General features: G+C 37.5%; 56 protein-coding genes, 1 riboswitch and 2 other annotated features. Of the genes, 33 read left to right on the plus strand and 23 right to left on the minus strand.

Features of this window, described 5'->3' with window-relative positions; all coding sequences use genetic code 11:
• Positions 1-139: 139 nt before the first annotated feature.
• Entirely contained in the window at positions 140-1369 is a 1230-nt protein-coding gene (locus tag LMB56_RS08640; protein WP_229282092.1) for an IS110 family RNA-guided transposase, read from the minus strand.
• Between the two features lie 465 nt (positions 1370-1834).
• Between LMB56_RS08640 and LMB56_RS08645 the strand changes: the two genes are divergently transcribed.
• The 5 genes from LMB56_RS08645 to LMB56_RS08665 all read left to right on the plus strand — a co-directional run bounded on the left by LMB56_RS08645 (position 1835) and on the right by LMB56_RS08665 (position 5617).
• The gene (locus LMB56_RS08645; protein WP_229284046.1) at positions 1835-2695 is read left to right on the plus strand and encodes an alpha/beta hydrolase; all 861 of its coding nucleotides are present in this window, start codon (positions 1835-1837) and stop codon (positions 2693-2695) included.
• 106 nt (positions 2696-2801) lie between these two features.
• The gene (locus tag LMB56_RS08650; RefSeq protein ID WP_229277345.1) at positions 2802-3341 is read left to right on the plus strand and encodes a phenolic acid decarboxylase; all 540 of its coding nucleotides are present in this window, start codon (positions 2802-2804) and stop codon (positions 3339-3341) included.
• A gap of 42 nt (positions 3342-3383) precedes the next feature.
• Complete coding sequence (locus tag LMB56_RS08655) at positions 3384-3914, plus strand: PadR family transcriptional regulator (protein ID WP_229284047.1); 531 nt, start codon at positions 3384-3386, stop codon at positions 3912-3914.
• Positions 3915-3916: 2 nt separating this feature from the next.
• A complete protein-coding gene (locus LMB56_RS08660) occupies positions 3917-4516 on the plus strand; it encodes an NAD(P)H-binding protein (RefSeq protein ID WP_229279016.1) in 600 nt (199 codons plus the stop codon).
• 99 nt (positions 4517-4615) lie between these two features.
• Complete coding sequence (locus tag LMB56_RS08665; protein WP_229284048.1) at positions 4616-5617, plus strand: DUF1002 domain-containing protein; 1002 nt, start codon at positions 4616-4618, stop codon at positions 5615-5617.
• 178 nt (positions 5618-5795) lie between these two features.
• On the opposite strand, the gene LMB56_RS08670 is transcribed toward LMB56_RS08665, so the two are convergent.
• Positions 5796-6785, minus strand: coding sequence for an asparaginase (locus LMB56_RS08670; protein WP_003675421.1), 990 nt, complete (start codon positions 6783-6785; stop codon positions 5796-5798).
• A gap of 76 nt (positions 6786-6861) precedes the next feature.
• Positions 6862-7734, minus strand: a complete 873-nt coding sequence (locus LMB56_RS08675) for a LysR family transcriptional regulator (RefSeq protein WP_020843445.1) — start codon at positions 7732-7734, stop codon at positions 6862-6864.
• A 122-nt stretch (positions 7735-7856) separates the two neighbouring features.
• Between LMB56_RS08675 and LMB56_RS08680 the strand changes: the two genes are divergently transcribed.
• Positions 7857-8735, plus strand: a complete 879-nt coding sequence (locus LMB56_RS08680) for an aldo/keto reductase (RefSeq protein WP_229284049.1) — start codon at positions 7857-7859, stop codon at positions 8733-8735.
• A 100-nt stretch (positions 8736-8835) separates the two neighbouring features.
• Here LMB56_RS08680 and LMB56_RS08685 read toward each other — a convergent pair whose 3' ends face one another.
• Entirely contained in the window at positions 8836-9414 is a 579-nt protein-coding gene (locus LMB56_RS08685) for a TetR/AcrR family transcriptional regulator (RefSeq protein WP_003669414.1), read from the minus strand.
• A 91-nt stretch (positions 9415-9505) separates the two neighbouring features.
• Here LMB56_RS08685 and LMB56_RS08690 point away from each other — a divergent pair, with 91 nt between their 5' ends.
• From LMB56_RS08690 to LMB56_RS08705, 4 genes are all read left to right on the plus strand, one after another.
• Entirely contained in the window at positions 9506-10648 is a 1143-nt protein-coding gene (locus LMB56_RS08690; RefSeq protein ID WP_163622680.1) for a DUF3533 domain-containing protein, read from the plus strand.
• Entirely contained in the window at positions 10648-11292 is a 645-nt protein-coding gene (locus tag LMB56_RS08695) for an NAD(P)-dependent oxidoreductase (protein WP_016496408.1), read from the plus strand. The genes LMB56_RS08690 and LMB56_RS08695 overlap by 1 nt, the downstream gene beginning before the upstream one ends.
• 105 nt (positions 11293-11397) lie before the next feature.
• Complete coding sequence (locus tag LMB56_RS08700; RefSeq protein ID WP_324294722.1) at positions 11398-11769, plus strand: HesB/YadR/YfhF family protein; 372 nt, start codon at positions 11398-11400, stop codon at positions 11767-11769.
• Positions 11770-11870: 101 nt separating this feature from the next.
• Complete coding sequence (locus tag LMB56_RS08705) at positions 11871-12542, plus strand: type 1 glutamine amidotransferase (RefSeq protein ID WP_229284050.1); 672 nt, start codon at positions 11871-11873, stop codon at positions 12540-12542.
• A gap of 175 nt (positions 12543-12717) precedes the next feature.
• Here the strand turns inward: LMB56_RS08705 and LMB56_RS08710 are convergent, their stop codons facing one another.
• Genes LMB56_RS08710 through LMB56_RS08720 form a run of 3 tightly spaced genes read right to left on the minus strand, consistent with a single transcriptional unit; the run spans position 12718 to position 15341 of the window.
• Positions 12718-13536, minus strand: a complete 819-nt coding sequence (locus tag LMB56_RS08710) for an EAL domain-containing protein (RefSeq protein WP_229284051.1) — start codon at positions 13534-13536, stop codon at positions 12718-12720.
• Positions 13523-14854, minus strand: coding sequence for a glycosyltransferase family 2 protein (locus LMB56_RS08715; protein ID WP_229274067.1), 1332 nt, complete (start codon positions 14852-14854; stop codon positions 13523-13525). Before LMB56_RS08715 ends, LMB56_RS08710 begins: the two co-directional genes overlap by 14 nt.
• Positions 14844-15341 (minus strand): ABC transporter permease, encoded by a 498-nt coding sequence (locus tag LMB56_RS08720; RefSeq protein ID WP_229284052.1) that lies wholly within the window; start codon positions 15339-15341, stop codon positions 14844-14846. The genes LMB56_RS08715 and LMB56_RS08720 overlap by 11 nt, the downstream gene beginning before the upstream one ends.
• A 188-nt stretch (positions 15342-15529) precedes the next feature.
• Between LMB56_RS08720 and LMB56_RS08725 the strand changes: the two genes are divergently transcribed.
• Both LMB56_RS08725 and LMB56_RS08730 read left to right on the plus strand, forming a co-directional pair.
• Positions 15530-16693 (plus strand): GGDEF domain-containing protein, encoded by a 1164-nt coding sequence (locus LMB56_RS08725; RefSeq protein WP_229284053.1) that lies wholly within the window; start codon positions 15530-15532, stop codon positions 16691-16693.
• A gap of 15 nt (positions 16694-16708) precedes the next feature.
• A complete protein-coding gene (locus LMB56_RS08730) occupies positions 16709-17401 on the plus strand; it encodes an EAL domain-containing protein (protein ID WP_109975951.1) in 693 nt (230 codons plus the stop codon).
• A gap of 61 nt (positions 17402-17462) precedes the next feature.
• Here LMB56_RS08730 and asnS read toward each other — a convergent pair whose 3' ends face one another.
• The 5 genes from asnS to LMB56_RS08755 all read right to left on the minus strand — a co-directional run bounded on the left by asnS (position 17463) and on the right by LMB56_RS08755 (position 24280).
• Positions 17463-18761: an asparagine--tRNA ligase gene (gene asnS, locus LMB56_RS08735; RefSeq protein ID WP_029507411.1), complete on the minus strand. Its 1299-nt coding sequence runs from the start codon at positions 18759-18761 to the stop codon at positions 17463-17465.
• A gap of 19 nt (positions 18762-18780) precedes the next feature.
• Positions 18781-19791, minus strand: coding sequence for an aspartate--ammonia ligase (gene asnA / locus LMB56_RS08740; RefSeq protein WP_229284054.1), 1011 nt, complete (start codon positions 19789-19791; stop codon positions 18781-18783).
• Positions 19792-19855: 64 nt separating this feature from the next.
• Positions 19856-20108 (minus strand) — a binding site (T-box leader).
• A 59-nt stretch (positions 20109-20167) separates the two neighbouring features.
• On the minus strand, positions 20168-20728 hold the full coding sequence (locus LMB56_RS08745; protein WP_183144978.1) for a folate family ECF transporter S component: 561 nt from the start codon (positions 20726-20728) through the stop codon (positions 20168-20170).
• 54 nt (positions 20729-20782) lie between these two features.
• Positions 20783-20881, minus strand: a riboswitch (THF riboswitch).
• 80 nt (positions 20882-20961) lie between these two features.
• Positions 20962-23493, minus strand: coding sequence for a M1 family metallopeptidase (locus LMB56_RS08750; RefSeq protein ID WP_229284055.1), 2532 nt, complete (start codon positions 23491-23493; stop codon positions 20962-20964).
• 145 nt (positions 23494-23638) lie between these two features.
• Complete coding sequence (locus LMB56_RS08755; RefSeq protein WP_153702730.1) at positions 23639-24280, minus strand: SDR family oxidoreductase; 642 nt, start codon at positions 24278-24280, stop codon at positions 23639-23641.
• 204 nt (positions 24281-24484) lie between these two features.
• Here LMB56_RS08755 and LMB56_RS08760 point away from each other — a divergent pair, with 204 nt between their 5' ends.
• From LMB56_RS08760 to LMB56_RS08770, 3 genes are all read left to right on the plus strand, one after another.
• Positions 24485-25807, plus strand: a complete 1323-nt coding sequence (locus tag LMB56_RS08760; protein ID WP_229284056.1) for a C1 family peptidase — start codon at positions 24485-24487, stop codon at positions 25805-25807.
• 149 nt (positions 25808-25956) lie between these two features.
• A complete protein-coding gene (locus LMB56_RS08765) occupies positions 25957-27132 on the plus strand; it encodes an MFS transporter (RefSeq protein ID WP_229284057.1) in 1176 nt (391 codons plus the stop codon).
• 11 nt (positions 27133-27143) lie between these two features.
• A complete protein-coding gene (locus tag LMB56_RS08770; protein ID WP_229284058.1) occupies positions 27144-28457 on the plus strand; it encodes a hypothetical protein in 1314 nt (437 codons plus the stop codon).
• Here LMB56_RS08770 and LMB56_RS08775 read toward each other — a convergent pair.
• Both LMB56_RS08775 and LMB56_RS08780 read right to left on the minus strand, forming a co-directional pair.
• Entirely contained in the window at positions 28450-28902 is a 453-nt protein-coding gene (locus tag LMB56_RS08775) for a winged helix-turn-helix transcriptional regulator (RefSeq protein ID WP_035156309.1), read from the minus strand. The two genes, LMB56_RS08770 and LMB56_RS08775, sit on opposite strands and share 8 nt — an antisense overlap.
• Positions 28903-28966: 64 nt before the next feature.
• Complete coding sequence (locus LMB56_RS08780) at positions 28967-29569, minus strand: nitroreductase family protein (protein WP_153702733.1); 603 nt, start codon at positions 29567-29569, stop codon at positions 28967-28969.
• A gap of 97 nt (positions 29570-29666) precedes the next feature.
• Between LMB56_RS08780 and LMB56_RS08785 the strand changes: the two genes are divergently transcribed.
• The 6 genes from LMB56_RS08785 (at position 29667) to LMB56_RS08810 (ending at position 32351) form a co-directional block, all read left to right on the plus strand.
• Positions 29667-29978 carry a winged helix-turn-helix transcriptional regulator gene (locus LMB56_RS08785; protein ID WP_153702838.1) on the plus strand — a complete coding sequence of 104 codons (312 nt, stop codon included), beginning with the start codon at positions 29667-29669 and terminating at the stop codon, positions 29976-29978.
• A gap of 127 nt (positions 29979-30105) precedes the next feature.
• The gene (locus tag LMB56_RS08790) at positions 30106-30762 is read left to right on the plus strand and encodes an NAD(P)H-binding protein (RefSeq protein ID WP_229284059.1); all 657 of its coding nucleotides are present in this window, start codon (positions 30106-30108) and stop codon (positions 30760-30762) included.
• 178 nt (positions 30763-30940) lie between these two features.
• Complete coding sequence (locus tag LMB56_RS08795; RefSeq protein WP_003665107.1) at positions 30941-31378, plus strand: GNAT family N-acetyltransferase; 438 nt, start codon at positions 30941-30943, stop codon at positions 31376-31378.
• 128 nt (positions 31379-31506) lie between these two features.
• On the plus strand, positions 31507-31740 hold the full coding sequence (locus tag LMB56_RS08800) for a cytochrome b5 domain-containing protein (protein WP_035156317.1): 234 nt from the start codon (positions 31507-31509) through the stop codon (positions 31738-31740).
• A gap of 134 nt (positions 31741-31874) precedes the next feature.
• A complete protein-coding gene (locus tag LMB56_RS08805) occupies positions 31875-32093 on the plus strand; it encodes a cytochrome b5-like heme/steroid binding domain-containing protein (RefSeq protein ID WP_003665104.1) in 219 nt (72 codons plus the stop codon).
• A 12-nt stretch (positions 32094-32105) separates the two neighbouring features.
• On the plus strand, positions 32106-32351 hold the full coding sequence (locus LMB56_RS08810) for a cytochrome b5 domain-containing protein (RefSeq protein WP_229284060.1): 246 nt from the start codon (positions 32106-32108) through the stop codon (positions 32349-32351).
• A gap of 53 nt (positions 32352-32404) precedes the next feature.
• On the opposite strand, the gene LMB56_RS08815 is transcribed toward LMB56_RS08810, so the two are convergent.
• Positions 32405-33541 (minus strand): 5-methyltetrahydropteroyltriglutamate--homocysteine S-methyltransferase, encoded by a 1137-nt coding sequence (locus LMB56_RS08815; RefSeq protein WP_229284061.1) that lies wholly within the window; start codon positions 33539-33541, stop codon positions 32405-32407.
• A gap of 469 nt (positions 33542-34010) precedes the next feature.
• Positions 34011-34246, plus strand: a binding site (T-box leader).
• A 55-nt stretch (positions 34247-34301) separates the two neighbouring features.
• On the opposite strand from LMB56_RS08815, the gene LMB56_RS08820 reads away from it, so the two are divergent.
• Complete coding sequence (locus LMB56_RS08820; RefSeq protein WP_019254090.1) at positions 34302-35258, plus strand: ketopantoate reductase family protein; 957 nt, start codon at positions 34302-34304, stop codon at positions 35256-35258.
• A gap of 183 nt (positions 35259-35441) precedes the next feature.
• On the opposite strand, the gene LMB56_RS08825 is transcribed toward LMB56_RS08820, so the two are convergent.
• Positions 35442-36836: an APC family permease gene (locus LMB56_RS08825; protein WP_229284062.1), complete on the minus strand. Its 1395-nt coding sequence runs from the start codon at positions 36834-36836 to the stop codon at positions 35442-35444.
• A 229-nt stretch (positions 36837-37065) separates the two neighbouring features.
• Between LMB56_RS08825 and LMB56_RS08830 the strand changes: the two genes are divergently transcribed.
• Together LMB56_RS08830 and LMB56_RS08835 are read left to right on the plus strand one after the other, a co-directional pair.
• Positions 37066-38358: an alkaline phosphatase family protein gene (locus LMB56_RS08830; RefSeq protein ID WP_229284063.1), complete on the plus strand. Its 1293-nt coding sequence runs from the start codon at positions 37066-37068 to the stop codon at positions 38356-38358.
• A gap of 9 nt (positions 38359-38367) precedes the next feature.
• The gene (locus LMB56_RS08835) at positions 38368-39612 is read left to right on the plus strand and encodes an MFS transporter (protein WP_229284064.1); all 1245 of its coding nucleotides are present in this window, start codon (positions 38368-38370) and stop codon (positions 39610-39612) included.
• A 182-nt stretch (positions 39613-39794) separates the two neighbouring features.
• On the opposite strand, the gene LMB56_RS10435 is transcribed toward LMB56_RS08835, so the two are convergent.
• From LMB56_RS10435 to LMB56_RS08850, 4 genes are all read right to left on the minus strand, one after another.
• Positions 39795-39929, minus strand: coding sequence for a hypothetical protein (locus tag LMB56_RS10435; protein WP_003675372.1), 135 nt, complete (start codon positions 39927-39929; stop codon positions 39795-39797).
• A gap of 260 nt (positions 39930-40189) precedes the next feature.
• Positions 40190-41995, minus strand: a complete 1806-nt coding sequence (gene thrS / locus LMB56_RS08840) for a threonine--tRNA ligase (RefSeq protein ID WP_229284065.1) — start codon at positions 41993-41995, stop codon at positions 40190-40192.
• Positions 41996-42323: 328 nt separating this feature from the next.
• Positions 42324-43007 (minus strand): hypothetical protein, encoded by a 684-nt coding sequence (locus LMB56_RS08845; RefSeq protein ID WP_267865190.1) that lies wholly within the window; start codon positions 43005-43007, stop codon positions 42324-42326.
• Positions 43008-43272: 265 nt separating this feature from the next.
• A complete protein-coding gene (locus LMB56_RS08850) occupies positions 43273-44913 on the minus strand; it encodes an Nramp family divalent metal transporter (RefSeq protein ID WP_003669360.1) in 1641 nt (546 codons plus the stop codon).
• Between the two features lie 522 nt (positions 44914-45435).
• Here LMB56_RS08850 and LMB56_RS08855 point away from each other — a divergent pair.
• The 6 genes from LMB56_RS08855 to LMB56_RS08880 all read left to right on the plus strand — a co-directional run bounded on the left by LMB56_RS08855 (position 45436) and on the right by LMB56_RS08880 (position 51365).
• Positions 45436-46446 carry a zinc-dependent alcohol dehydrogenase family protein gene (locus LMB56_RS08855; RefSeq protein ID WP_229284067.1) on the plus strand — a complete coding sequence of 337 codons (1011 nt, stop codon included), beginning with the start codon at positions 45436-45438 and terminating at the stop codon, positions 46444-46446.
• A 206-nt stretch (positions 46447-46652) separates the two neighbouring features.
• Positions 46653-47165, plus strand: coding sequence for a TetR/AcrR family transcriptional regulator (locus tag LMB56_RS08860; RefSeq protein ID WP_229274652.1), 513 nt, complete (start codon positions 46653-46655; stop codon positions 47163-47165).
• Between the two features lie 10 nt (positions 47166-47175).
• A complete protein-coding gene (locus tag LMB56_RS08865; RefSeq protein WP_003669354.1) occupies positions 47176-48234 on the plus strand; it encodes an ABC transporter permease in 1059 nt (352 codons plus the stop codon).
• 17 nt (positions 48235-48251) lie between these two features.
• Positions 48252-48941 (plus strand): ABC transporter ATP-binding protein, encoded by a 690-nt coding sequence (locus tag LMB56_RS08870; protein WP_229284068.1) that lies wholly within the window; start codon positions 48252-48254, stop codon positions 48939-48941.
• Between the two features lie 96 nt (positions 48942-49037).
• Positions 49038-51020 (plus strand): ABC transporter ATP-binding protein/permease, encoded by a 1983-nt coding sequence (locus tag LMB56_RS08875; protein WP_229274651.1) that lies wholly within the window; start codon positions 49038-49040, stop codon positions 51018-51020.
• A 108-nt stretch (positions 51021-51128) separates the two neighbouring features.
• Positions 51129-51365, plus strand: a complete 237-nt coding sequence (locus LMB56_RS08880) for a hypothetical protein (protein ID WP_035157089.1) — start codon at positions 51129-51131, stop codon at positions 51363-51365.
• Positions 51366-51469: 104 nt separating this feature from the next.
• Here the strand turns inward: LMB56_RS08880 and LMB56_RS08885 are convergent, their stop codons facing one another.
• Both LMB56_RS08885 and LMB56_RS08890 read right to left on the minus strand, forming a co-directional pair.
• Entirely contained in the window at positions 51470-51787 is a 318-nt protein-coding gene (locus LMB56_RS08885) for an ArsR/SmtB family transcription factor (RefSeq protein ID WP_003665080.1), read from the minus strand.
• Between the two features lie 163 nt (positions 51788-51950).
• Positions 51951-53666 (minus strand): LysM peptidoglycan-binding domain-containing protein, encoded by a 1716-nt coding sequence (locus LMB56_RS08890; RefSeq protein ID WP_229284069.1) that lies wholly within the window; start codon positions 53664-53666, stop codon positions 51951-51953.
• Between the two features lie 426 nt (positions 53667-54092).
• Here LMB56_RS08890 and LMB56_RS08895 point away from each other — a divergent pair, with 426 nt between their 5' ends.
• Complete coding sequence (locus tag LMB56_RS08895) at positions 54093-55037, plus strand: LacI family DNA-binding transcriptional regulator (protein WP_066035840.1); 945 nt, start codon at positions 54093-54095, stop codon at positions 55035-55037.
• A gap of 131 nt (positions 55038-55168) precedes the next feature.
• Here the strand turns inward: LMB56_RS08895 and LMB56_RS08900 are convergent, their stop codons facing one another.
• Positions 55169-55354 carry an LBP_cg2779 family protein gene (locus tag LMB56_RS08900; RefSeq protein ID WP_003665077.1) on the minus strand — a complete coding sequence of 62 codons (186 nt, stop codon included), beginning with the start codon at positions 55352-55354 and terminating at the stop codon, positions 55169-55171.
• Positions 55355-55578: 224 nt separating this feature from the next.
• On the opposite strand from LMB56_RS08900, the gene LMB56_RS08905 reads away from it, so the two are divergent.
• Positions 55579-56199, plus strand: a complete 621-nt coding sequence (locus LMB56_RS08905) for an LVIS_2131 family protein (RefSeq protein WP_229279960.1) — start codon at positions 55579-55581, stop codon at positions 56197-56199.
• 1 nt (position 56200) lies between these two features.
• The gene (locus LMB56_RS08910; RefSeq protein WP_229284070.1) at positions 56201-57397 is read left to right on the plus strand and encodes an MDR family MFS transporter; all 1197 of its coding nucleotides are present in this window, start codon (positions 56201-56203) and stop codon (positions 57395-57397) included.
• Positions 57398-57671 lie beyond the last annotated feature (274 nt).

Raw genomic sequence — 57671 nt, forward strand, 5'->3', positions numbered from 1 at the left:
AGTCATGTGGTAATAAGTCAAGATAAAATTATCACTGACAAACTTGTTTTGACCAGATTTTTGACGCACTTAAATAAGCCTTGATCCCAAGGTGTTTTAAAAGCTAAGCGTCGAGAATCAGTTTATCTTCCTATACCAATTACCTCTTTTCCTGATAGATTTGATGATTTTTGAGTAGGAAGAAAATCACCCTAATAAGTTTACGTGCGGTAAGGACGAGAGCGCGTTTTGATGGGGTATGCTTTACTTCTTGATATTTACGCCGATAATATTCACCAAAAACTGGATCTTGGATTCTAACTCTGTTGGCAGCTTCAACCAAATAGTATCTAAGATAAGCATTACCAGTTCTCTTGAGCGGAGTATTATCACTAGCGTAAGCTCCGGACTGCTTTTCTCGCCAGGAAAGCCCAGCATATTTAGCCAATTTAGCTTCATTATCAAATCGTTCGATTTGACCAATTTCAGCTAAAATACCAGCAGCGTATACTGGTCCAATTCCGGGAATGGAGCGCAAAATCTGTTCTTCATCAGTTACTTGAACTACTTTCTCAATTGCTTTGTCGAGGTCTTTAATCATCTTCTGAAAAGCTTTAATTTCCTCGGCATAAACGGAGAGAACTGTATCAACTGAATTAGCAATTACTTTGTCTAAACGATAAGAAGCACGAACTGCCTTTTGAATTATTTTCGCCAAGGCTTCAGGGTTCGCGAAGCGACCCCGGCCGTGTTCATTCAGATAATCGGCTAAATCAGTAATCGAAAGATTAAGTAAGTCATCAGTAGTCATATCTTCAGTTAGCAGACTCATCATCGTTGAACCAAAGATAGAAGTATTCAGTTCATCAGAAATTACTAATTTATTGAGCTTGTAGTATAGGTTCTCAATAAAGTGTTGCTTAGCCCGAGCTAAGCTTTGAACAAGCTCATATCGGGAACGCGTTAAGCGTTGCAGGGCAATGTAGTTCTCTTGACGAACAATCCCTACTGAATAGCGTCCAACACGTAGGAAGTCAGCAATGTAAAAAGCGTCGATTTGATCATTTTTATCTTCAGCGAAGACATCATGATAGCGCTTAGTTTTCTTAGGATCGATAACCACGGATTGTGTATTGAACTTTTTAAGGTCCGAGTCTTCTTGGAAAAACATTGCTGGGTGAAAGCTGTAAATGGAAGTGGCTTCCATGCCAATCACAACTTGGTCGAGATGATTTGAATTCGCCGTATCGATAATCATGTTTTTTAATTCTGTTGCGCCTTTCAAATCATTAACAAAGTTACCATGGAAAACAACTTCAGTTGTTTCTTCAGAAATCATTGAAGTTACTAAATCTTTTGAGCTAACGTCAATACCGACAAAAAGTTTCATTGGAATGGCCTCCTTTCATTAAAATTTACTGGTCTTAATCTGATCACTGCATGATAGCCCCTAATTACAATCACTAAAAACATCCTCGCAAGTATCAGTATTCATTGGTTAGAGAGTTAAAGCTGCACCTAATCCTACTCTGAATTAGTAAACTATCTAATCGATACAGCATGTGAGTTCGAAAATCAGTAGATTGGCTGGGCGGCAGACTTCATAAGTAGTTAAAAACTACAGGAGGTATTAACCTATACCAGTTGACCAAAGCCAATGATAATTAGAGGTTATCATGCGGTGACCAGAAAACAAGTTGTAATGTAGCAAAATCCGTAAGGATATATTTATAGAATACGAGAGATGTATGTTGTAGATGATTGTGAACATATTGACCTTTATGATCGAGTTGATAAAATACCATTTAATAAGATTAAACAATTCTTTGATGAAGCTTTTGTAAAGGAAGATTAGATGAAAAAGTATTCTCAATTATTATTAGGCTTTGCTGTTATTTTAGTTGGCCTATTAGGAATAAGTTCACGAGCACATGCTGTAACCCATTATGTTCAATCATCAACACCGACGATTTTTGTTCATGGGTGGGGTAGTAGTTCTCATGCTGAAGAAAAGATGGCCAATGCTGCCCGTGATGCCGGTGTTACGAAGACAATTGTGCGGGCAAACGTTGACAGAAAAGGGAAAGTAACATTTAACCATCAAATTCCAGCAAATGCCGTTAATCCGATTGTGGAAGTTAACCTTGAAGATAATAAATTAAGTGCATATCAAGATAATTACACGCAAGGTTATCATCATGGTGGTGAATATGTAAAAAATGTGATATTAGCTTTAGAAAAACACCACCATTATAAGCAAATTAACCTTGTGGGCCATTCAATGGGAAACTTAGAAATTATCAATTATATTAATGACAATGTAAATGATAAAAGCCTTCCGCAAGTAGCCCACTTAGTAGCGATTGCTGGTCACTATAATGGACTGGTAGGCCAAAGTAATGTTCAAAATGCGAAAGTAAACTCCAAGACAGGCGAACCAGATAAAATGGATTCTTCATACCGTGAATTACTTGGCTTACGGCAGAGCTTTCCCAGAAATACAGCCGTGTTAAATATTTACGGGGATGTTGGGGATGGCAGTCACTCGGACGAAGATGTACCGGTAAATTCTGCTAAATCATTAAAGTATTTAGTCAGTGATCGTGCAAAATCATACCGCGAAGTTGAAATTCATGGAAAGAATGCCCAACACAGTAAGCTCCACAATAATAATCAAGTAAACCGTGAATTGATTAAATTCTTGTGGGAAAAATAGAGTAAAAAGGAATGGAAAAATTTTCATTTCTTTTTTTATTTGACATTGTGTCGATAACGACATAAAATAAAAATGCATAGAGAAGAGAATTGAAAGGATGATCAAAATGACCGAAAAAACGTTTAAGACCCTTGATGATTTTCTTGGGACCCACTTTATTTATACTTACGATAATGGTTGGGAATATGAATGGTATGCTAAGAATGACCATACTGTTGATTACCGGATTCACGGTGGGATGGTAGCAGGCCGTTGGGTAAAAGACCAAGAAGCAAATATCGTAATGTTGACAGAAGGTATTTATAAAGTTGCTTGGACTGAACCGACGGGGACTGATGTAGCACTTGACTTTGTTCCAAATGAAAAGAAACTTAATGGAACAATCTTTTTCCCAGCATGGGTAAAGCAACATCCCGAAATTACGGTAACTTTCCAAAACGAACATATTGATCGAATGCATGAAGCACGGGAAAAATATGATACATATCCTAAGTTAGTCGTTCCAGAGTTTGCCCACATTACCTATATGGGAGATGCTGGTCAAAACAATGAGGATGTAATTTCTGAAGCACCATATGATGGAATTACGGATGATATTCGTGAAGGACGTTACTTCGATGAAAATTACCACCGAATCAATAAATAATTAGTATAATAAAGGAAGAATTAACAGTTGGAGGGCTTCACAATGCCAAAAAAACGAATTCTTCCTTTTATTATTTTAGGAATTATTAATAACCGTCCCCATATTACCGGACGCGAGATTACTGCTGAATTTGAAACTGAAATTGGCAATTTTTGGCGCGCATCGCATAGTCAAATTTATCCAGAATTAAAAAGAATGGTGAATGATGGTTGGATCGCTGCTTCAACTAGTCAAGAAAATGCAAAGGAACGATATTATCAAATAACGTCAGAAGGGCAAGAAGTTTTGAATAATTGGCTTGACCAATTGGTGACAGACCTTCCCATCCACGAAGATCTATTCTCGTTAAAATTATTTTTTATTAAGGATAAGAATGATAAACGAATTCCTCAAATGATTAATCGGCAACTTTTGTTATTAGAAAAAGAGTTAAAATATCTTCAACAACGATTAAAGCAAGTTTTTCCTAATAAGACTGCTATTAAAACCAATTATGGACACTATTTAATTCTGACACGAGCTATTTCGCGAACAAAAGGACAGATAGCATGGCTGAAAGAGATCGGGGAGTAGGAATGAAAAACGTATTAATTATTGGTGCAACAGGAACTTTAGGCAGTGCAGTTCGGCAGAAATTACTAAAAGAGTCTAATCACCATCTTACATTATTTGCCCGTTCTGCTGACCAGCTTGACCCAAATCCACACGAGCAAATTATTGCGGGGAACGTCATGAACGATGCTGATCTAGATAGCGCGGTTAAGAACCAGGATGCAATTTTTGTTGCATTGAGCGGGCCTTTAGGAGTATATGCAGAAAAGATTATCGCAGCGATGAAACGCCAAAAAGTAGCCCGTTTAATTTTCATTACTTCAATGGGAATCTATAATGAAATTCCTAATTTCATTGGTGTTGGTGGTAATTTAGAATATAATCCGGTATTGCGGCCGTATCGTGATGCGGCAGATGAAATCGAAGCAACTGACCTGGATTATACGATTATTCGTCCTGGTAAATTTATGCGTGGTCCGGTTGACTATGAGATTACACACAAGGGGGAACCTTTTGGCGGAAAGTATGTAACAATTAGTTCGATCGCTGATTTAGTTTTAAAATTGATAGCTAATGAACACCTTTATTGTCAGGAGAGTGTCGGTATTAATACGCCTGCCTAATCATTAAACTGTTTTAAAGATATTAGAAATGGCTAGTAATTTCCCTTCATTTTTCTTATCATTAACATAAATTTAATTTGCCTTAAAAGGAGTAAAAAAGTGCGCTCAAATAAGTTAACAAAAATCATTATTACTTCTACTCTCGCACTATCTTTATTAGCAGTGCCAGTTAGCCGGGCCACAGTTTTGGCGGCTGAGACAACTAGTGAAAGTACGAGCAGCAGTTCAACTACCCAGACCCATACGTTAAATAAATCATATGTTGTATATGGAGCAGGGGCTGCCGAGAAGAATGAATTAAATAATGTACTAGCAGTCGATGATAACTTTACAACGTTAACCGCTACTGCCAGTGATTATCAGAAGTATATTAATCCAAATGGTTCGACAACTAATGCTGCCATGGTTAGTTCGGTAGCAATTGTCCCCACCGATCCAGGTTCGGGGATTAAAGTTAATGTGAAAAAGTTTAATGGTGAGGATAATATTACGAAGGTCACTGCCCAACAGTATGCTATGGTTGCGCAAATGGCGGGGGTTACGGATGTTACTATTACCGTTAGCGCTAACCGGGCTGTTTCTGGGGAGTCAGCTTTAACCGGAGTCTATAAAGCAATTGCGGCAGATGGAGTTAGTTTAAATGAGCAAAATACTCAATCTGCTAACCAAATGTTGACCGCAACAAATGGGGCAATTGAAGCTAATAAGGATGATAGTAAATATCCTGGTAAGTTGATGGCTGCGGTTGGTGATACCACTAAAGAAATTAACCAACAAAAGAAACAAGGAACTACCCCAACGCAAAATCAAATTCAAGTAATCTTTAATCAGAAACTTGAAGAGCGAAACATTTACAATGAAACAAAGAATCATGAACAACCAATTATCAATGCGCTTGTTCAGTTTAATAATGCTCCAATTAGTTCAAGTAAAGACTATAGCTCGCACGTAACTGATACGATTAATAATGTAAAGAACTCATCAGGAGATATGATGAATAAGGCGAAAAAATTCTTAAATTCTCAAGATGGTCAGGCAGTTAAGCAACAAGCTCAGTCTTGGTGGACCCGGTTTATTAACTGGATTCGTAGCTGGTTTTAATTGACGTAAAAAATAAGAGGGAGCGAGACAGAAGTCACTTGTGACTTCGTTTTCGAGCCCCCGCAAGCAACAATAGGCCTCTAACGTTCGGTTTTGCCGGACGTTAGAGGCCATTGTTGTACTGCGTATTTGCTTTTTATGAAAGTAACTTAACTTATGTCACAGTCCTCTTATTTGTTTAGTCTAACGTTACTTCACCAGCAACATCGGTATTGAAGAAGTCTGCAATTTCTTTAACATCCATCCCTTGACCAAGACCCCACATTAATTTAGTGATGGCACTTTCGGAAGTCATGTCGCGGGCGCTGATTGCTCCTTCTAGTAGTGCAAGTCGTCCGACCTCGTATTTTGTTAGGTCGCTTCGTTCATAAAGACACTGACTAGAAGTAATAATTGGAATGCCGTTTCGGATTAATTCACCAACTGCAGCGACCATATTTCGCCGAATCGAGGTCATTCCTCCGAGACCATACGCTTCAATCACAATTCCATGACAGCCATTCTTAGCCATTGCATGGAGCAAAGCAGGATCAAATCCGGGAAAAAGCTTTACCAGTGAAACATGAGTGTCGATCTTAGTATTTAATTGACTTTTACCAGGCTGGGGATGCCGGTGATCCCTAATGGAAAAGCCGTCTGAAGTAACTTCTCCTACTGGTGGGACATTCACACTTTCGAAAGCATCGAAGGCGGTTGTCCGCACTTTAACACTCCGACAACCACGCATTACTTTACGATTAAAAGCAATATAGACTCCTGGCTCGCAGTTAGCAGCGGCTGCAAAGGCAAGTCGTAAGTTATCAGGGGCATCACTAAGAATCACATTCATAGGAACTTGGCTTCCAGTTAGCACAACAGGAATATTAATATGTTGAAGCATGAAAGTCAGCATCGAAGCAGTATAAGCCATCGTATCTGTCCCATGTGAAACGACTATCCCATCATATTCATTACGATGGTCATAGATCGCTTCGGCAATAATTTTCCATTCTTCTGGCTGGATGTTAGATGAATCTAATTCGAGAATATCACGAACAGTAATGTCATATTCCAGCCGGCCAAGCATTTTGATTAATTCTTCACCAGATTCGCCTGGAGCTAGTCCTTCATCAGAGACAACCGAGGCAATAGTTCCACCTGTTGAAAGGAGTAATAATTTTTTCGTCATTTTTAGTCACCATGATTCATTTTTTATTAATATTTTAAATAGGGATTTTCAGCGAAACAAGTTAAACGCCTATAATTTAACTTAAATTAGGCCAATTTTGATTAATTTCATTAAGTAGGGGCGTTAAGGATTTTCTTTGTTTCTTAAGATAATTAGCATAAAACGTCATTGTTGCAGCTTCATCGGTAATCAGGAGTCTGACTCGATCGTCGTTTGAAGTACGTTGTTGTGGATTAGCTGTTGTTATATTAGTGCTAAAGTATGGGAAACTAGAATATTTTGTGATTTCAGTAAGTGCGGCCCATTCTTCTTGATATAAAAATTTAGCATTTGGAATATATTTTTGAATAATTTCTTTCCACGGTCCGATATCGTTCAAAACGACAAAGCTTAAGCCGGCTAGGTCCTTGAAAGAAACCTGTTGGGAATTAGCAAGGTACATAAATTTATCAAGATTAACATAGAGATTTTCGGTCCCTAAATAACGCGATTCAATTTGATCAGTTTGAATCTCTTGGTCGCTGATAATTATTGAATTTTCATTATTTAAAAGTGAAGTGGTGATTTGGTCAGGCGTAATAAACTTCTCGTCAATCAAAATTTGTGTAGAGAAAGCTGCACTTTTTACGCGAAGCAGAATTAATGGGCCTGGAGCAATTGATGCAATTTTAATTACTGATTGTCGAGCAGCATAATTTTGAAGCTGTTGAACAAAGTTGCGGTTGACGGCGAGAACTTCAGTAGCTTTTTCAGCAGCTAATTTTCCGGTATCAGTAAGGACGATGCGGTTGGGTTGGCGGTCAAATAATTGAATTCCAAGCTCGTCTTCTAATTTTTGCATCCCCCGGGTAACGGTCGGTTGGGTAACGTTAAGTTTTTCAGCGGTTTTAGCAAGTGTTTTTTCACTGGCAAAGGTCACTAATTCTTCAAGCAAGTAATTGTCGATCATTAGACCACTCCTTAATAGTATGCACTGATTGTATACTACCATGTAAAGGTAGTAATTTTCAATTTGTAAATTAGCAATTAATATATAGATAACAATTAATTACAGGAAGGAAGAATGATTTTATGACAAATGTACCAACAGTAAAATTAAATAACGGAGTAGAAATGCCAACCCTTGGATTTGGAGTATTCCAAGTTCCAGACTTAAGCCAAGCTGAACAAGCAGTTACCGATGCTCTTGAAGTCGGCTATCGTTTAATTGATACTGCTGCTGCTTACCAAAACGAAGAAGCAGTTGGAAAGGCAATTAAAAATAGTAGTGTAAACCGTGAAGATGTCTTTGTAACTTCTAAGTTATGGGTGTCTGATTTTAACTATAAGCGGGCTAAAGCAGGGATTGACGCTTCACTGCAAAAACTTGGCCTTGATTACATGGATCTTTACCTTCTCCACCAACCATATGGCGATACAATGGGTGCTTGGCGAGCATTACAAGAAGCACAGAAAGAAGGTAAGATTCGCGCAATCGGTGTATCGAACTTCTACGCTGATCAACTAAAGGATCTTGAATTAACAATGCCTGTTAAGCCAGCGGTCAACCAAATTGAAGTTAACCCTTGGTACCAGCAAGATCAAGAGGTTAAGTTTGCGCAAAGTGAAGATATTCGTGTTGAAGCATGGGCACCATTTGCGGAAGGTAAGCATGATATCTTTACCAACGAAACAATTGCGGAAATTGCTGCCAAGTATGGCAAGAGCAATGGTCAAGTAATTCTTCGCTGGCTTTTACAACGGGGTATTACTGTCATTCCAAAGTCAGTCCACAAGAACCGGATGGAAGAAAATATCGATGTCTTTGATTTTGAACTTTCCGATGATGATATGAAGAAGATGGCTAGTCTTAACAAGAACGAAAGCCAATTCTTTGACCACCGTGATCCGGTTACGATTGAACAAATCTTTGGCTCCAGCTTAAAGATGGTTCAAGATGACGAAAAATAAAAGTTTTGGGAAGTTTTATTAGAGGATGCTATAAGAAAAAAACTTGGTGATTTTAACAGTCCCGAGTTTTTTCTTTTTATCAGAACACTTGGCCTTATCTTCATTTGTTTTGGAATTCTTTAATAGCACCGATACGAATTTTAAAGAAAAATTCTGCCATTTGTGATGGTGAGTAATTTTGATTTTTTCGCCAAAACTGAATTATTCCGATCAAAGAGGAAATACTATAGTAAGAAAACATATCTGGATTCAATTTCTGGATACTAACCGGGATGTAAGGATGTGATTTTTCTTCTAAGTTGATTAAATAAGTCATTAATTTATTAGTAAAGCCTAAGTTGGCATTTGGGCCCATAAGAACTTGCAAAAGAGGAAAATTATCTTGAAAGACCTTAAAGAAGCTTGTTAGTGCCCTTAAATTAGGATGAGGATGTAAAGACTGAGTAGTTAGCTGAAGATTAGTGATCATTTTTGCATGCGGAGTGTCTAACTTATGAAGAAATTCTTGTTCTATATTCTCTAAAATATCCCATTTATCGTTGTAGTGTCGATAGAGAGTGACACGATTAAGATTAGCTTTTTGAGCAATCTGGCTCATGGTGATGTGGTTAATACTTTCCGTTTTTAAAAGTAATAGTAAGGCATCTTGAATTTTTTTCTCAGTTTTAGATTTTTTCATAAAAATGCAACACCTTGTAGCTTTTTGTAGTTCTAGTATAACACCCTCTTTTTTATAATGACGATATTATTAGAAAGAAGAGGAGATTGCTATGTTAAAACTATTAAAAAACAAATTTTTATGGTTGCCAATTATAGTAGCTTTATTTATTGGAGCCTACTTTTCAATTACTGCAATACCTTCAACTCATGTTAAAGTTAACGATTTGCCAATCGCTATTGTAAATGAAGATAGTGGAGTAACTGGAGAAAATTTGGCGAAACAAATAACAGAAACAACTAGTTCTTCAAACTCTTCAGCAATGAGTATTAAATGGACAGTGTTTGACTCTGAAAAAAAGCTATTAAAAGATATGAATCGAGAAAAATATTATGGGGCAATTGTTATCCCTAAAGATTTTTCAGAAAAACTTCAAAGCTTAACAGCACCTAATGCACAAAAAGCAGAATTAAAGATTATTATTAATCAGGGAATGGGAACAGCTGTTACAACCCAAGTCAATACTGCATTGACGCAGATGACAACTCAATTAAACAATAAACTCAGCACTAACTTACTACAAAACGTAGCGAATAGGTCAACATCAATTCCAGCAACAATGGCATTGAATTTATCTAATCCGTTAACCATAAAAAAAGAAAAGGTTAATAAAACTGGCGATTTGGCAAATGGTGGCGCACATTTCTTTCAATCGGTATGGCTTGGAAGCCTAGGAACGTCAATGCTTTTAGGATTTGCATTCTCAAAAATTCGATTTAAATCGCTTAAAGAAAAATTTTCAGCTTTGTTTGTTCAACTAATAGCTGCTGGGATATCAGCTTTAGTGATCGGTTATGGAGTTCCCGCATTACAATCTTGGATTTTGGATGTCAATATTCCTAACTTTACTGAACTGGGACTATTTATGTCGCTATGTGCTTTTGCCTTCATTATCTTTATTAATGGGGTAGAATCATGGGTTGGGATAATTTCAATTCCAGTTTTTATGTTACTGCTATTCTTTGCAGCGCCATTATTGACTGCAGTTTCTGAATCGTTAAATGGTTTTTATAGTACATTAGCTGATTGGCTCCCGATGTCTTACATGTATAGGGGAGTAAAAAGCATTATGTATTTTAACCATGGACCTGCAAACTCTGTAGTGATGGGACTAATCTATACGATAATTACAGGATTAATTCTAATAATTACCGCTCAATTTAAGAAGGATAATAAGAAAGAAGGTAGCAACTAATGAAACTATTTATTCTTGGAGCAACTGGACGAACGGGACAGGAATTAGTTCGGCAAGCACTATCAGAAGGACATGAAGTGGTAGCATATGTGCGTTCTCCTGAAAAATTAAATTCACAAGAAAAATTAACGATAATTCAAGGAACACTTGAGGAGACAACAAAGCTTCAGCAGGCAATGATGTCTTGCGATGCAGTATTAGTTGCCCTGGGAAATCCAATTAAGGATAGTTCCGCTGATTTATTTGCTAGTTTTATGCCGCGATTAATTAAGATAATGAGACTAGCTGATGTATCACGGATTATTGTTTTATCAAGTTTGGGAACTGGTGAAACTATCAGAAATGTAACTTATCCATATAAAATCGGGGTTCAAACATTTTTGAAGGGGAATCAGGCTGATCATGAGAAAGGAGAACGCCATTTAATCGCCTCAAACTTAAACTGGACGTTAATTTATCCGGGTCCACTTTTCGATGGTCCTAAGACTGAACATCCACTGGTTAGAAATGCAGCTTCCGGTTATAAAATGCCAGGAGCACCGCGTACGAATCGTGCAGATGTTGCAGCAGTAATGCTTAGCCAATTAAATCGAGAAGAAAGCTACCAGCAAAAATTACTTATGTGTTCAAAGCAGGAAAAATAGATGTTGAGAATATATATCATTGTTATTTAGTTATTAGGGTGTGGTAGAATAATTAAACATCTTAGAGATTTATTAGATCAATCTATTGCAAGAATCATCCAAGGAGTGATTGAAGTGCAATTAATTATTACTGATACTGCTAGCAAATGGTTCCAACAAAAATATAACCTGGTTAGTGGAGACGGAATAAAGCTTTATGGTAAAACAATTCAACCACACAATGTTAAACATGGTCCTAAGCAAGGGTATGAACCTGAATCGACGCTTGATGAGGCAACAATCGTCATAACAAAAGATGGTATTAATTACCATGTTAACTTTGCGGATGCTTGGTTCTTCTCAGGACTAGTTGTTACTGTTGATTATCAGCAAGAGAATGAAGAGCCAGTTTTTATTTTTCGCCGTGAAGATAACGGTGAAGCAGACGTTGATGCTGCAACCGGTGCATCACGAAAATATGAAGAATATTGGGAATAAAAATTATTGTTAAGCTCATGATTTGATGTTATAACAATAATATCTTAGGTACTTGCAGGCGATACCTAGCACAACATTGCCGTCGACGGAAAGGATATTCGATGAGAATCAATGTTTTGCAACACACGCCAAATGAAGGACCAGGAACAATTCAAGAATGGTCACAGGATCGCGGACATGAGATGTACGTTTATCATCCCTATCAGTTTGGTAATTTGCCGACTGCTGATGAGACTGATATGTTGATTATTCTTGGCGGTCCCATGAGCCCTAATGACGACTTAACGTGGATCAAGCAAGAGCGAGTTTTAATTCAGCAACTATTGGATGCTCGTAAGCCAATTTTTGGTGCGTGTTATGGAGCCCAACAGATCGCTAAGACACTCGGTTATGCCGTAAAGAAGGCACCACATAAAGAAGTTGGTTGGGCGCCGGTGTATCTAAAAAGCGATCTTATTTCTGATATTCCTCCAAAATTAACTGCTCTGCATTGGCACGAAGATATGTTTGAAGTTCCAGCTCAAGCAGACTTATTATTTAGTAGTGACTTAGTTAAAAATCAAGGCTTTGTTATGAACAGTAATGTTATTGGGCTTCAATTCCACTTTGAGCCGACAGCAGATAATGTTCGCGAGATTGCTGTAAATGATGATCAATATCCATTAGACCATAATGATCTTCACCAAAATGGAAAAGAAATCATTCAGCATGGCGTTCCGGCTGAAAATAAGCGAGTTATGTATCGGTTATTGGATTTTATCGCAAATAGCTAAAGCGCAAAATTATTGTTAATACGAATATATTTCTAAAATAAATGGGAGCGAGACAGAAGTCACTCGTGACTTCGTTTTCGAGCCCCCGCAAGCAACAATAGGCCTTTAGCGTTCGACTTTACCGGACGCTGAAGGCCATTGTTGTACTGCGCTGTTCGTATTTTATGGAAGTGACCTAACTTATGTCACAGCTCCATTTATTTTTTAAATTTTCTGGATGACCATAAGCATAACCTTGACGGAAAGGGATATTTAGTTGATTTACTAATGCAACCTGATTAGTATCTTCAATTTTGCCGACAATCATTTCAATGTTGAAAATGGCGATTCTCCGTTGCCACTGCGCAAGCGTGATATCTATCCAGTGATTTGCCGACTTATTAAAAGAATGAATATTGAATTTTAAATAAGTGATATATGGCAAATATCTTTGTAACAAGTTGTAGGTCTTTTTAGAAGAATCAACATTTTCAATAGTAACTTTAATTTGAAGTTGCTTAAGTTTTCTTAGTATATGTAATATTTCTTTACGTTTAAAAATATTGGCACGTTTAATATCATTAGCATCTAATTCAATGACTAATTGCTTAATATTTGTCGTTCCTAAGACCCAAGTAAAGAAATACTCAGCGCGAAAATCGGTAATTTGGCTGACGGTCATATTTAACGATAAGTTTGCGATATCTTTTAACTGTGGATTGATTTCTTGAATTGTAGAAACAATTTTACTGAGAGGAAAATCCACAACATTTCGTGGTAATTGCCATTTATTAGTGTGCTGATTGTATTCCCGTAACAAAAGTTCATAACCATGAATTTTATTTTGTTTGTCATAAACGGGTTGGCCAAAATATTTATATTTATTTGAAAATTTGTATTCATTATCAATGCCATTTTTATTTTTATATCGATAGTGCGCCTCAATGCAAAAGCCACCACAAATTAGGGTAAAGATAATAAATATCCACCAAAGAAAATTTTCAAAACTTACCATTATTATCAACTACCTTTCTTTCAGGACTAATCCATTTACCACTTCCATGACCGGTAACAGTTTTTATCGCTTTATGAAATGTAGTAACGATTGTTAGAGGATTAACGATCCAGGTAAATAAGAGATAAAGTGGCGAAAACATTAAATAGCGTAACTTAGATCCATTAAAATCAAGAATTAACGCCGCCAGCACTTGAAAAAGACCGGCTATTAATTGAAAGTTAACAAAGACCATACTCATAACGATGCCGTGCCAAACCCGTTCGTAGTTACCAGTTATTGCAAAAGACAGCATTGTAATAATAAAAATGATACTTGTTATCCAAAAAAAGAAAGACCAAATAATCGATAAGGTTGTGTCGGTTAGCATGGGGATGACAAACCGATATTGCCACGGATGGCGAAAGACTTTCAGAAAATTAGAAAGCCAAACTTCTGACCCACCTTGTGCCCACCGCTTACGTTGCCGATATAAATCGTGAAACGTTTCAGGAACATTCATATGGAAAACGATATCTGGAGCAAACTTCGGAGTAGCATTAATGAATGTATGGTCCCAGGCAATGCTAATGTCCTCAGTCGCACGATCTTGGCGAAAACCACCAACATTAATAAGGAAATCGCGTCGATACATGGTATTTGCACCGCTATATGCATACATCGTGTTATTGATGGCAGTTTGGCTTCGCTTGATTATGCCAACGATACTGGAGAATTCAACCGTTTGAGATTTACCCCATAATGAGGAGCGATTATAAACATCCATATTCGCAGTAATAGCAGCATAGTTAATCCCGTTAGCACTTGTAAAATATTGCATATACTTTATCAGTGCATCAGTTTCGGGAATAGTATCAGCATCATTGCTTAAAATATATTCACCCTTAGCAAAGAAAAGCCCAATATTAAATGCATGGGCCTTTCCTTGATTTTGTTCGATTCTAATAACTCTGAGACGAGAATATTTTGTTTGCATTGAATGAAGAATCTCAGGGGTACGATCATCGCTTCCGTCATCCATAACCAGCACTTCATAATTATGGTAATTCAATTGGGTTAATAAATACTCTAAAGTACTTTTTATTACGATTTCTTCATTATGAGCTGGAATCATAATCGTGATAAAAGGTTCGGTGGTAAGTTCGGCTTTTGGTGGTAATTCTTCTTTTTGGCGAAAGAGAACATATGATAATGCGCCAAAGAACCAGAACATCGCTCCTAAAATAGGATATATACATAAAATTAAATTGATTATTATAAGAAAGACCATCCATGGGGAGTTGGTTTGAAATGCTTCATAGAAAATGTTAGAAACCATCTTTATCATCTCCTATGTGATTGTTAACAACATTGCGTAATTGATTCTTGGTTAAATTTTGTTCAGGCTTAACAACAAAATTGCGCGTATTTGTTCGCATCTCAGGATCACCAAACTGCTTGGTCATGAATGATTCAGCTCGTTGGCGTTGTAAATGACTTTTGTTAATGTCAAACATGGGCCATTTTGTAGTTAGTCCACGAGTCCTTTGAGCTTGGATATATCCCATTGTAATGCAGAAGATCCCAATCATTCCTAAAGCAAATAGCAAAATGATTACTAAAAAATTAAGTTCACGAAATCCTTCAGCGTAATACCAGAAAAAGTGTCCTTGATGTCCATTAGTCCGGTAAGCCAAGTAAGTTGAGATAGTGATGATAATGGGGATAAGTAAAATGCACCAACTAAGGAGCATAATTAGTGTTTGTCGAATTTTTAAGAGCCAGTGGTGATGCTCAAAATACATATCATGGTAATTATTTTTCATTATAAAGATAAGATCTGTCGTCCTTTCTTAATATTCTTAACGCGTTAGCAGAAAAAATTATATCATACGGTTCTTTTAGGAAAATATTATTAAATGAAAGATTAGAAGCGCTACTAGATTAATTCAGCTATAAGAAGTACAATTTTAAAGCTATTAATAAAAATAAAGTTTGAAAAGGTGAAAATAAGTTGGCGCTTAAACTTTTTTACGCGATACTCTATTTACCAATCATCGTTATTTGTATGATTATCAGTCAAATTTATTTTGAACGGTATTGGGTTTCGTATAAGAATTCACGGTTAACTAGTTGGGGACTAGGAGCCGTTATTATAATTACTTACTTTATTCAGGAATTTTGTTTATTTCAGTTGTCCTTATTTAATATCGGGCAAGTCGTTTTCATGCAAGTTGTTTCTGTTACAATGCTTTTTCGCGATAAAGTGTACAAAATATGGTGGGCATTATTAGCTCTAACCCCGTTGTTTGTGAATGTCGTGGAATACTTGATGGGGATTTTGCCGCTAAAAGATTGGTGGTATTGGATCGTTGAATCGATTGTTTTTACGACAATTTGTTTGGCTTTAACGCGGTGGCGCAGCATTTCTAAAAGAATTAGTTATTTTTATGCCATTGCATCGTTGGGAGTAGTTGAGTTAGTATCGCTGGGGATTAACCATAGCTTTTCACCTGTAAGTGTTGCCGCAGCCACGTTAGGATTATTCGTTATTGCGATGTTTGAAGAGCAACGTTTTTATAGTGAGAAGAAAAATGAGCAAAAAATAAAACTTCTTGAAAAAGAAAGTGAACGTGACGATTTGACAGGGTTACTTAACTACCGAGCGCTTAGTCAAGAAATTAATCGATTAGCTAATAATAGTGAAATTCATAATATTGTAATCGGGGCATTAGATATTGATCACTTTAAGAAGATAAATGATACATACGGTCACTTTGTTGGTAATGAAGTATTAAATTATTTCTCAACAGTTTTTCGCGAACAAATTCATTCCGCATTTCCCAAGCATGGTTATGTATATCGCTTCGGGGGTGAAGAATTCACTATTGTAGTTTCTAACCATTCACTAGAAGAGGTTTATCAATTACTACAGTCAATTGAAAAATTCTTTAATAATAAATCGATTGTTACTAAAGAAGGAATTAGATTAACGATTAGCTTTTCATGCAGTTTAACTGATCGTTTGAATGATGAAGCACTTGACACGACCCTGAAGCGAGCTGATAAAATGTTATATGGTGTAAAGAACAATGGCCGGGGATGGATTGTTACTGATCAGCATCACCAACGTCCCCAAAAGCCTAGTTTAGAACGTAAAATAAATAACAATTATTAAAAGTTAGGGATAAAAATGTACAATATATTTCAGCCAATCCTTAGTGTTGATCAAGCGATGAATGCTGAAATTGACACTTATGAAATGCTTATTCGAAATAATAATGGCGAGTTTCCAGGGAGTGATTTCCTGCATAGTCTCACAACGCAAGAGGGGAACGATGTATGGATTAAGGCGAGCCGTAAATCATTAAAAAATGCTTTAAAAGAGCAACAAAATCGCAAAATATATATTAATCTAGAACCATGTCAAATGAAATTTGAAAGTATTTGGCAATTTTTAGCAGAGATTCGCGAAGCATATCACGATCACGTGGCCATTGAGATTACGGAACGCCGCGAAACGATTCATAGTCTTGATTACTTAAATAGGGAAATCAAACGGCTTAAGGAAATGGGCTTTGAATTGGCGATTGATGATGTGTGTGCGGGTAGTAATAGCTATGCATTCATTAAAAGACAGCTAAAGGTTATTAGTCGAATCAAATTATCGCTATTACTTTTTAAGGATGAAGATTATGAACTGATGATAAGCTTTGTTAATGCGTGGTTAGCTTTTGCCAAAAAACATCATCTTACCTTTGTTATTGAAGGAATTTCAAATCGACAATTAGCTAAAAAATTTGCTGGAAATCCGGTTATCTTACAACAAGGATTTTACTGGGGAAAAGGAACAGCATATTTTAATAATGAAGAAAAAGTAAATTGAGTTCTAAAAAAGCATATAAAAAAGATGAGGCTAAAAATCTAGTCTCATCTTTTTTTCGTTATTAAGGGTTCAAACGGTTAAGCATCCGTGGGAATGGAATGGTTTCACGAATGTGGTCTTGGAGAGTAATCCAAGCTAAGAATCGTTCAAGTCCCATTCCAAATCCAGAGTGAGGAATTGAACCGTACTTCCGTAAATCATCGTACCAACCGTAATCTTCTTTACTTAGGCCGTTTTCTTCAAGTTTGTTTGTGATGTATTCGTAGTCGTAGGAACGTTCAGAACCACCAATGATTTCACCATAGCCTTCTGGAGCAAGCAAGTCCGCACAGATAACTTGACGAGAATCTTCAGGGTCTTCAGGCATGTAGAAAGCCTTGATTTCTTTAGGATAGTTCAAGATAAATACTGGCTTTTGGAATTGATCTGCCAAGTAGGTTTCTTCTGGTGAACCAAAGTCAGCACCGTATTCGACATCAAAGCCACCCTTTTGAAGCATTTCGATTGCTTCTTTATAAGTGATTCGTGGATATGGTAATTCAGTAAATGGCTTCAAACTTTCTACACTACGACCTACCATTTCAAGTTCGCGTGCACAGTGATCAATTAAGTCTTGAACCAAGTAAGCAATGTATTGTTCTTGAATCTTAAGGCTTTCATCTTGGTGCATCCAAGCCATTTCTGGTTCGATCATCCAGAATTCCATTAAGTGACGACGAGTCTTTGACTTTTCAGCACGGAAAGTAGGACCCATCGTGTAGACGCGACCTAATGCCATAGCGCCAGCTTCTGCATATAGTTGGCCAGATTGTGAAAGGAAAGCAGAACGATCAAAGTAGTCAGTTTCAAATAATTCTGTTGTCCCTTCAGGAGCACTTCCAGTTAGTTCTGGAGCATCAAATTGAGTAAATCCATGCTTTTCGAAGAATTCCATTGTCGCAAGCTTAACACGACTTCGAATCCGCATTAATGCCCACGGCTTGCGAGAACGTAACCATAAATGACGGTTATCAAGCAAGAAATCAATTCCATGTTCCTTGTTACCGATCGGGTAATCTTCACTTTCGCCAACAATGTCAAAGTCTTTGATGTGAATTTCGTAACCAAACTTTGAACGCTTGTCTTCAGCGATTTCACCGGTTACCCAAAAACTGGTTTCTTGGTGTAAATCGTGCTTAGCAGAATCAAATTTTTCTTCCGAAACATCATTTTTACGGATGATTCCTTGGAAAAATCCAGTTCCGTCACGGAGTTGCAAGAATGCAATCTTACCGCTTGAACGCTTATCAGTTAACCAAACACCAATTTTAACTGTTTCCCCAACATGTTTAGGTGCTTCACTAATTGTAATAGTTTCCACTTTTATACTCTCCCTTAAATTATAGAATTTGAATGTGGTTTTCTTCACACTTCTTAATCATATCTTCTGGCCAAATACTTGCCTGTACTTCTCCAATATGAGCTTTGCCAAGAAGGAGCATACAGAGACGGGATTGACCAATTCCTCCACCAATTGTATATGGTAATTCGCCATTGAGCAACATTTTATGGAATGGTAATTTTTCACGATCAGTTGCATCGGCTTGTTCAAGTTGGTATTTCATTGATTCTGGACTAACCCGAATCCCCATACTTGAAATTTCGATCCGGCGTTGAAGAGGTTCATACCAGAAAATAATATCACCGTTTAAACTCCAGTCATCATAGTCAGGTGCTCGACCATCGTGAGGCTTACCACTGCGTTGCAACTTATCACCGATCTTCATTACAAAGACAGCACCAAGCTCTTTAGCAATTTTATCTTCCCGTTCAAGTGGGGTAAGGTCTGGCCACCGATCTTCAAGCTCTTGCGTTGTAACAAAGTGAATCTCATCTGGTAAATGGTAGACAGCTTGCGGGAACTTGTACCAAACTTCATGTTCCATGTGCTTAATCACTTTGAAAATGTCACGAACTGTATCCTTTAAGGTTTCTTCTGTTCGTTCATCCTTACTAATAATCTTTTCCCAGTCCCACTGGTCAACATAAATTGAGTGGAAGTTATCGAGGTCTTCTTCCTTACGAATGGCGTTCATGTTGGTGTAGAGACCTTCATGCATCCCAAAACCGTACCGCTTAAGGGCAAGACGTTTCCACTTAGCAAGGGAATGGACAACTTCAACAGTTTCGCTTGGCATATCCTTCATTTCAAACGATACTGGTTGTTCAACACCGTTTAAGTTATCGTTTAATCCAGTACTCTTTTCAACAAACATTGGTGCAGACATCCGTTGAAGGTTTAGTTCTTTACCAAATTCGTCTTGGAAAGTTTCACGAATATAACGAATAGCAGCTTCAGTTTCTCTGATTGAAAGACGTGGATCGTAATACTTTGGAATAGTTAAGTCCATAATAGACACTCCTTAAATAATAGATTTAGGAATGAATTAAAAAAGCCCTTCGTTCCCCTTATAATTAAGGGACGAAAGGCTTTTTTCCGCGGTACCACCCAAATTGTCTAGTATAAAACTAGGCCTCCTCAAGAGCACATCATGCTCTGCCGGTGAGGTAACGGTCCGGATCCGGCCAAGCCTACTTTAAGTAAACTTATTTGGGTTGGCAGCACTCGCGAAAGTGTTATTCACTAGCGTAGGGTCGACCGGTTTCTCACTACCACCAGTTCACTGAACGAATACAACTAGTTACTCTTCTTTCTCATCGCTTTTTTATTTTGTTAATTGTATTTTAACCTAATTCATTTAAAATGCAATACTTTTTTAAATAAATTTATTTTTCACTCTTTTTTGCAATTAAATTTAATCGTGATAATTGCCGTAATATAACTAGTACAAGCAAGGTCTCAATTGGCCACATGATCAACTCTTTTGGCAAACGAATGAAAAGGAGCGCCATGAAAGTATGACTACTACTGCTGGAACTTAAGCTCATAAGATAAAGCCATAAAGTTGTACCGATAACATTAGTAAGAAGAATTTGGAAAAACTCATATATTAAAATTCGTTGCCAGCTTATCCGTTGTTGGTATAGGAACATTCCTGCAATTACACCAGCGATAAATGCTGAGAGGGTAAAGCCAGGAAAGAATAAGCTTCCTGAATTTAAAATAGTATTGCTTATGATATCAGACACGACCATTGACCATCCACCAATCCATGGACCAAGGCAATAGCCAATAAGCGCGGTGGCAATAAAACCGAAACTAAATTTTAAAACCGCTGGATCTCCAATTGAAAGTTTATTTAAGATTACCTGCAGTGCGACTAGCATAGCAGCTAAAGTTAAATTCTTTGTAGTAAAACGCGGTCCGGCAAATGATAACGTAGACATATCAATCCACTCCCTTTTAAAAATTTCGTTAGGGAACACATTGACGTTTCCGTTCATGGTGAATGCGGAATAACAAAGCAGCTAGCTATTAGCCTCCTTCTAACGTTCACATTCCGTTCCGTTAGACAATAACTCTGAGATTCCTACCCCAACAGTAGTAATATATGCTAAATATAAGTATGAATCAACAAAATAAGCGAAAATTACTATCGCTTGAATCAAGTGAAATTTCGTTATTGTTGAGCGATTGCATCATTAACTGCTGTTTGCTCTTTGTTAATTAAATTGACTTTGCTTTCAATTACACTAATGTCCATTTTAATTTCCCGGGTTAAACCTGGTGTATTAAGTTTCGGTTCAAAGAAATCTTTAAATTCGCTCAATCGTTCTGGAGTATGGAAAACGCCAGCAGTTACAGTGATAAAGGTAGCAAATTCCATATCGCCACCAACTGTGTCATTTAACCATTGCCATTCATCACGAAGCCAATTCCAGGCCGCTTGCTGACCTGCTTGATTGGCAAGAAGTCCGCGATACCATGCTCGTAAATCTTGTGGCTTAATGATGTCAGCATCTTCAAAGTAACTAACAACTTTTGCAATTAATGCTGGATCAGTTGTATTTGGTATTGCCATTCGCAAGTCTTGTTTAAAGCTTGCGTCCGCTGTTTGTTGGTAAGCTTTGATCAAATTATCAAATAATTCAGCATTCCCGAAGTTTTGAACTTCATTTTTAAGAACTAAACCACGAATATCCGCCGAAAGAGACTCTAATTTATCCTGATTTTCAGTAAAGATTTGGTGAGCTTGAGTAATTGAATCATTATTGCGTGCAAATAGTGAAGCACTAAGAATGTAAGGGCGCGTTAATTGATCGTCATTGCTTTCACCATCTTTAGGCAACCAACCAAGCCGCTTTACCTGATCCTTGCTTAATAAATCAAAGAATTGTCGCAGTTCTTGTTCAGCCGGAGAATCAGGTTTAGCAAACATTTTAAGGCTATTAGCAATTTGGTATAGTTCGGCGTTAACAATGGCAGAAGTACTATCTTTAAATTGCTTTAATAATGGAATTAATGACGCATAAGATACTTGTTGTCCTTGAGCAAGCAGCCGCAGATCCTGAAGAAGTTGGCGCTGGGCGATCGGGTCTAATTCATCAGCGTGATCTAAAATATCGTTTAGCAGCGTATCGTCATATTTTACGATGAAGTGTGAATTATTACCGAGATTTAGCCGGAATGGTTGATCATTCTTATCACGTAATGCTTGATAATTTCCAAGGTTAAGTTCTTGTTCAGCCATAATTTGTGGAGCTTCATCATAGTTGCTATTAAGCGGGATTTGCCATTGCCGATCAACATCTTTACCGTCACCAATGAAAAATTGCTGTTGTGATAGTACTAAGTCGCCATCATCATTAATCTTTGCTGTTACAACAGGATAACCTGGTTGTTCAAGCCATGAATTCATGATCTTTCCAATATTAAGCCCTGATGCATCGCCAAGAGCTTTCCATAAGTCAGCTCCGGTTGCATTACTGTATTTATGAGCAGCAAAGTAATTCTTAAGACCTTCTCGTAACGCTTTATCACCTAAAAGCGCCCGGACCATTACTAACATTCGCGATCCTTTGGCATAAACAATCGCGCCATCGAATAGGGCATCAATTTCGGCCGGATTGTTAACATCAACATGAACGGATTGAACGCCATCAGTTGCATCCCGTTGTAATGCCATTGGGGCTTCCGAGGTTTGGAAAAGTTCCCAAATGTGCCAGTCAGGCTGGAGAGCATCAACAGCAACATATTCCATCATATTAGCAAAACTTTCATTGAGCCATAAATCATCCCACCACTTCATTGTCACAAGATCACCAAACCACTGGTGAGCTAGTTCGTGTGTGATGACAGTTGCAACTAATTGTTTCATTTCAAGGGAAGTATTGTCTGGATCGAGTAATAAGTAAGCTTCACGGTAGGTTACCAATCCCCAGTTTTCCATTGCACCGGCAGAGAAATCAGGTAAAGCTAACTGCCATGAGTGTGGAAGAGGGTACGGAGTTTGATAGAATTCCTCGTAAAATTCGATTGCCCGCTTAGCAATATCTAATGCAAAATCAAGTTCTTTTGGTTGGTGCGCTTTCGTTGCGAATACACCTACTTTAACGCCACCCTTTGTTTCAGTAATTTTACTTTGGAGTTCTCCAAATGCAAAGGCAACAAGATAAGTGGACATTCGCACAGTGGGTTCAAAGTAGTGGATGCCATTTTCAACATGATCTTCTGGCATATTAGCGATAATGGTTTCGCCAGGATGCTCATCAAATTTAATTGCTAGACTGAAGGTAGCTTTAGCCTCTGGTTCATCGACACAGGGGAAAGCTTGCCGCGCAAAAGTTGTTTCAAATTGAGTTCCAATAATCTGCTTTTTCTCCCCATCAACCTCATAGTATGAGGGATAAATTCCCATCATCGAATCAGTTAACTTAGTATTATAAGTTACAGTAAAAGTTACTTTACCAGTTTGCGGAAGGGTAATCCGAACTGCCTCGGCATCATTATCAATATTAAAGTCTAATTCTTGACCGTCTGCTTGAACGCTGGTGACCTGCAAATTCTTTTGATTAATTGCAATTTGAGGATCAGTTGCGTTACCAGTGATAGTTGTTTTTCCATTAATGGTTTTCTTTGCTCGATTAATATCGATAAAAACATCATAATGGTCAGGTTGGAAAGTATTATAAAAGCGTTCGAGTTTTGCCATGTAAAAGATTCCCTTCTTAATTTGTTTTTAATGTTTATTATACGGCTGATGAGAAGAATTAGCTAAACTATTACCTGATTTTGGAATAGAAAAAAGTTGTAGACCAGCCATATCTTGTTTTGACTGATCAACAACCTGTAAAAAATCAAATTTGATCTAGTGCTTCTTCAATCGGCGTATCGCCACTCCGCATCATGATAACATGACCGATTGTATTATCGTGTTGTAAAATATCGGCTAAGGTCTGGGCAACATCTGGAATCGGATTAGAGGTTGCAGAACCTTCACCAATTTGAATTTTACCAGTCCCTGGTTCATCAGTTAAGCTAGCGGGTTGAAGGATAGTGTAGTCAAGGTTCGTATTTGAGATAAGATAATTATCAGCGAAAAACTTGGCAATATTGTAGTCCATGATTGAGGCTAATGATGGAACTTTTGACCACATTTCGGGTTGTAAAGCATAGAGAGAACTTAACATAATGTAACGTTTAATGCCATCTTTTTCGGCAGCTTGCATTGTTTTAACTGCCCCCATCGCATCAGTTTGCAGTAAATCTTTACCACGTGATCCGGCGACAAAGTAAACTGCATCCATACCCTTCATTAATTCAGCGATTTTTTCAACGCTATCATGTAGGTTCAAACCAACAGCAGTAACGTGGTTTAACTTAATAACTTTTTCCGGATGGCGAGCACCAGCTGTAACTTCATTACCGGTAGCAACTAAATCTTTAATTAAGTCAGTAGCAACACGGCCTGAACCGCCGACAACAAATACTTTCTTCATAACTAATCGACCTCCTAGATGAATTTTAACGCAGTTTCTCCAATTTATAATTAAAAGTGACCTATTACATATGATTTTAACTAATTTTTTGTAAGCAGTAAAGGATGATGATTCCAAGCTTTAATTCAATAATTTTGCCTAAAATGCGGTATCATTAATAGTGTATAAGTCATTTTAGAATTTTAGGCAAAGAAGGGATTTATTGTGACTGAAGAACACGATTTAACCTCAAAAATGGTTGAAAAATTAAAGAAAGAATTTCATTCACGTAAAGATGCAGAAATTATTGCCCGGGCAATACAAAAAAATGGAATTAAAGCTGCAAGTGAAGATCCAACGGCAAGTGAACGTCTTCATCGGGCATTTTCTTATGAAATTAAGACAGGTAAGCCAACCAACCAGCGTCATAGTGGGCGTTGCTGGTCTTTTGCAGCGTTAAACACATTACGTCATAAGTTTGCGATAAAATATAAGTTCAAGGACTTTGAATTGTCACAAAATTATCTGTTTTTCTGGGATCGAATTGAGCGGGCAAATATGTTTTTCCAAAAGATTATTGCAACTGCTGATAAGCCCTTGCATGATCGAACCGTTGATTTCTACCTTAGTTTTGCATTAAATGATGGTGGACAATGGGCGAATGCTGCTTCTATTATCGAAAAATATGGTGTTGTTCCAGAATATGTAATGCCTGACACACATAATACGAAGGATACTTCAGATGTGGCCGAAGTATTTGATAGTTTAATGCGCAAAGATGCAATTGAATTACGAGCAATGGTGCAAACTAATGCCAGTGCAGCGGAATTACAGGAAGCACAAGAACGAATGATGGGTGACGTTTATAAGATTGCGGCCTACTCATTTGGTGAACCGCCTGCAAAATTTGATCTTGAATATCGGGATGATGATAAAAAGTTCCACCAAGTTCTTGGCTTAACGCCATTAAAGTTCTATCATGAATACTTTGATACAAACTTAAGTGACTATGTTGTAGTTACTAACGCTCCTGATCATGAAATGGATCGGAGTTATTTAATGCCAGCGCAAGATAGTGTGGTTGATGGGTTGCCAATTAAATTTGTTAATGTTCCTTTTGAAGAATTACAAAAAGGAGCCATCAAACAATTGCAAGCTGGTGAAACGGTTTGGGTTGGAAATGATGTTCTCCAACAAATGGACCGTAAGCGAGGCTTGATGGATGCAAAATTATATCATCGAGAGGAATTGCTTGATGTTGACTTTGTAATGGATAAGAAGCATCGTTTGGAAACTAAGCAAGCCGTTGTTTCTCATGCAATGACATTAACAGGCTTTGACATGATAAATGATCAACCTACACGATGGAAGATTGAAAACAGTTGGGGTAAAGATAATGGCGATAACGGATACTTTGTAATGACCCAAGATTGGTTTGAAGAGTATACTTATGAAGCTGTTATTAATAAGAAGTACCTTAGCGATCGAGTAAAGAAAGTAGCTGAAAGTGAACCCGTTACTCTACCAGCTTGGGATTCTTTGCAGTAAAATATAAATAGTGAAGTACACACGGAGAGGTTGGGAAACAAAACCCAATCTCTTTATTTATTTCCTGGGAAATCATTTAACTTCCACAAATAGTTGTATGATAGTAATTAGAATTTAATTGAAATCATGCAAAGAAAGCAGGGGAATTGATGGCGAAGGAAAAATCGATTTTTACGAAAGATGTTGTGCTCGTAATGGCAGCCTCATTCTTTTTTATGTTTAGTAATATGTACTGTAACCCATTGATTAACGGTTATGCTCAGGATTTGGGGGCATCAAGTGCTTTTGCGGGAATAATCGTCGGAATGATGAGCATTGTTTCAATGTTTTTGCGACCAATTGCTGGTAATCTGACTGACCGTTTTTCGAAATATTCATTAGCTTTTTTGGGTGGAATATTGTGCTTTATTGGGGTTGCAGGTTATGTGTTAACGCCTAATAGCACTTTCCTGTTAATATGTCGTTTGATTAACGGGTTAGGATTTGTGTTATGTACGGTTTGTATGACAACATGGCTATCATATTTGGTTCCCTTTAATCATGTTGGCGAAGCAATGAGTTTTTATGGACTAATGAATGCTTTGGCAATGGCGTGTGCTCCCGCTGTATCAATTAACTTGTATAAAGTTATTGGTTATCGAGCTGCAATGGTGATTTCTGCATTATCAGCTTTACTAGTTGTTGTCACAATACAGTTTGTCAGTAACCGCGCCCAACCGGTAGCCCACTCTGTAAAACAAAGTGGCCTCCATATTAAAATCATTCAGCGAGATGCTATTCCAGTTGCCCTTTTAACAGCTCTATTTGCTATCCCGTATTTTGCAACGCAGGCAGATATTGTTGAATATGCTGAACAACGGCACTTATCTATTGCTGTCGGCGCTTATTTCTTAATTTATGCTGTCGTTCTTTTACTTAGCCGGTTATTCTTACGGACCCAATTTGATACTGTCCGTTTTGAACCATGGTTGATTTTAAGCACGGTTGCAACAATCTTTTATCTTATTATGTTAAGTATTATGAAAAATAACATTGAAATGGCACTGGCAGCTGCTGGAATGGCATTTGGCTATGGTATTATTTATTCCGTTTGTCAATCAACTGCAATGATGCTAGCTCCAGATAATGAACGAGGGTTAGCAAGTTCGACATTCTTTCTCGGTCTTGACATTGGAATGACGCTTGGACCAATCATTGGAGGAATTATTGATAGCATGTTGCCAGTTAAGTATTTTTATCCAGTAATGTTATTCATTATTCCGTTAGTTATTATTATTTTCCTAGTAAACCGAAAGCAACTAAATAGTGCAATTGACCAGCATTAGAGGCAATAAAAATGAAAAAATTAGAAAAGTTGACTGGTGTTTGTAGTTTATTATTAAATTTAATGCCTTTTTTGCTGTATATTTCCCTTACTAAAGAACAGTCTGATATCTTTGTTGGTGCCTTGCCCTTCGCTATTTTCTATGCTTTCCGGCATACAATTTTGTTATTTTGCCGTGATTTAGAATATGATTATCAACGGCTGGCCTGGATTGGTCTTTATAGTGGAATTGTTGGTTACTTTTTAGGGTTGCTTGGCGGATTTCAACCAATCTTCTGGGACTTGTCAGGTGTAGGGGCAGGGATTGCTTCTCAACTATTTCCAACCGCAATAAGTCAGCGGAAACGATTAACGAAACAAGGACTATTGCCTAAACAGGATCATCTTAAACCACTTTTTCAAGTTATTATAGTTTTGATCGGTGTTGGAATAATTATGTGGATAAAGAAGCCAGTGATTAGTTTTGCTTTAATGCTAATCATTACTTTTGGTGCAATGGGATCAATTTGGAAAACGCCCCACGCAATTCGTCCGCTGCCAGTTCGTCTGCATTGGGCTAATTACTTCCTAGCATTAATTTTGCTTGGCGCAATGTTACTGTTGCGATTAGGGAGAAGTTTAGGCTTTGGGAAACCACTTGAATGGGGAACCGCTCTTTTATTAATCTTCCTCATCACGATGATCCTTACCTTGCTTGTAAACCATCGGCGATTACTTCACTATCCCAATCATTTACGGCAACGAATAATGCTTTATGGTGCTTGTGGTCAGTATTGGACCTTGTATAGTACCGTTTTTATTGGCATTTTGTATGGCACAAAAATGTATTCTTGGACAATTGTTGCTTACTTATTTGCTTTCGTCTTTGGAGGATTATTGGTAAAACAAACCCACCATTTATTCCATTTTAAGGATTGTCAAATTAATTTAATGATGCTAACAATTGGAATTTTCTTAACATTTTGGCTGCCAACATATTTTATTGGCGTATTTATTATCCGTAGCTTTGCCGGTGCAGAACGTAAAACAGCAATTGATGACTACGAGAAAGCAACCCATAATTATAGTATTTCTTCGATCGTCAATTATTACTATGCATCAATTGCGGGGATAATTTCCCAATTAGTAATGTGGGGAAGCTTATTTATTTTTGCTGGAACAACGGGAATGAATAAAATTTTTGGTGCTTTTTCAGTAGGAAAAACAAGTATTCAAAGCTTTTCAATAATCATGAATACCCATCTTATTCTTGCGGGTTACATGATTATATTTATAATGGCATTGGCGTTTAGATTAAAGAACACAAAAAAGCAAGAACTTAGATAGAAATATCTTTGTCCTTGCTTTTTACAATTTCTTGGCGCCAATGATTAAGATGTTTTTTAGTGATGACACACAAACCATCATCGCCGACCTGCTTCATTTCGTCAGTACACATGATTTTAATGTCACCAGTTTGTTTTGCTCTGTTTTCGCCCCAGTAATTTAAATAACGAAGGGCAGCATAAAGATTTTCACCCTCAGGAGTTAAGCGATATTCAACATGCGGAGGAATCGTATTGAAACTTTTTCGAATAACGAGGCCGGCATCTATCATTTCACGAAGCTGGTCACTCAAGACTTTATATGAGGTGCCTAGTTGCTTAACTAGTTCACTTGTCCGTCGGGGATGACCAGCTAAAAGATAGAGAATAACGGACTTCCACTTACCACCGATGATTGCTAGAGCGTAGTCTGCTCCAGTATTATACATTTTAGGTTGCCGTTCCATTAAAATTCCTCCTTTAACGTTTACAATAATTATATAACGTTCAAGAGGATGAAGAAAAATAAGTTTACTTGATTAATTTGAACATCTCTTCGTCATCAAGATGAGTCTTTTCCCCAGCTGGTGCCTCAATTGAACCAAATGGCATTTCAGCACGCAATTGCCAACCGGCTGGAAGATTAAATGCTTGATGAATAGCATCATCGATCAATGGGTTGTAATGTTGAAGACTGGCACCGATTCCTTGTTCTGCAAGTGCTGTCCAAACGGCTTGTTGAGCACCACCGAGGCCTTGTTCAGCCCAGTTTGCAAAATTAGCTGCATATGATGGGTAATCATTCTCTAATTGGTGCACAATTGTAGTGTCAGTAAAGTAGAGGATCGTTCCATAACCAGCTTTGAAACTATCAATCTTGGCCTTTGTTTTTTCAAAAGCATCTGGACTCTTAGCGATTTTGCGTAAAGCGTCCTCAACAATTTCCCATACTTTATCTGATGACTTGCCAAATAATACGACTGCTCGTACTGTTTGACTATTGAAAGCAGTTGGTGAGTTTTTGATTGTTTGCTTCACTAAGTCAAAAACTTCTTCTGGTGTTTGTGAAAGATTATCACCAAGCGCATAGATTGAACGACGATTTGCAGTTAAACTATTAAATTGTGAATTCATAATGATCACTCCCGTACATTTATTTACTTACTAATAGTAACTGAAAGATAAAAATATGCAAGAAGTGAATTTTATTTCACCAGAGAAAGGAGAAAAAATGGTCGAAAAAGATTGTCCAATTGAAAATACGCTTAAGTTAATAAACGGAAAATGGAAAAGCGTAATTATATATCAAATTAGTAAATATGAGCCTTGTCGTTTTTCGGAGTTGCAAAAATTAATTCCGGATTGTTCAAAGCGAATGTTGGCTCTTCAACTAAAGGACTTAGAGGAAGCGAACATTATACAAAAGCGTGTTTATTCGACAGTGCCGCATAAGACTGAGTATTCATTGACGGAAGTAGGAAAAAGTTTGGTACCAATAATTAGGTCAATTAACCAGTGGGGCAAAAAATATATTAAAAAATAAAATTTGCCGATTACTTGTCTATCAATCATTTCTTACCTGAGTGTAACTACCTTACTTGTATGTACTTACTTTTAATTGGTGCAGAGAATTGTATACTAAAAGTAGAATTTATGAGGAGGCAGAAATAATGGCAAGAGAAGTTTTGATTCTAGGTGCAACGGGAAAAATTGCTGGACACGCAATTGATGCATTGTTAGTAAATGGCAATGATGAATTATTACTATTTACCCGGCACCCACAAAATATGAATGTTGTCGATGAAAATCGCGAAACAGTTATTAAAGGGGATGTCCTAAATATTGGTGATTTAGAGCCAGCAATTGAACGAGCAGATGTGGTTTATGCTAATTTACGTAATCCTGAAATTACGCAACAAGCTAAAAACATTGTTAGTTTGATGGAAAAATATGCTGTAAAGCCGTTAGTCTGGATTTCTTCGATTGGAATCTATGATGAGGTTCCAGGTAAATTTGGTGAGTGGAATAATGAAATGTTAGGTGGCGGCCAAAAAGATAGCTATTTAGGAACTTATCGCAGTGCTGCCGATGTAATTGAAAATTCAACCCTTGATTACACGATCATTCGACCAGCATGGTTAACAGATAAGGATGAAGTAGATTATGAAACGACTGCAAAAGGGGAAGCGTTCAAAGGTACCGAGGTCTCGCGAAAGTCGATTGGTAATTTTGTAGCAAAAATCATTGATGATCCGGCACCGTATGCACGAAAAAACTTTGGTGTGAATAAACCCAATACAGACGGGGATAAACCTGCCTGGTATTAAATCGCTAATTGCAAGATAGATTAATTCATTGTATACTGATACCGAATAATTTAATAACGACTCGTCTTTAGTCCCCGGATTAAAGACATTAAGAGTACTAGCCATCTTCTACTAGGGCCTGTCACAATGACATGAAGAAGTTGGTTAGTACTCTTTTATTTTTTAGGAGGTTTTTAATATGAATGTTGAAGTAAAAACATTAAACGAAATGACAGCTCAAGAATGGTGTAAATTGGCAGAAGAACGGGTAAGGGTTTTTGTTGTTGAGCAAGAATGTCCTTATCAAGAAATCGATGAACAGGATTATCACGCTCACCATTTAATGTTAAAGGACGAGCAAGGAGAATTAGTGGGTTATACGCGAATTATGGCTAAGGATAGCTCTCATGCGACTTTTGGCCGCGTATTAGTTTTAAAACAATTTCGTGGACATGAATACGGCCGTCAGCTAGTTCAGGCAACGATTGATGAAACTAAGCGTCTTTTCCCAAATAAGACAATTCAGATTCAAGCTCAAGCGTATCTTAAAGAATTTTACGCATCGTTTGGATTTAAGCCGATTTCAGATGTTTACCTTGAAGATAATATTCCGCACTTAGATATGGTATTAGATTAATTGTGAAGAAAATACTAATAGAGTAGTAATTTTGCATTAAAGTAAGGTAATTATTAATTTGTTGTGTGCGCTTCCATGATATAGTGAGGATATTGAATTGACACTATCAAATAAGGAGGCAGAATATTATGGCAAAGACATTTACAAGAGAAGAATTGAAAAAATATGATGGGCAAAACGGGAATCCAGCTTATGTAGCAATTAATAATCGTGTCTATGATGTAACGCATATCCCAGCGTGGCAAGATGGCACCCACCATGGAAACAAGGCAGGATTGGATTTGACAGATATTCTGTTTAATTACTCTCCGCATAAAGATCGGGTGTTGGCCAAATTACCGTTAGTAGGACAATTAGTGTAAGAAAGACTGGGTTTATCTTAGTCTTTTTTATAAAATTAACTTGTTGCTTTTTTAGTCATTGGAGTGCTTTTAGTTTATTTATTAAATAATAGTGTTATATTTAAAATAATAATGGACTTTAGGAGGAACAACTCATGGCTGAAAAGAAATTTACACGAGATGAATTAGCTAAATATAATGGTGATGGCGAAAAGCCACATTACATGGCAATCGATGGGTTAGTTTATGACATTACAGATGCTCCTAAAAAAGGAATCAGCATAAAAGAGTTAATGGAAGTCGTTTTTGGCCGTTCAAAAGAAAAAGATGAAATTCTAAAAAAGTTAACAGTTGTCGGAAAATTAGCTGATTAAGGAGTAGGTTGGATGGCAAATCAAACATTTACCAGAGATGAGTTGCGTAAATATAATGGACAGAATGGAGCAGCTGCATATATTGCAATCAATGGAATTGTTTACGATGTGACTCATAGTCCTGCTTGGAAAAATGGGATTCATCATGGATATCAAGCCGGTTATGATTTAACGGATGCACTGTATAAGGTTTCTCCCCATAAAGACCGCGTATTGGCAAATCTACCCAAGGTGGGGACTTTAGTAGGAGAAGAATAAATAGCAGGAACTCTCAAAAGTATCTTGAGTCCCTGCTATTTATTCATTTTAAATTATCCCCAAACTTCTGTAGCAATTTCTTTAACAAGTGCAATCTTTTTCCATTGTTGTTCTTCCGTTAAAATGTTTCCTTCTTCAGTTGATGCAAAGCCACATTGAGGACTAAGACAGAGCTTATCTAATGGATGGAATTGCGTAGCTTCATGGATTCGTTTGATAATTGCTTCCTTATCTTCAAGTTCACCTGATTTTGAAGTAATTAAACCAAGAACAACATACTTATCATCAGGAACTTTGCTAAGTGGTTCAAATCCGCCGGCACGTTCACTATCATATTCGAGATAGAAGGCATTGACATTTTCCTTAGCAAATAGCGTATCGGCAACTGGTCCATAACCACCGGCAGCAGCCCAGGTTGAGTGGTAGTTTCCGCGGCAAACGTGGGTATTAATTGTTAAGTCGGCAGGTAAATTAGCAATTGCCTCATTATTTACTTTTAAGAATCGCTTTTGAAGGGCTTCAAGCTGAGATACATCAGCATTGGGGTCTTTTTTCTTTAGGTTAGCAAAGGCGTTAACAGAAATTCCCCATGTACAGTCATCTAGTTGAAGAGTGCGACAACCAGCAGCATAGAGATCTTCAATCACTTGATGATAAGCAGCGGCAACGTCATGATCTAGATCTTCTTGGTTGGGATAAAATTCTTTAGCATTAGCTTGATTTTCGGGACGAAGAAATTCTTCTAAAAATTGTGCTGGCGCAGGAATGGTTTGTTTAACTTGAACGCCATCAGAGGTATGAGCTTGGGTAAATTTGAAATGTTTGACAAAGGGATGGTTTTCGCCGGAGATTTTTCCGCTAATTTGAGCAGAATCATTTCGGGTTTCTTCGTCATGGAAAAAGTAACCGTGCTCTAGGTTAACATGCTTAACTCCTTGCAATCCCCAGAAGAAATCTAAATGCCAGTAACTACGCCGGAATTCACCGTCAGTAACTGCTTTTAGGCCAGCAGCTTCTTCTTGTTTAATCAAATTAATAATTGCTTTATCTTCAACAGCCGTTAAGTCTGCTTGTGTTATTTCGCCGTTTGCAAATTTTGCGCGAGCTTCTTTTAGCTCTTGAGGACGAAGGAAGCTTCCAACGATGTCATAACGAAATGGTGATGTAGTACGTGTAGTGAATTCAGTCATAGTAAATCGATCCTTTCTATTTGTGATGGGTTCAAGAATTGAAGCAATAAAAAAGCCCCTAGGAAAAATATTTCTACTTTTCCTAGGGACGTTGATTAATCAATAGTTAATTAACGTGTTACCACCCTAATTTGATAGCATCTCACAATACTATCCTTAATAGGTACACTGATGGAAGCTATACCCAGACGTTTTATCGGTCGTCAATCGTGAACTACTTATATAAAATACTCGTAATTCGTGAAGCTCCAAGACCATCTTCGTCTCAGTCTCTTATGTCACCTCTCATCAACCGTGATTCTCTGTAATAAGATTCTAAGATTACTCATCTTTTCTAAGCTGTTTCTCATTTATTTGTCATTATAATACGCGGATGAAATATGAATGTCAAGATAATTTATGACAAAAAATAAATCTTGACATTTACACCTCAAAGTATTAAATTAGATAAAAATTAAAATTCGATTATAAAAACACGTTGAAAAGAAGAGTAATTATGAGTGGATTAGCAGAGAGTCCTTGGTTGATGGAAAAGGATAACCTGCTTATAATGAAAATCACTTTGAGTGCCATGATGAAATTAGTAATTAATGGTGGGATCAGCCCATTATAGCTGACGTGTTTAATGGAAACATTGAACATTTGAGGCTAATAATGCGAATTATTGGCAAATTAAGGTGGTACCACGCAAAAAGCGTCCTTAGGTTAAGTTGTTTAATCTAAGGACGCTTTTTTATAGTCATAAAAAGGAGAGAGAATTATGAAATTTACAGTCGTTGGTGCAGGTGCAATGGGATTACGGTTTGGTGTTCTATTACAAGAAGCAGGTAATGAAGTCGATTTTGTTGAAGGATGGTTACCACATTACAACAAGATGAAAGAACAAGGAGGAGTTTATGTAACTCGCGAGCATAAAAATAGACACCTTGTTCCCGTTAATGTTTATACACCTGAAGAATACAATGCTACAGATGCTGATTTTGTTTTCTTTGAATTAAAACAAATGCAGTTAGATGATATGTTAAAACGTTGTGAACATTTCTTGAAGGATCAATATGCGATGACAGCGATGAATGGAATGGGACATGTTGAAAAATTATTGAAATATTTCCCCGAAGAAAAAGTAGTTGCTGGAACTGCCTTAGTAGCAACTATCTTAACTAAACCTGGTGAAGTTGAATTTGTTGGCGAACGAGGGATGGGAACGACTAATTGGGCTAATTATACTGAAAAGCCTGATGAGAAGACACAAGCGTTAATGGCAGAACTCAAAAAAGCAAACTTTAATCCATCCCTTAAAGATGATTTTATGGGAACGTTGATGGCAAAAGTAGTCTTTAATTCAGTTGTTAATACCCTTTGTACTATGTTTGAAATTACAATGGGTGAATATGCGGCGTTTGATAAGGCTGATGAACTATCTCGGCAATTAATCGATGAAGCATATGATGTTTGTGAACGTGCAGGGGTACAATTAGTTAATACGCGAGCAGAAGAACTAGAAAGTGTAAATTATGTCTCTAAAGTTGGCTGTCCGCATCATTATCCATCAATGTACCAAGATATGAGTCATAATCGTCCAGTGGAAGTTGATTATATCAATGGTTACTTTGTTAAGCTGGGTCGCCAATATAATTATGAAGCCCAAACCCATAATTTTGTTACTAATTTAGTCCACTTAGCGGAAACAACTCGTCAAAATCGAAGTGTTAAATAGTATTAAAATAGGGAGCGAGACAGAAGTCACTTGTGACTTCGTTTTCGAGCCCCCGCAAGCAACAATAGGCCTCCAATGTTCGGTTTTGCCGGACGTTGGAGGCCATTGTTGTACTGCGTATTTGCTTTTTATGAAAGTAACTTAACTTATGTCACAGTCCCTATCATAATTTAGAAATAAATTTTAATTGCCTGGGATATCACTTTCGTCTTGGAAGTTAAATTCGTTGGCATGCCGAAGAGAATAGCAGAAGTAAACGCCTAATCCGACTACCAGCCATAATAAGTATGTTAACCAAGCATTGAGTGAGATGCTTACTAATAAAATAATACAGATCAATACTGATAGAACAGGAATAACGTTGCCAAAAGGTACCTTAAATGGTCGTTTTAATTCTGGATAACGGTACCGTAAAATAATTACGATGAGCGAAATTAAAGCAAAGACAACCAATGATCCAATGTTGGCGATTAATGCAAGATAATGGAGATCGAATTCTCCGGCTAGGACAGCTGCAAGAAGTCCGACTAACCAAATAGCACGATTAGGACTTTGAGTTTTGCCATTAACTTTAGCGAGGCCTTGAGGAAGAAAGGCACTTCGACTCATTGACTTCATGATATTTGAGCCAGCATAGATGAATGCGAAGACAACAGCCATAATTCCTAAAACAGCACCAAGCGAAACAATCTCAGCCACGTATTTATGACCTTTAGCTAAAAGAACATATGACATAGCTTCAGAGACATTCAAATCTTTATAGCTTAGAACTCCTGTCATAACAAGACTAACTAAAATATAGAGGGCCGTTGAAATGACTAAACATAAAATTATTGCCCGGGGAATATTTTTATCAACATCTTTAGCATCTTCAGCAGAAGTAGCTAATGCATCAAATCCAAGGAAGGAGAAGAAGACAGCAGATGCTCCTGTGAAAATTCCTTTATATCCATATGGTAAAAATGGGTGCCAGTTAGCTGGATTGATATGTTGAGCACTAACAACGATAAATAGAACAATAATAAAGATTTTGACACCAACCAAGAAGTTGTTAACAAGTTTACTTTCACTAGTTCCACGTGTCAGAATAATCGTCATAAAAAGGATCATCAAGACGGCAGGGAGATTTACATAACCACCAGCTGCGGGAGTAACCAGTAATTTATGTGGTAAATTAACTCCGAGAACTTCAAGGAACGATTGCACGTACCCAGTCCAACCATTGGCTACTGTAGCGGTAGTAGTAACATAGACCCCAATCAGCGTCCATCCAGCAAGGAACGCCATAAACTTACCAATTGAAACCCACGCGTAGTAAAAGGCACTTCCTGAATTGGGCAAACTAGTGGTCAATTCTGAATAACAGAGACCAATTAGGCCACTAGCAAGAGCGGCAATCAGAAAAGAGAAAACAATTGCGGGGCCTGAATCTTCCGCGGCGACAATTCCAGTTAAAACTAAAATTCCAGTTCCGATGATTGCGCCAATACCTAGAATAGAAAGGTCGAAGAGGCCGAGAGTTTTCTCATGCTCTTTTCCCTTGGGTAACTGATTTTGCATGATTATGATTCCTTTCATAAAATACTGAAAACTGAAACTTAATTTTACATTAAAAATTACTGTGAATCAAATTTCACTTTAAAACTTATTGGCAATCCACAGTCTACCAATCTGGGTTAACCTTTCTATCATACAAATTTTGGCGCTTACGATGAGAATGATTTTTGATAATTGCTTTCAAAACTAGTTATTAACAATAATTTATTTTAAAATAGCTAATGAGTTTGAAAAGAAAGCAGATGAACAAATGAAACAGCATAAGCTAATTGTTATTTCGCTAGATTCACTAGGGTTTCGTGACCTAAACGAATTACGCCAAATAACACCAACATTAGCGAATTTAATAAAAAAAGGAACCTGGGTAAAAAAAGTTAAAGGAATCTTTCCAACGTTAACTTACCCATCCCATACTTCGATTATTACCGGTCAGTATCCGGCTGTGCATGGAATTGTTAACAATACTAAATTGCAGCCACGCCGGCAATCGCCTGACTGGTTCTGGTATCGAAAAGATATTCAATCGATGCCCCTCTATGATATTGCAAAAGAAAAGGGCTTAACAACTGCTGCATTTTTGTGGCCTGTTACTGCTGGCAGTAAGATTGATTATAACCTTGCGGAAATCTTTCCTAATCGAATTTGGACAAATCAAGTACTGGTTTCGTTAAAGGCAAGTAGTCCGTTATTTCTATATGAAATGAATAAGAAATATGGTAAATTACGGCACGGAATTAAGCAACCGTGGCTTGACGATTTTGTAACAGCATGTGCGGTTGATACGATTAAAAATAAAAAGCCAGACTTAACCTTAGTTCACTTAGTTGATATGGATAGTATGCGTCACCGTTATGGGGTTCGATCACCACAAGCAAAAGAAGCATTACACCGTCTAGATAAACGCGTAGCTAAGATAATTCAAGCGACGAAAGATACCGGTACTTATGCGCAAACAGACTTTGTAATTTTAGGAGATCACTATCAAATTAATGTTGATAAGATGATTCATTTAAATATGTTGTTTGCGCAACAAGGACTTCTTCAACCTCTTGGAAAGAAAAGCACCTATCGAAATAACTGGCAAGTCACTGCTAAAACTTGTGATGGAGAAACTTATATTTACACTCGTGGTGCCGTGGATCGAGGAAAACTTAAGCAAATGATTGCTGGTGTCGAAGGGGTTGAGCGAATCTATGATAACGCAACGGCGATCAAACGGGGCGCAGATCCTAAGTGCACATTCCTCGTCGAAGCCAAACCAGGATACTATTTCACTGATGAGGTAAACAGGCCAGCGATTGTCGAAAAAGTTGATTCGGAATCAATTGGAACTCACGATCGCTATCGAGGGGTCCATGGTTACGGGCCAACACAAGCAAATTACTTCACTACCGCTATTTTTGCCGGGCCACAAATCAAAGGTGGTGCGACTGTTGAAAATGCTCACCTGGTTGATGAAGGACCGACATTTGCTAAATTATTAGGATTACATTATCCGACTCCAACTGCCGGACAAGCAATTGATGCAATCTTTAAAGACTGAGGTGACGTTGTGAAGTTTACAAGACAACAATGGCAATGGATTTTTTATGATTGGGCAAATTCTGGTTATGGAATTTTAGTTGTGACCGCTGTTTTACCAGTTTATTTCAAAGCAGTAGCTGATCATGCCGGTGTTAGTGCAGCGAATTCGACAGCGCTGTGGGGATATGCAAATAGTTTTGGTACGCTTATTATTTCCTTACTTGCACCTTTATTGGGAGCATTGGCTGATTATCCGCATGCAAAAAAACGCTGGCTAAATCTCTTTACTTGGTTGGGAATTTTACTGACAATTGGCCTTGCTCTTGTTCCAACCAAATATTGGCAGGTGCTTTTACTTGTTTATATTGGGTCGATCATTGGTTACTCAGGAGGAAATTTATTTTATGATAGTTTCCTAATAGATGTAGCTGATAATAAGCAAATGGACCGTGTTTCGTCGACCGGTTATGGAATGGGCTATCTAGGAGGAGTGGTCGCCTTTATTATCTTTTTAGTCGCAGAACTAAGTAAAGGCTTTGGCGGTCTCCTAAACAGTTATGGAGTAGCCCGATTTAGTTTTATTCTGGCTGCAGTTTGGTGGGTTATTTTTGCGTGGTCGTTATTAAAAAATGGTCATCAACGTTATAGCGTCAACAGTGTGACAAATCCTTTTATCGATAGTTTGCACCGTCTGAGAAGAACCATGCATCATATTAATCAATATAAGCAGTTGACATGGTTTTTAGTTGCCTATTTCTTCTATATTGACGGTGTTGATACAATTTTTACGATGGCAACAGTTATTGGTAAAGACTTAGGGATTCAAACAACGATGCTGATGGTGGTTTTGTTAGTAGTTCAGTTAATTGCTGTTCCATTTTCACTTTTGTATGGTTGGCTTGCTAATAAGTTTTCTACGAGACGAATTATTATGCTAGGCATTATCGTTTATTTCTTTATTTGTCTTTATGCTTTACGGTTAGAAACTTTGATCGATTTTTGGATTTTAGCTATTTTAGTTGGGACAAGCCAAGGCGGACTTCAAGCACTTAGTAGATCATACTTCGGCCGCCTTGTTCCTAAAAATGACAGTAGTGAATTTTTTGGTTTCTATAATATCCTTGGGAAGTTTTCCGCAATTCTCGGTCCCTTTATTGTTGGAATCGTTACTCAATGGACTGGTAAATCGACGGTCGGTGCGGCTTCATTAAGTGTTCTATTTGCCCTGGGGTTAGTTATGTTTATATTTGCTTCAGCTATTAAGGATAAATAAAAAGGGAGCGAGACAGAAGTCACTTGTGATTTCGTTTTTCGACGCGAAGCTAGCCTCTGGGAGCCCCCGCAAGCAACAATAGGCCTCTAACGTTCGGTTTTGCCGGACATTAGAGGCCATTGTTGTACTGCGTATTTGCTTTTTATGAAAGGAACTTAACTTATGTCACAGTTCCTTTAAAATTACTTGCGAACGTTAAGGATACCTTGACCAATACCAGCAGGTGTATCAGTCTTAGCTTCAAATGAAAGGCCGCTAGCGTGATGTTCTTCAGTAGCTTTACCCATTGCTTTAAATAAATCGTTCATAGTAGACATATCTTATACCTCCCAAATAAATAGTTTTTGTTTTTTATGATTAGTTATTATATTTAGTGGCTCAAAAGCGAGCGTTTATTACTATAAAACCTTTGATGAATAGTGTCAATCACTAATTTTAGGTTGTCCAAAACTTCACGAATGTTTCGAAAACGGTTTATTTTTGGTGGTTAAAGTTATGCTAAAAATTTCACTTTCATAAAATTTAAAACAAAAAAATGGCTTTCACAAAGTTGTGATAAAACCATTTTTAGTCTTAATTACTTTTCACGGGAGTAAGAAGCAATATCTTCAAGAATTTCATTCATAAATGCTTCTTGACTCATTTCATTTTGTTCCTTTTCACCGTACTTACGAACAGATACACCATTGTTATTCTTTTCATCGTCTCCAACAACAAGAGTATATGGAACCTTTTGTGTTTGAGCTTCACGAATCTTGTAGCCCATCTTTTCGTTTCGGTGGTCGACATTAACCCGAATGTTAGCAGCCTTCATCTTCTTAGCGAGGGCATCGGCGTATTCACCATGGGCTTCTTCGTTAACAGGGATGATGTGAACTTGTTCTGGAGCTAACCAAGTTGGGAATGCACCCTTGTAAATTTCTGTTAAGTAAGCCATGAACCGTTCCATTGTTCCAACAACACCACGGTGAATCATAACTGGTTGATGTTCTTTACCGTCTTGACCAACGTAGGAAAGTCCAAATCGTTCTGGAAGCATAAAGTCAAGTTGGATCGTTGACATTGTTTCGTCATTTCCAAGAGCAGTCTTAGTTTGAATATCAAGTTTTGGACCATAGAAGGCAGCTTCACCTTCAGCTTCATAATAATCAAGGTTAAGGTCGTCCATTGCTGACTTCAACATTGATTGAGATTTTTCCCACATTTCGTCATTAGCGTAGTACTTCTTAACATTCTTAGGGTCACGAAGAGAAAGACGGAAGCTGTAATCAGTAATATCAAAGTCTTCGTAAACGCTCATGATCAACTTCAAAATCTTAGCGAATTCAGAACGAATTTGGTCAAGGGTCACGAAGGTGTGACCATCGTTCAAAGTCATTTCACGAACCCGTTGAAGACCAGAAAGGGCACCTGATTTTTCATAACGGTGCATCATACCAAGTTCCGCAATTCGTAATGGGAGATCACGGTATGAACGAATATGGTGCTTGTAAACTTGAATATGGCTTGGGCAGTTCATTGGCCGTAATTCAAGCATTTCGCCATCACCCATGTCCATTGGTGGGAACATATCATCGCGGTAGTGTTCCCAGTGACCAGAAGTCTTGTATGCATCAAGATTCATCAGGACTGGAGTATAAACGTGTTGGTAACCATCGGCAACTTCCCGGTCAATGATGTAACGTTCGATTGTCCGACGAATAGTAGCACCTTTTGGTAACCAGTATGGTAAACCGGCACCAACTTTAGGATCAACAAAGAAGAGGTCAAGTTGGTTACCGATAACACGGTGGTCACGTTCCTTAGCTTCTTGACGTTTCTTTAAGTCTTCTTCTAATGCGTCCTTCTTGTAGAAGACAGTTCCGTAAATCCGTTGAAGCATTGGATTTGAAGACATACCTTTCCAGTAAGCACCAGCAACAGAAAGAAGGCGTAAGTTTTTAACAACGTTACCATATAAAAGAATGTCATCATCTGCAACAGCTTTGACATCACCAAGTTGGTACATTGCTACTTTGCCGTTTTTAGCATTTTCATTGATCAATTCAGTTGAGAAACGATCATCTTTTACTTCGGCAAGTGCTTCTTCTACAGGTACTTCAACAAATTCTACCTTAACATCGTTCTTTGCCATTCCCTTGATTACGTCTTCAAGAGCTGGTAATTCGTCAGCAGAAACTTGTTGATTATCTTTATCAGAATCAACGTGGAAGCCATCTTCGTCAGCGACAGCTTCACCAAGTCGAATACCCTTAAATTCTTGTTTTAATGCAGCCTTTAACATTAATGCAGAAAGTTTACGTAATGCTTCTAAACCTTCTTGTGAATCCCGATCGATCTTCTTAACTGATCCATCTGGGGACATAACAGCAACCTGAGCCATAGAAATCTCTCCTTTAATATAAATAAAAACGTCCCTGATACTTTCAACGTTGAAAGTATCAGGGACGTTAATTAACAAAAATTAGCGTGGTTCCACCCATCTTTAGGACACACTAGTAATGTCCTCTCTAAGGTGCAGTAACGGACACGATCCGACTAGCCTTATCTCGGCTAATAATAAGGGAAGGTGGTACATCCATCATTGTCACTCACAAGTGCTTTCACTCAAGGCACTTACTCTCTGTAGAGGACTTTGAAGGTGCATATCCTTCAATCGATTGTCTTGATTATAGCACGCCCACTTTAATTGACAACCCCTTTATTCCAAATTAATGTTGATTATTTTGAGAATGAGGTTGAACTGGTTGCGGGTTTGACTGGGAGCTAGTACTTTGCGAACTTTGATTAGACTGTGACCCAGAATTGCTACTTGCTGGTTGTGAAGTAGATTGTTGTTGGCTGTTGCCTTGATCGTGGTGTTCTTCCTGCGATGGTTGGTTTTGTTGTGGAGTTGAGGAAGAGTTAGTAGTTGGTTGTTGGTTAGTTGAATGATTTGTCTGAGGGGTGCTATTTGAACGACTAGGCGTTGAAATACTATAAGTATCTTGAGTATCATTATCATCACTGTCGTTGGAATTTGAACGATGTTTATGACTGCTACTGCTGCTCTTTTTGTGTTTCTTGCGTGATGAAGTACTGGTGGAGACAGTAGTGTCATTACTATCAACATTGACAGGGTCCTGTTGTTTAACTAGGAAAATAACAATGGTTGCAATTAAGACAACTAATAGACAGCCTAAAATGACCTTAAACATCCGGCGAGAAATTCCATATGGATTCTTTTTCTTATTAGGGGATGCTGTCTTGTGTTTATGGTTAGGGGTAGGCTGTTTAGGCTTACGATTAAAGAAAGAACGTTTTTTCTTTTCTTCACCTGGCTTAGGAGTGTCATAGAGCTCAACCCGTGTAGGCCGCCGCTTATTGTTATTTTGATTATTATCTTTATTATTCAATGATTTCACCTCATACTTAATGAGTAATATATCTAGTTCCTTATTATACCATGGTGAGCCTAGATGTATTAAAAAATGGCCGACTCATTATGGGCCGACCACTTTTCGTATTTCTTCATAGCTATTTTGAGGGGGATAGTATAGAAGAAAAATAGGGGTTTATTTATATTAGGGATTGTCTATACTATACCGTTCAAGTATGAACATTTTGTGAAAGAATCGTTACAAAAATAAAAAACTGGAAATTTACTTCCAGTTTTTTGTTTTAATCTTCTACAACTGAATCTTTCATTTGAGCTTCACGTTGGCCGAATCCTTTGCCTTCAGCAGCAAACCGCTTGTCCCCTTTATAGAGTTCAACACAAGTCCAGATAAGAAGAGCAAGAATAACAATGATTGTGATATAAGCGAGAACGTCAGATGTTCCTTTTGACCAAATACCAAAGCCTTCGTAAGTTGCAGGAAGGTTGTAAAGGTTTAAGAAGGTAAGGGCAATTACAGAAATCCAACCGCAAACCTTAACCCAGCCCCTATTCTTAAATTCACCCATTTCAACTTCACTGTTAGTCATCATTAATAATGGTAACATTGAGAACGGAAGGGCAAAAGCTAAGAATACCTGTGAATTTTCCATTAAAAGGTTCAAGGCGGTATGTTGTTGGATAGTATTTTCACCGCTCGTCATAGCAACGCATGCGATAACCGGAATAACGGAAATAATCCGAGTAACTAGCCGTCGTGCCCATAAAGGCATTCGCATATGAATGAAACCTTCCATAATAACTTGACCAGTTAATGTTCCAGTGATTGTTGAATTTTGCCCAGAAGCAAGTAAGGCAACTGCAAATAAAGTAGATAATACACCTGACTTGGCAACAGCAATTAACACTGGGTTACTAAGCATTGAAGTATTATTTAATGCATCATACAGACCGAAGAAAGAACTATCTTGCACAGCACCAGTCTTGAAAACGGCAACCCCCATAATCAAAAGAAGGGAATTAACGATAAATGCAAGAGATAATTGGATGTTTGAATCCCAAGTAGTAAAGCGAACTGTTTGTCGAATGCTGTCTAGATCATTATGATCAATCTTCCGAGTCTGAGAAATTGCTGAGTGGAGGTATAAATTGTGAGGCATAACGGTCGCACCAATAATACCTAGGGTACCAGTTAGTGGGGTGATACCACCGATTTCAGGATGTTGGGCAATTGCTTTGGCTGATGGGAGCAGGCCCATAAATACGCCACCCCAGTTAGGGTTAGATAAGGCAACTTGGTAAGCAAAAACAAATAAGATCACCAAAATCAAACATGCAACAATTGCTTCGATCTTCCGGAATCCGATCTTGGTTAATAATAGCAGTACTAAAACATCAAGAACAGTAATAAATACAGATGGGATCAACGGAATGTGGAACAGTAAGTTTAATGCGATAGCAGCTCCGATAACTTCAGCGATATCCGTAGCCATAATCGCCAACTCAGTCATAATCCATAAAATAATACCTAATGCTTTACCGGTACGTGCCCGTGTTGCCTGAGCAAGGTCCATTTGGCTCACGATTCCGAGTTTAGCCGCCATGTATTGAAGTAACATCGCAATCAAACTTGAAATCAAGATAGTAGTCATTAAGGTATATTGGAAACTCTGTCCACCGGTAATTGAAGTTGACCAGTTACCTGGATCCATGTAACCCACAGCAACTAATGCGCCGGGACCAGAGTAAGCGAATAATGTTCGCCAAAAGCCTTTTCCACGAGGAACTTCAACTGTTCCGTTGATTTCCTCCAGTGATTTACCGTTAGCATATTCAATAAGTTTATGCTTCCGGTGTTGATTCTTTGTGTCGTCCACGCCAAATCCACCTTTCGTTTGAGTTTTGTTAATTAGATTGGAAATCATAATTAACTAAGTTCGAATACTTTGTTAGGGTAACATAAAAAAATATATCCTGCAATGGAAAATCGCCGTTATAACAGCAGTTTGGGCGATCTTGAGGAGTGGTTGGAGATAAGTTTTGGCGTACCTAATGGTAGTTAAGCGCTTTCTGAAAGGCGGAAAAATTTTCTATATAAATTTAGAATTTATTATTTTATATGTAGAAACATTCTATTTCTTAATATAAAACGCTGAATAGAGTAAAAAGCCTTGTGAAATTATGTGATCGAAGAAATAGTAGTAAAACCATTTATGCATTAGTAAAAAATCAGCCCAAACTTAGTGAAGAAAAAAATATTTAAAAATTGCACTTTTTTTAAAAATGCTTTGATACTGGCGTTTGCTTAAGTTTACATTTAATGAGTTTAACGTTTTATGATAGCGAAAAGAATGTGAGATAATTGTTGGACGTTTGACAATTAAGGCGTTTTCACACTATACTATCACTTGACAAATGATTAAATTCACAAGAGAGGTATTTTAATTATGAAGGCACTTGTTTTAACAGGTAAAAAGCAACTCGAAATTGAAGATATTAAAGAACCTGAAATCAAGCCTGATGAAGTCTTGATTCATACTGCCTACGCTGGTATTTGTGGTACTGATAAAGCGCTCTATGCCGGTCTTCCAGGATCTGCATCAGCTGTTCCTCCTATTGTTTTAGGTCATGAAAACTCAGGTGTGGTTACAAAAGTTGGTTCAGAAGTTACTAACGTTAAGCCAGGGGATCGTGTAACCGTTGACCCTAACATCTACTGTGGTCAATGTAAGTATTGTCGGACTCAACGCCCAGAATTATGTGAACACCTTGATGCTGTTGGTGTTACCCGTAACGGTGGTTTTGAAGAATACTTTACTGCTCCTGCAAAGGTTGTTTACCCAATTCCTGATGATGTTTCATTAAAGGCAGCTGCCGTTGTTGAACCAATTTCATGTGCAATGCACGGTGTTGACTTACTTGAAACTCACCCATACCAAAAGGCTTTAGTATTAGGTGATGGTTTTGAAGGTCAATTATTTGCACAAATCTTGAAGGCTCGTGGTATTCACGAAGTTACTTTAGCTGGTCGTTCAGATGAAAAGTTGGAAAACAACCGGAAGCACTTCGGCGTTAAGACTATCAACACTACTAAGGAAGAAATTCCTGCTGATGCATATGACATCGTTGTTGAAGCGGTTGGTTTGCCAGCTACTCAAGAACAAGCACTTGCAGCTGCAGCTCGTGGTGCTCAAGTATTAATGTTTGGTGTTGGTAACCCTGATGACAAGTTCTCAGTAAACACTTACGACGTATTCCAAAAGCAACTTACAATTCAAGGGGCCTTCATTAACCCTTACACTTTTGAAGACTCAATTGCACTTCTTTCTTCTGGAGTTGTTGATCCACTACCACTCTTCTCACACGAATTAGACCTTGGTGGTGTTGAAGACTTTGTTAGTGGTAAATTAGGCAAAGTTTCAAAAGCTGTTGTTAAGGTTGGCGGCGAAGAAGCTTAATTCTAGATTAAGATTAAAATTTAAATATATTAAAAACGAGGCGAAAAATTTTTCGCCTCGCTTTTTTATGCCTTATAATCGAAAAACTTGTATAAATAGTAACAACTTAATTCTTTCACTTAATGATTGACACGGTGTCACTTTGATGATAGTGTATAAAATACATTCACAGTGACACGGTGTCACAATGCGGTGGAGGAATTAAGATGCCAAGTACAACATTTGAAAATTTAAATCGACAGAAAAAAGAACTTATTACTAATGCATTACTAACAGAATTTAGTCAACATAGCTTAGCAAGTGCTCAAGTTGCACGAATTGTAAAGCAAGCGGGAATCGCCAGAGGAGCATTTTATAAGTATTTTGCAGATTTAACGGAGGCGTATCAGTATCTTTACCAAGTGGCAATTTTAGAAATCCATACACCAATTACCCGGGCTAACCATATTTTAGCTGCGAGTGATTATGTTAATCAGATTAAAGCTTTTGTAGATGAGATCAACGGAAGTAAGTACCGTGAGTTTATGCGTTTACACTTTCAAACAAATGAAGGATTGTTACGTGATAATACGCAACCGCAAATTAAAATTCATAGTGCTCAAGAATGGAGTGTAATGGTTTTAAGTCATGAAACAATTAAGGATTGCCTTCTTCAACCCAATAAACAAGATGAAGCAATTGAACGGCTATCCAAGGCACTAACTGCACTATTACAGTAGGAGGTAGAATATGTTTTTAGCACTAAAAGAAATAAAACATGAAAAGCTGCATTACGGATTAATCGTTGCCATGATTGTTTTGATTAGTTACTTAATGTTTTTCCTAATGGGAATGATGTTGGGATTACAAAATGAAAATGATGCTGCTATTAAAGAGTGGGGTACGGAAACTGTTTTTCTAAATAAGAATAGTAATGATAATCTTGGACAATCGATTATTACTCGCGATCAACTAGCAGGTAAGGATCAAAAGAATGTTGCGCTTGTTGGGCAGGCACCAGTAGTTCTTAAAGAAAAAGGAGCAAGTAAAGAAAGTGCTCAATTTATCGGTTTAGATCCTGACCAATTTATTTCCCGGGAAAAGATCAAGATTACAAGTGGTCGTCAAGCCAAGGGAAATAACGAAATTGTTGTTGATAAGAGTTTAAGCAAAAAGGGTTATCATTTAGGAGATCGAGTAACAATCAATTCTCAAAATGAGAAATATAAGATTGTTGGTTTTGTCAATGACGCTAAATTTAGTGTTGCGCCCGTCGTATATGGTAGTTTACCAGTTTGGCGGGAACTGAGAGGATTAAATAGTTCGGCTGTTGCTAGCGGACTCTTTTCTGACCATAAGCTTAGTAAAAGTTCCTATCCCGCTCTCCAACACTACACTGTTAACGAATATATTAATAAGCTACCGGGATATTCAGCACAAAATAATACCTTTACTTTTATGATTGGGTTCTTAATGGTAATTTCGTTAATTGTAATTGCGGTCTTCTTATATATTCTTACCATGCAAAAAATAAGTCATTATGCAGTTATGCGCGCTCAAGGAATTCCTGCGCGGCACTTAATTCTTGCAACAGTTACTCAATCAATTTTCCTAATGATTAGTGGTGTAATAGGAGGAATTATTTTAACCCTTCTTACGAGTGTGGCAATTCCAATGTCGGTACCAGTTATTATGAATTGGCCCCTAATTAGTTTAATGGCAGTGGGATTAATAGTTCTTGGGATGATTGGTTCATTATTACCAGTGCGAATGATTATTAAGATTGACCCCGTACAGGCCTTGAATTAAGATGGGAGGCAAATGTTATGTCAAAATTAAAGTTAGTAGATGTTAACAAATATTATGGCGAAGGAATTAGCCGTGTTCATGTTCTTAAAGATGTTAATTTTTCTGCTAAAGCGGGAGAATTAAATTTGATTTTAGGGCCTTCTGGATCAGGAAAGAGTACCTTTTTAACAATTGCGGGCGGTTTACAAACACCTACTTCCGGAAAAGTGTTAATTGATGGAATTGATATTGAAAAGTTATCTTCTAAAAAACGTGATGAACTGCGCTTGCAGAAAATTGGTTTTATTCTTCAGTCGTATAACTTGCTACCTTATCTAAATGTGGCTGATCAATTTAAACTTGTTGATCGTGTAAAGAAGAGCGGTAATATTTCATCAGCAGCTTTTGATGAATTATTGGAAAAACTCGCGATAAAAAAACTGCTCAAGCAATACCCTTCTGAATTGTCAGGAGGTCAAAACCAACGAGTAGCGATTGCGCGTGCTTTATATACCGATCCTGAGATAATTCTTGCAGACGAACCAACAGCAGCTTTAGATAGTAATTTAGTAAAGTCAGTGGGACAATTATTTCAAGATCTGGCTAAAAAGAAAGGAAAAGCGGTGATTGCTGTAACCCATGATTTACGTTTACGTGAATATGCAGATAATGTTTACGAGTTAGCCGATGGGAAACTTACATTAAGCAAAAATTCCACAGACCAATAATATAAATAATGTTAAAGAATTATGAGCAAAAAGCCTTTTTTATAACGAACCTTGCTATAATAAACGGACTAAATAAATAGTAAAGGGGAGGATGCAATGGCTTTTTTAGAATTAAAAAACATATATAAATCATATTATCTTGACAAAGAGGAATTTCCAGTTCTTAAGGGAATTAACTTGCAGTTTGATCGGGGAGAATTTGTATCCATCCTTGGTGAATCAGGTGGTGGAAAGTCCACTTTAATGAATATCATTGGGGGCCTTGATCGTAACTTTGAAGGTGAAGTCCTCGTAAATGGTAAAATCCTCGACCATAAAAAAGAAAAGCAACTAGATAGATATCGGCGTGCGACAGTGGGTTATATCTATCAGTCCTATAACTTAATTTCTCACTTAACGGTGCTGGATAATGTTTTGGTTGCGTTGGATATGACAACTTTGACTAAGGAAGAACGGCGGAAGCGCGCGTTGGAACTTTTAGATAAGGTTGGTTTAAGTGAGCAAGTAAAAAAGCATCCGAACCATTTGTCAGGAGGGCAAAAGCAACGGGTAGCGATCGCTCGGGCATTGGCCAGTGATCCACAAATTATTATTGCTGATGAACCTACAGGAGCCTTAGATGCGCAGAATACAAAAGAAGTATTAGCATTATTAGACGAAATTGCTCGTGATGGGAAATTAGTGATTGCCGTTACTCACTCCCAGGAAGTAGCGGATAATGGGACACGAATTGTTCATTTAGCTGATGGAAAAATTGACGGCGATGAAAGATTACGTCCTGCTTATCCGATTCCAGAAGACCCTACAGAGATTACTCCACGAGTTCTACCGGCGATGGCGAGCTACCGAACGGCTTTTAAGCATTTGACCTATAACTTCTGGCGTAATTCGTTAATTATGCTTGGAACCGCAATTGGTATTTTTGCGGTACTCTTATTTAGTGGTTTAGGTAATGGGATAAATGGTTACATTCAAAACCAAATTAACTCTCTTGCTAACCCGCAGGCAATTACCGTATTTAAAAACACAACTGGTAAAAAGATGACCCAGGAACAAATTCAATCATCGTTAGGACAAACGATGGCAGCTAATCCCCAATCAATGACGATTAGCGACCATAATATTGACCGGTTACGAAGGCTTGATAATGTGTCGTCTGTCCAGCCGGGAATTATGGTGAGTGCCTTTCAGCTTGATTATAATGGGAAAAAGCAGAGCGGAACTTCACTAAGTACCTGGAGTAAGGCAATTACTAGCAATTCAATCAAGCAGGGGCATAAACCCAAGAATGGTGAAATCGTTCTTACAAAGCAACAAGCAATCCAATTATCAAGTGCCAAAAATTATAAGCAAATGGTTGGTAAAACTATCCGTCTTTCATTTACATGGATAGATGGCAATAATAGTCCAGTTCCCGTTTCTGGAAACTTCAAGGTAGCAGGGATTACAGAAGGTGCGAGTGCCGGGACTTCAATTACTTATTCCACTATGCGTGCGCTGCTTCAAAAAGCGAATGCCTCTACGGCTGCTAATTTTGCAACCGTTAATGTAACAAATCTTGACAATGTTCAAGGAGTAGCGAATAAGATCGACAATCTTCGTGGTAGTAATAACAAACGGATATTAGGAGCGATTACAGTCGGGTCGATCCTTAAAACTGTTAATACTTATGTTAGTCTTGCTTCCACGGTTCTTGCTTCAATTGCTGGAATTTCATTACTTGTGTCGGCATTAATGATTATTGTGACAATGTACATGTCGGTTTCGGAACGGACAAAAGAAATCGGTATTTTGCGAGCCTTGGGTGAACGAAAGAAAGATATTCGCCGATTATTTACGTCTGAATCTGTCTTTATTGGACTGTTTTCCGCAATTCTTGCACTGCTAATTGTTGCAGTTGTAACGGTTATTATTAACCACGCTCTGTATGGCTTGATTAAATATAATATTGTGCAAATTACTGTTGGAAATGTAATCTTTGCAATTGTAATTGCGATTGTAATTTCGTTTATTGCCGCATTGCTTCCTGCACGCCGGGCGGCAAATCTTAATCCAATTGATGCATTAGCTGCAGATTAGTTAAAAAGCAACAACTTTCCTATAGCTGAAGTTGTTGTTTTTTTATTTTGCTTAAAAATATTTTAGGCAGTCCGAAAATAGGATATAATAAAAACGGAGGTGAGAAGAATGACAATAATTTATGTTCATGATAATAATCAATCACAAAATATTACTTGTTCAGATGGCTCACAAGGTGTGTTGCGGGTTAGTAAACTGAATAATGCAATGCGGTATAGTTTTAAGTTTTATAGTCACGCACATCTTGGGTTTTGGTTAGATAAGCATCAGTTCTATGATGGCAAGTCATTGATTGTAAAAGGAGTTTTAGAAAATGAACGATTAGAAATTAAATTTGTTAACTAACGAAAAGACGTTTAGAAGTCATCGTCTAAGTTTGACTTAGGATGAGTTCTAAACGCCTTTCTTTTATTTCAATGGGGGGATCCCAAAGAATATTCACTAAATTATTAGATGATTTTTTCTGCATGACTTAATACATCAGCGATCAAGGTCATTACCTGCGGATCCTCTAAATGATAGATAACGGTTTTCCCTTCTCGCCGTTGTTGAACTAAATTATATTTTCTCAATAGTTGCAGCTGGTGAGAAACCCCCGATTGTTCCCAGTTCAACTTCATACTAATTTCTGAAACGCTCATCGAATGTTGAATCAGCAAATATAATAATTGTAATCTTTTAGGATTCCCTAGTAATTTAAATAATTGACTGATTTTATTAACATTTGGAATATCTGTTGTCCAACGGTCTACCACAATAAATATCACTTACTTTCTATAAACTCCCTAATAGTAATTTAGTGAATATTAATAATAAACTGCCTACCTTTATTCTAGAACAGAAAAGAATTTTTTTAAAACAAAAAAGCAAGAGGCATAGAATTTATTATACTTCTTGCTATATATTGTTTAATTATTTTAAATTGAGCAACTATAGTGATAAACGTTGTCCTACAAAGATTGTGTATGGACTTTGAATGTTATTCTTAGCTGCGATTGACCGCCAGTTTAATCCGTGGTAGGCGGCAATCTTTGATAGTGAGTCACCACTTTGAACTACGTAATTTCCATGATTAGTAGTGGAATAGTGTGAAGTGGTTTTTTGTGTACTAGCACTATTGTTGTTAATCCGTAATTGTTGGCCAACCTCGATTAAATTAGGGTTACTAATGTGGTTAGTTGAAGCTAATGCAGATGTTGTAGTGTTAAAACGAGCGGCAATTTGTGAAAGGGTATCACCACTTTTAACGGTGTATGTGCCATTAGCACTAGTTGTAACTTGTTTATTTTGCTGGCTTTCTTGATGGTTAGTAGTAGTATTTTGAGCTGTAGTTTGATGAAGCGTTAATACTTGACCTACATGAATCATATTAGGGTTACTAATATGATTGAGCTGAGCTAATTGAGTATAAGTGGTGTTAAATTTACCCGCAATTCCTGAAAGGGTATCGCCACTTTTAACGGTGTATGTATTACTGTTAGTGGTAGTATTGGTTTCTGTTTGCTTAGGGGTTGTTTGTTGCTGTTGTTGTTCAGCAGCAGGTTGACGAACCAAGAGCCGTTGACCAATATAAATACGGTTAACATTGTGGATATCATTTAAGGCGGCGAGGTTATTTACAGTCGTATTAAATTGTCCGGCAATGCGTGATAAGGTGTCTCCACCCTTAACAGTATAGTAACCGGTGTTAGAAACAGTTACATTGGTTTCTGGAGTTTGAGCACTTTCGGTCTGCTTATTTGTAACAACTTTACCAGAAAGGGCAACCGCATCTAACTGGTTTAAGTTATATGTTTGAACAAAACGAATTAAGGTACTAGCATAGTTTGGATCAGTAGCATAGCCGTCTTGCCGAAGCTTATTTGCAACAGATGCATAATTAGTGTCACCAAGTAAGTTACGGTAACGACTATTTACATTGAGAAAGCGACCGTGGTCAGTAACTGATTCGGAGTTGTTAGCGTAGGCTCGGAAATTGGCGTTAACGTAAACACTCCGACCACCATAAACTTCTCGCGTACGCATTACAACTGAATTTCCATTATAGGAACCCTTAATTCCAAATAGGTTATGAGCTTGGGTTGACAAGGCTGAACGGCCCCAACCACTTTCAACAATAGCCTGGGCAACTGTAATTGAAGGGAGAACCTTGTATTCATTCCATCCTTGGATTGCACCTGGAGCAACACTTTGGATAAATGCTTGTTGTGAAGCGTTATTACTGAAATGGAGGGTACTTAAGTCCGTTGTGGAGTTCTCTTGCGGTGCAGCAACGGCACTAGCAGCCTTTGGAGCAGCAGGAGCAGCTTGTTTAGCTTCAGTAGACTGTGCTGAAGCTGAATCAGCTGTGGCTTGGCTAGCGACAGCTTGACTGGCATTAGAGGCAGCAGTACTTTCTGCTGAAGCGCTAGTTGATGTGCTTTGAGCGACAGTAGAAGTACTAGCAGCACTACTTGTATTATTTTGTGTATTGGCAGTAGTTGTAGCGGCAGGTTCTGCAGAAGAAACTGAAGCATCATCGGCATGAGCAACAGCGCCGCTAGCAGTTAATAAGGTAACAGCAGTTAATCCAGCAAAGACCCATTTTTTTCCGCTTTTGTACATCTTAAAATGGGTTGATGGATCATTATTAGATTGACGATTCATTGGCAGTGACTCCTTAATTTATATTTGAAATTCCTAAACATTACTCTTAAAAGTGGCTTATTAATCATTTCATAAATTAAAATAATCTCAAAAAGGTCAAAAAGTTTAAGAAGTTCTAAAGATTCAACTACCTATAAACTAGCATTAATTCTCTTTAGCGTCAATTTAATTTGAAGGTAAAAAAGCAAGTGAAATCCTTTAAAACAGGGGAGAAAATATCATAAAATCAATAATTATCATCTTCACAAAACATGTTTTATCAAATGAAAAATATTTTTGGATAAATGATAAATTAAACATATGTAATAGAACCCATTTGTGGAAAAGTAGCGATTAAAATTATATTTAAAGTAACCGTCGATTGTTCAAATATGGTGAGCTATAATAATGGAATAACTTAAACGAAATTAATCAAGGAGTTTTAGAATGGTTGCTAAGTTAAAAGATGTTGCTCAATTAGCGGGGGTCTCAGTAACTACTGTTTCAAGAGTAATAAATAATTATGGTTCTTTAAGTCAAAAGACGATTGACAAGGTCCATGCGGCGATGCGAGAGTTGAATTACCAACCAAATGCCTTGGCACGGGCGATGCAGGGAAAACCATCTAAGTTTGTTGGCTTGATTTTTCCTAATTTAATTAATCCATTTTTTGCAGAATTAGCAAATGAACTTGAACATGAATTATTTAAAAAGGGTTATAAAACAATTATTGCATCATCGGCACAAAATCCAGAAATAGAGCATGAATACTTAAATATGTTGATGGCAAATCAAGTAGATGGGATTATTTCGGGTTCTCATAATCTGGGGATAGAGGAATATCATCAACTTACTGCTCCCATTGTTTCTTTTGACAGATATCTTGCTGACAATATTCCAATTGTTGCAGCTGATAGTTATCATGGGGGTGAACTAGCAGCGAAGTATTTAGTAGAACATGATGTAAAACACTTAGCGGTAATTGTGGATGAAGATACTTCTGTTTCACCTACCATCAATCGAATTCAAGGGGCACTTGATTTTTTGAATAAACAGAAACGAGATTTTGAACCTTTAGCTATTCAGCATTTGGATCTTGAGGCTACTTTCCCTGGTAATTATGATGGAGTGCTGGCTTCTAATGATGTCCAAGCATTAACGATTAGCAATCTTTACTACCAGGCAGGAAAGCAAATAAATAAAGACTTTTTCATTACAGGTTATGATGGTTCACGATTAATTCGGAAAGTAGCGCCTTACCTTCCAACAATAATTCAACCAATTCCATTATTGGCACAAGAATTAATTGAAACTTTAATGAAACGAATAGAAACACCTCATGAAGAGATCGAAACTAAACTTATTCCTGTTGAATTCTATCAACCAAGATAAAAAGAAAAAGGATCTAGAAGAAAGTAATATTTCTTTTGGATCCTTTTTAGTTTAGAGCAGCGCAATAATTATTAGTTCTGCTTTAGAAGGTATTAAATTTTGATTTTGCCACAATGGCATGAATGGTAATGTTACTTACTTTGCATGAACCGTTGAAGCAATTCGACTTCCTCTGAAGTTACTGGGGTATTGGATGATTTAATTTCGTGAATTCGTTCAACAGATAAATGACTGCCGAAAGCAACTTCATTATCATTTAAGTCATTTTCGCGCTCAAAATTAATCAATTCTTGAGCAAGCTCACTCAAATTGTCCATGAAAACATTCCTCCTTAGTAGGTATATTATTAAATAATACTAACCTTATCTCTTATTCTAAATCAAGACACAGTTTGTTACCAAAAATTAGTTTAGCACAGTTTGAACTTATCCTTGTAGTTATTTTATTAAATTTATTCGTTTGTTATTAAGATTTAACGACAAGTGGATCAATTTGTGTGATAATCATAGTAAATAATTTAGAGAATGGAGTATTGAAAATTATGAGTTGGAATTGGCTAGGATGGCTATCGTGGATATGTGCAATTGTCTTTTTTTGTTATGTAATCCATTATATCCGTGTTAAACAATTAATGCTGATTGCGAAGACAAAAAAAGTATTTAAATTAAACTTAGTGATTCGTTATGTGATCTTATTAGTTGTCTCGCTATGTTGGCTCGGGGGGATGTCATATCTCACATTTTTCCGTCCAGTTGATATTAATAATCATCAACAAACACAGACTTCAACCACTTATCGCCCACTTCAAATGGGAAATAGTTCAGATGACTTCTATTATGTTTTAGCGACTCGTAGTAAAAGCGGCAAACATCCAATTGTGTCATATACTTACTGGGCTGGAAATGATAAATACACAACAAATTCACGGTATGGATCAGTTGCTGATGGATCACGGATAGTTACCTTAGATGCGAGTGCTTTGCCATGGGATAAAAAGCAATTAGAAAAAGAGGATGCCAAGACAGGACATGCTTTTGCAGCGGTAATGGATGTAAAGTATAAAAATACGGTTATTAATGGTTTAGGATTAAAAGCAAATCATAGTGCTGTAACCTATACGCTCTTACGTGTACCTTCCTCTGATATGGTATCTGAACGTTAAAATGGAACAGCAAACAGTAAAATTAAAATGGGTTGCCCTTGCAAGTCTGTTAAACAACACTGGGGCAGCTTTTTTATGGCCGCTTACAACTATGTATCTTCATAATTACCTTGGACAAACTTTGACAACTGCTGGCTTTGTAATGTTAATAATGTCAATTGCCATGATGATGGGAAATTATTTAGGAGGATGGTTGTTTGACCATTGGAAGCAATATCAAACAGCCATTTTAGGAGTTAGTCTATCAACGCTAGCGATATTCTTATTGATCTTTATTCATGGTTGGCCTTGGTATGCTGTCCTAATTACGATTAATAGTTTTGGTGATGGAATCAATGCCACGATTGTTAATTCTTATGGGACGTTGGTTAGCGATCATTCTTCCCGCTATGTTTTTAATTATATTTATATGGCCTTTAATATTGGGGTTGTGATTGGAACGTTGCTGGTTGGCGTTCTTCTGCCGATTAGTGTAGTGGTAGTTTTTGCTGTAGCAACAATCTTTTATGCCTTGTTAATGTTAGTAGTAGTTTTAACATTTAATGTGGCTGTAGATGCAATTAAAGATAATTCAGAGATACAAGCACACTATCATGCTTCCCGCCAATTACATTCGCGATGGATCATCTTAGTTTGGTTTATCCTCATAAACTATATTACGGTTCATTTAAGTTACTCTTTATGGGAAAGTGTAATGGCAGTCCATATGACAAACATGGGGATCCCATTCTATGCCTATAGTATGTTATGGACATTAAATGGGGTGTTAATTATTATCGGCCAACCACTTGTTAATAAGTTAAGTCCCTATGTTCGGTTATCGACTCAAATTATTGTGGGAATCTTTATTTTTGCCTTATCCTTCCTCTTATTAATTTTTGCCAGGACCCTGACAGCTTTTGTTATTGATTTTGTAATCTTAACAATTGGTGAAATGACCAGTTTTGCTGGCTTGCCTGCTTGGATTGCGCAACTGACTAATGTTGATGAAGCTGGGCATTACCAGGGACTGCTTAATATTATGATGTCGGTTGGACGGGCAATTGGTCCATTGTACGGTGGATTTGTCATTGAAAAAGGAAGTTATCAATTTTTGTTTATTTCAGTCTTTTGTCTAATGACCGGTACTTTGATTATTATCTGTCTTTATTTATGGCATTTACACCGAGTTCAGCGACGGCTTAATTTGGATAAATGATACCCAAAATCTGTAAGCTATGGTAAAATCACTAATGTATTATAAAAGCATTGACGTAGAAACAAAGTGCCTGTGTAATTGACAGAGACCCAGTTGAGCTGAGAGCTGGGAGCAGACATGATCCACCTCTACTAGCTGAAAGGATGAATTTTAGTAGTCTGTTCCGGTGATTCCGTTATCATCAGGAGTTAACGCAACTCCATGAGGCAGTGACTGTGAGGTTACTGTAAAATAGAGGTGGAACAGTGATGAATATCGCCCTCTAAGGCTGTTA

This window comes from Limosilactobacillus reuteri, assembly GCF_020785355.1.
In the GTDB taxonomy this organism is placed as follows: Bacteria; Bacillota; Bacilli; order Lactobacillales; family Lactobacillaceae; genus Limosilactobacillus; species Limosilactobacillus reuteri_I.

Coding starts and splice junctions, on each gene's coding strand:
- LMB56_RS08640 (WP_229282092.1), bottom strand. CDS start 1,369: ATGAAACTTTTTGTCGGTATTGACGTTAGCTCAAAAGATTTAGTAACT.
- LMB56_RS08645 (WP_229284046.1), top strand. CDS start 1,835: ATGAAAAAGTATTCTCAATTATTATTAGGCTTTGCTGTTATTTTAGTT.
- LMB56_RS08650 (WP_229277345.1), top strand. CDS start 2,802: ATGACCGAAAAAACGTTTAAGACCCTTGATGATTTTCTTGGGACCCAC.
- LMB56_RS08655 (WP_229284047.1), top strand. CDS start 3,384: ATGCCAAAAAAACGAATTCTTCCTTTTATTATTTTAGGAATTATTAAT.
- LMB56_RS08660 (WP_229279016.1), top strand. CDS start 3,917: ATGAAAAACGTATTAATTATTGGTGCAACAGGAACTTTAGGCAGTGCA.
- LMB56_RS08670 (WP_003675421.1), bottom strand. CDS start 6,785: ATGACGAAAAAATTATTACTCCTTTCAACAGGTGGAACTATTGCCTCG.
- LMB56_RS08675 (WP_020843445.1), bottom strand. CDS start 7,734: ATGATCGACAATTACTTGCTTGAAGAATTAGTGACCTTTGCCAGTGAA.
- LMB56_RS08680 (WP_229284049.1), top strand. CDS start 7,857: ATGACAAATGTACCAACAGTAAAATTAAATAACGGAGTAGAAATGCCA.
- LMB56_RS08685 (WP_003669414.1), bottom strand. CDS start 9,414: ATGAAAAAATCTAAAACTGAGAAAAAAATTCAAGATGCCTTACTATTA.
- LMB56_RS08690 (WP_163622680.1), top strand. CDS start 9,506: ATGTTAAAACTATTAAAAAACAAATTTTTATGGTTGCCAATTATAGTA.
- LMB56_RS08695 (WP_016496408.1), top strand. CDS start 10,648: ATGAAACTATTTATTCTTGGAGCAACTGGACGAACGGGACAGGAATTA.
- LMB56_RS08705 (WP_229284050.1), top strand. CDS start 11,871: ATGAGAATCAATGTTTTGCAACACACGCCAAATGAAGGACCAGGAACA.
- LMB56_RS08710 (WP_229284051.1), bottom strand. CDS start 13,536: ATGGTAAGTTTTGAAAATTTTCTTTGGTGGATATTTATTATCTTTACC.
- LMB56_RS08715 (WP_229274067.1), bottom strand. CDS start 14,854: ATGGTTTCTAACATTTTCTATGAAGCATTTCAAACCAACTCCCCATGG.
- LMB56_RS08720 (WP_229284052.1), bottom strand. CDS start 15,341: ATGAAAAATAATTACCATGATATGTATTTTGAGCATCACCACTGGCTC.
- LMB56_RS08730 (WP_109975951.1), top strand. CDS start 16,709: ATGTACAATATATTTCAGCCAATCCTTAGTGTTGATCAAGCGATGAAT.
- asnA (WP_229284054.1), bottom strand. CDS start 19,791: ATGGACTTAACTATTCCAAAGTATTACGATCCACGTCTTTCAATCAGA.
- LMB56_RS08745 (WP_183144978.1), bottom strand. CDS start 20,728: ATGTCTACGTTATCATTTGCCGGACCGCGTTTTACTACAAAGAATTTA.
- LMB56_RS08750 (WP_229284055.1), bottom strand. CDS start 23,493: ATGGCAAAACTCGAACGCTTTTATAATACTTTCCAACCTGACCATTAT.
- LMB56_RS08755 (WP_153702730.1), bottom strand. CDS start 24,280: ATGAAGAAAGTATTTGTTGTCGGCGGTTCAGGCCGTGTTGCTACTGAC.
- LMB56_RS08765 (WP_229284057.1), top strand. CDS start 25,957: ATGGCGAAGGAAAAATCGATTTTTACGAAAGATGTTGTGCTCGTAATG.
- LMB56_RS08770 (WP_229284058.1), top strand. CDS start 27,144: ATGAAAAAATTAGAAAAGTTGACTGGTGTTTGTAGTTTATTATTAAAT.
- LMB56_RS08775 (WP_035156309.1), bottom strand. CDS start 28,902: ATGGAACGGCAACCTAAAATGTATAATACTGGAGCAGACTACGCTCTA.
- LMB56_RS08780 (WP_153702733.1), bottom strand. CDS start 29,569: ATGAATTCACAATTTAATAGTTTAACTGCAAATCGTCGTTCAATCTAT.
- LMB56_RS08785 (WP_153702838.1), top strand. CDS start 29,667: ATGGTCGAAAAAGATTGTCCAATTGAAAATACGCTTAAGTTAATAAAC.
- LMB56_RS08790 (WP_229284059.1), top strand. CDS start 30,106: ATGGCAAGAGAAGTTTTGATTCTAGGTGCAACGGGAAAAATTGCTGGA.
- LMB56_RS08795 (WP_003665107.1), top strand. CDS start 30,941: ATGAATGTTGAAGTAAAAACATTAAACGAAATGACAGCTCAAGAATGG.
- LMB56_RS08800 (WP_035156317.1), top strand. CDS start 31,507: ATGGCAAAGACATTTACAAGAGAAGAATTGAAAAAATATGATGGGCAA.
- LMB56_RS08805 (WP_003665104.1), top strand. CDS start 31,875: ATGGCTGAAAAGAAATTTACACGAGATGAATTAGCTAAATATAATGGT.
- LMB56_RS08810 (WP_229284060.1), top strand. CDS start 32,106: ATGGCAAATCAAACATTTACCAGAGATGAGTTGCGTAAATATAATGGA.
- LMB56_RS08815 (WP_229284061.1), bottom strand. CDS start 33,541: ATGACTGAATTCACTACACGTACTACATCACCATTTCGTTATGACATC.
- LMB56_RS08820 (WP_019254090.1), top strand. CDS start 34,302: ATGAAATTTACAGTCGTTGGTGCAGGTGCAATGGGATTACGGTTTGGT.
- LMB56_RS08825 (WP_229284062.1), bottom strand. CDS start 36,836: ATGAAAGGAATCATAATCATGCAAAATCAGTTACCCAAGGGAAAAGAG.
- LMB56_RS08830 (WP_229284063.1), top strand. CDS start 37,066: ATGAAACAGCATAAGCTAATTGTTATTTCGCTAGATTCACTAGGGTTT.
- LMB56_RS10435 (WP_003675372.1), bottom strand. CDS start 39,929: ATGTCTACTATGAACGATTTATTTAAAGCAATGGGTAAAGCTACTGAA.
- thrS (WP_229284065.1), bottom strand. CDS start 41,995: ATGGCTCAGGTTGCTGTTATGTCCCCAGATGGATCAGTTAAGAAGATC.
- LMB56_RS08850 (WP_003669360.1), bottom strand. CDS start 44,913: ATGATTTCCAATCTAATTAACAAAACTCAAACGAAAGGTGGATTTGGC.
- LMB56_RS08855 (WP_229284067.1), top strand. CDS start 45,436: ATGAAGGCACTTGTTTTAACAGGTAAAAAGCAACTCGAAATTGAAGAT.
- LMB56_RS08860 (WP_229274652.1), top strand. CDS start 46,653: ATGCCAAGTACAACATTTGAAAATTTAAATCGACAGAAAAAAGAACTT.
- LMB56_RS08865 (WP_003669354.1), top strand. CDS start 47,176: ATGTTTTTAGCACTAAAAGAAATAAAACATGAAAAGCTGCATTACGGA.
- LMB56_RS08870 (WP_229284068.1), top strand. CDS start 48,252: ATGTCAAAATTAAAGTTAGTAGATGTTAACAAATATTATGGCGAAGGA.
- LMB56_RS08875 (WP_229274651.1), top strand. CDS start 49,038: ATGGCTTTTTTAGAATTAAAAAACATATATAAATCATATTATCTTGAC.
- LMB56_RS08880 (WP_035157089.1), top strand. CDS start 51,129: ATGACAATAATTTATGTTCATGATAATAATCAATCACAAAATATTACT.
- LMB56_RS08890 (WP_229284069.1), bottom strand. CDS start 53,666: ATGAATCGTCAATCTAATAATGATCCATCAACCCATTTTAAGATGTAC.
- LMB56_RS08895 (WP_066035840.1), top strand. CDS start 54,093: ATGGTTGCTAAGTTAAAAGATGTTGCTCAATTAGCGGGGGTCTCAGTA.
- LMB56_RS08900 (WP_003665077.1), bottom strand. CDS start 55,354: ATGGACAATTTGAGTGAGCTTGCTCAAGAATTGATTAATTTTGAGCGC.
- LMB56_RS08905 (WP_229279960.1), top strand. CDS start 55,579: ATGAGTTGGAATTGGCTAGGATGGCTATCGTGGATATGTGCAATTGTC.
- LMB56_RS08910 (WP_229284070.1), top strand. CDS start 56,201: ATGGAACAGCAAACAGTAAAATTAAAATGGGTTGCCCTTGCAAGTCTG.